The organism is Pyxidicoccus trucidator, assembly GCF_010894435.1.
Lineage (GTDB): Bacteria > Myxococcota > Myxococcia > Myxococcales > Myxococcaceae > Myxococcus > Myxococcus trucidator.
On record NZ_JAAIXZ010000012.1, the window covers coordinates 57,672 to 115,342 of the forward strand.

The following is a 57,671-nucleotide window of genomic DNA, read 5'->3' on the forward strand; positions in this document are numbered from 1 at the left end:
CGGCTCCAGCGGTGGGGCAAGGCCTTCGTCGCGCTCGGAGTCGTGCTCGCCCTCGTCGCGGTCCATGGCGGCCTTCGCCTGCATGGATACCTGGAGGACGCGCAGTTCATCGCAGGCCAACTCACGGCGGCCGAGGCAGACTTCGTGGCGGGGGAGCACCTGGCGGAGACGGCCCTGGCACTTCGCGAGGAAGCGCTCCCCCTGTTCGACGGCCGGACCGCTCCTTCGGCGGGTACGTCGGAGCATGACCTCTGGACTCTTCCCGGGAAGCTCTGGACCCGGGCGCGTCAGCTGCGCAAGCATGCCGACGGGGCCTTCGCCCGTGCCACCAACTCACTGGAGAAGGCGCTCGAACGCCAGCGGAGCCACGGGGACGCGCGCCGGCTCCTCGCGAAGGTCGTCTACAAGCGGATGGAACTCGCCGAGGACTTCCACCTGGAAGAACCGGCCGCCGAGCTGCGAGAGCGGCTGGAACGGGTGGTGGACGAGACGGACGAAGAAGGCTGGCTGTACCGGCTCAATGCCAAAGCGAGGCTTGAGGTGGTGACGGAGCCTCCGGGCGCACGCGTCGAGGTCAGCCTCTATGTGAAAGATGACCAGGGCGCGCTGCGCCTCGAGCCCCAGACGCCACTCGGCACGACGCCCGTTGTCGGCTCGCTGAGCGCGGGCTCGTATCTCCTTCGCCTCACCCTGCCCGACCACGCTCCTGTCGACGTGCCGGTGCACCTCACGCGCGGGGGAAATGAGAAGGTCCAGCTTTCGCTGCCGACCTCCGTTCCGGACGGATATGCGTATGTGCCACCGGGGTGCTTCCTGCTGGGCAGCGCCGACGTCGAGCCAATGCGGATGTTCCAGCGAGCCTCGCCGCTCCACCGACTCTGCTTCCGTGCGGGCTACCTCATCGGGCGAACGGAGGTGACTTTCGGCGACTGGTTGACCTATCTGGACTCCCTCCCTCCTGGAGCCACGGCGAGACGCATCCTCGAAGAGCCGCGCGCCAACGGCAGCGGCAAGGCCATTACCCTGCGGCACCAGCCCGGCGCAGGTTGGACGTTCTCCCTGCACCTCACGGGTGAGTCCAATCTCTCCGCGCGTGAGGACGAACCGTTCCACTACCCGGAGAGGGCTCGGCGCCGTACCGCCAACTGGCGCAAGTTCCCACTGTCCGGGGTCTCCGCAGACGACCTCGTGGACTACTTCAAATGGCTGGACCACCCGGAGCGCCTTCCTGGAGCGCGCCTGTGCAGCGACCAGGAGTGGGAGTACGCCGCACGGGGGGCCGATGGTCGCGACTACCCCCACGGCAACAGCCTGGAGCCGGACGACGCCAACATCGACGCGACCTATGGACGTGTACCTTTGGCCTTCGGCCCCGACGAGGTCGGCTCGCATCCGACGTCGGTGAGCCCCTTCGGGCTCATGGACATGGTGGGCAATGCCCTGGAGCTCACACGACCCGTGACGGGGGACCTGGGCAGCATCGTCGTGAAGGGCGGAGCCTGGTACTACGACTCCGACACCGCGCGCGCGGCCAACCGCAGCACGGGAGACCCCATCCTCCGCGATGCACTGGTGGGCGTGCGCGTCTGCGCCCCGCTCTCACCCCGGTAGGTCCTTGTGGAAGCGCCTTCCCGACCTGCCCCGGGGAGACCTGTACGAATCCATGCATAGGTCTCCAGCCGGGGGGCTCCTCTCCCTTGAAGGCGCCAGATTCATGCCGGCGCCTCATCTCAACGGAGAGGTACGTCGATGAACGCGCTGAAGAAGTCCCTGCTCACCTTCGTGTGCCTGCTGCTCTGCCCGCCGGTGTTCGCAGCCGCCCCGGCGCCCCTCCCCACCGCCAAGGGTCGGACAGGCCGTGTTGGCACCACGACAGCGGTCCTCGACCGGTACGCACTCCGGTGCCAGGGGCGGGCGCCCCAGCGAGATGTCAGGACCCAGAGCACGGCGTTGTGGGGCACGAAGCTGACCTGGGACCCAGAGCAGGTGACGGACGAGCGGCGCAGCGTGCTCGCGTCCATTGACGGCGAGGCGGTGCGGAAGGCCGCGGCCGGGGTGAAGGCGCTGCGGCTGGAGGAGGGTCGGCTGGTGGTCTGGCCCGAGTCCTCCAGTGACGTCGTCGGCACGGTGCTCCAGGGAACGGACACCGAGAACAACCCGGTGGAGGTCGCCATCTGCGGCGCCGAGCCCTCGGCCGACGACCCCTCGGTGGAGTGGTACCGCATCGAGGCCTGGAACGCGGTGGCCCAGGAGTGGGAGAACCCGTGCCAGGCCAACGCCCTTGCACACTCGCCCCGGGCATTGGCGGTGAGCGGAGTCTGGGACATCACCGGGGCGCGTCAGGATGTGCCGGGCCGGGTGACACTGGCCTGTGAGACTGGCGCCATCAGCAAGTGCGTGAACTGGGGGTACAAGCCGTGGGCCGAGCGTGATGGGAAGTCGCTGGCGGACCTGCACCAGGCGTGCACGCGGATGGCGCGCGCGGACTACTGCGGCAATGGCCGGAGCCACACGCTGAACGGCACCGACATCGACATGTACGACGCCTTCGGCATGCTCAAGCGGACGACACACGCTTCGTCGAGTTGGAACCCGGCGCATGCTTCGTTTGAAGCGGCGTGGGCTCCGGACGGCGCGGCCTGCCTGGCGCGGACCCGGTATGGACAGACGCTGGAGTCCATCATGCGGGAGTGCCCCGGCCGCTTCCGCACGGACGGCGCGGTGGACTTCGAAGACGGCGACCGCTGCGTGGTGCGACGCGAGAACGTGACTCCCGGGACGGTGCTGCTGCGCAACCGTTCCTACGGGAAGCACTGAGACATCGTCACCGAGGCACAACATGAGGGACCCGCGAGGAACTCTCGGGTCCCTGGTCCGTCATTTCAATCATTGAGGGGGCACACATGAGGAGCGTGCTGGGTTGGACGATGGTCGTCGTCCTGTGCTGTGCGCCGCGTGTTGCGGCGGCCGAGGAGGCAACGGATGCGCGGTTGCTGGAAGCCAAGACGGCATTCGATGAGGCAGCCAAGCTTCGAAAGGCTGACCAGATCGCTGAAGCCATTCTACAAAGCGAGCGCGCACTCACGCTGCGAGAGGCAGCGCTCGGCGCCTCGCATCCAGAGGTGGCCACCTCTCTTAATCAATTGGGTGGCCTTTATCGGCGAAAGAGGGACATGTCACGGGTGGAGCCTCTCCTTCAACGCGCTCTTGCCATTCGGGAAGCAGCCCTCGGCCAGAATCATCTCGACGTCGCCGACTCGCTCACCAGCCTTGCTTGGCTCTATTCCTCCCAAGAACTGCATGCGCGCGCCGAGCCGCTATTTGAGCGCGCGCTTGCCATTCGAGAGGCACTCCTAGGTCAGAACCATCCCGACGTCGCTGCTGCGCTCGACCACCTCGCCTCGCTCTATGCCTTCCAGGGTCTGCATGCACGCGCCGAACCACTATTTGAGCGCGCACTCGCCATTCGGGAAGCCCTTCCAGGCCAGAACCATTCCAGCATCGCTGCCTCGCTCACCAGCCTCGCCTTGGTCTACTCCTCCCGGGGGCAGCGTGCTCGTGCCAGGCCACTATATGAGCGCGCACTCGCCATTCAGGAAGCCTCCCTGGGCAAGAACCATCCCGACGTCGCTGCCGCGCTCGACCACCTCGCCTCGTTCTATAATTTCCAAGGGCTGCATGCCCGCGCCGAGCCGCTGTATGAGCGCGCGCTCGCCATTCAAGAAGCTACACTGGGCAAGAACCATCCCGATGTCGTCGACTCACTCACAAACCTTGCTCGGGCCTACTTCTTCCAAGGGCTGCATGCTCGCGCCGAGCCACTGTTTGAGCGCGCGCTCGCCATTCAAGAAGCCACACTGGGCAAGAACCATCCCGACGTCGCCGACTCGCTCAACAACCTCTCCTCGCTCTACATCAACCAGCGACTGCTTGCTCGCGCCAAGCCGCTGATTGAGCGCACGCTCATAATTTGGGAAGCGCTCGGAAAACATTCCAGTGTTGCTGCGTCACTCGACAGCCTTGCCCGAATCTACATCAACGAGGGGTTGCACACTCGGGCCGAGCAACTGATGAAGCGCGCGCTCGCCATTCGAGAGGCGACTCTGGGCAAGGACCATCCCGACGTCGCCGACTCGCTCATCAGCCTCGCCGGGCTCTACGACGCGCAGGGGCTCTCCGCTCGCGCAGTGGCTTTGCAGGAGCGCGCGCTCGCAATCTGTGAAGCTGATCATGGTAAAAACGACATCAGTACAGCCAACTCAAGCACCAACCTCGCTAGCCTCTACTTCCACCAGGGCGCCTACGCCCGGGCCGAGACATTGGAGAAGCGCGCTATCTCCATTTGGGAGTCTTCCCCCAACAGGTATTATCCCCTCGGTATAGATTCGCTCTACAGCAGCCTTGCGCGGAGCCAACTTGCTCAGCACCGGCTTGACGAGGCCGTTCCACTTCTGACACACGCATTCGCACTTTCCGAAGAACGCCTGCGACAGGAATCGCTCGACTTCTCTGAATCACGCTTGGAGAGATTCCTCCGGCGTCTCCGCTATGACGAGGAATACATCTATGCCATTGCCCGCGCGCATCCCGACAACGTCGGCGTGCAGCGACTGGCCCTCTCCTCCGTGCTGCTGCGCAAGGGCCGCTCCGTCGAGCAGATTGCCGACACCTCTCGCACTGTCTATCGCAGTCTCGGCCCTCAGGACCGTGACACCTTCGAACGACTGCGCGGCCTGCGCACTCAACTAGCCCAACTTTCTCTCAAGGGTCCAGGCTCACTTACCCCCGCTGACTACCAGCAGCGCATGAAGATCCTTGCCGACCAGGGTGACGCGCTCGAGGCTGATCTTGCCAGGCGCTCCGCGCCCCTGCGTGCACTGACCACGTTGCCGTCCCCCAGCGAGATCGTTGAGCGCGTTGCCGCCACCCTCCCTCCAGACGGCGCCCTCATTGAGTTCATCGCCTACGCGGACCGCCCCCTTGTCCAAAGCCGGCTGGTACGCCTGCCACAACATCCTTCCCAGCTTCGCTATCTCGCACTGATTCTCTTCCCGGATTCGAGCATCCGCATTCTCGACCTCGGCCCCGCGGACCGCATCGACCGTGCTGCCTCGAAGCTACGCAATGCCCTGGCCCGCCGTGACGCCGACTACCATCGTCCCGCACAGGATCTCTACGACCTCGCCTTCCGGCCCCTCCTGCCGCTCCTCGGTGATGCCCGCCGCATATTCCTGGCTCCGGATGGCCAGCTCGGCCTCATTCCCTTCGACACGCTCCATGATGGCGAGCGATTCCTCACCGAGGCCTTCGACTTCTCCTACCTCACCTCCGGGAAAGACCTGCTGCCTCGGCCCCAGGGACTCTCTTCGGCGCAATCCGTGGTCGTCTTCGCCGACCCTGCCTTCGAAGCTCGGCTGGACACAACCTCATCAACAACCAGCAATACCCCCTCCGACGTCCAGCGTTCCCCTGCCGTCGAGCGCTTCTTCTCGACACTGCGGAAACGCTGGGCCGGTGAACCCTGGACGCCGCTGCCCGGCACTCGCCAGGAAGCCGCGGCCATCCAGCGTCTTCTCCCTCAGGCGCAACTTTTTCTCGGCGCCGAAGCCACGAAGCAGCGACTCCTCCAGCTCATCACGCCAGGCATCCTCCACATCGCCGCCCACGGCTTCTTTCTGGATGACGCCGCAGCCACACCGGACGCCCGTGCCGTCGGCCACTTTGGCGGCCAGGGTCGCGGCACTCCGGCTTCGGTCCCAGCCGACCCGCTGCTCCGCTCCGGCCTCGTCCTCGCGGGTGCCCAGGCCCCCACGACGAGCGACTCCGGCACGTCCAACACCCAGGCCGAAAACTCCATGGTCACCGCCCTCGAGTTCGCGGGCCTCAACCTCTGGGGCACCCAGCTCGTCGTCCTGTCCGCCTGCGATACGGGCCGTGGCGACGTGAGGCTCGGTCAGGGCGTCTACGGCCTGCGCCGCGCCTTCATCATCGCGGGCGCGGAAACGGTGGTGATGAGCCTGTGGAAGGTGAACGACGACATCACCCGCCTGTTGATGGAAGACTATTACCGTCACTTGCTGGCTGGCCAAGGCCGGGCCGAAGCCCTACGCGACGCGATGCGGACCCTGCGCCAGACCCACCCGCATCCCTACTATTGGGCGCCCTTCATTGCACTGGGCCGTGACGCGCCGCTGCAATCGCTCACACCCGCCCCTGCGGAACAGCCCGGCCAGTAGCCGCGGCGCCTCTCGCCTTCATGGAATGCCCCGCAATGGGGCATTCGCACCCGTCGAGGCAGCAGGGCCCATTCCGGTCCGCGACTCCGGGGCACGTAAGTATTTCTGCATAACTCTGAGTCTCAGGCGCTCTTCACCGCTGAAGGCACCGGCCCCCAGCCGGTCGCTCATCTTCTGAGAGGTTCATCCATGAACGCGCTGAAGAAGTCCCTGTTCGCCTCCGTCTGCGTATTCCTCACCGCCCCCGCATCCGCCGCGAATCCGCCCGCCTCTTCGCATGGCTCGAAGTCGACCCGAGACCGCTACGCGCGCAGGTGTCAGGGCCTGTCCGCCGAGCGCGGCCTCATTCCCCAGGGCACGCTCCTCTGGGGCACGAAACGCTCCTGGGACGCAGCGCAGAAGACGGACGAGCGGCGCAGCGTGCTCGTCTCGGTCGACAGCGACCACGTGCGCGAGGCGGACGCCAACGTGAAGTCCGTACGTCCGCGGGGAGGCAGGCTGGTGGCCTGGCCCGATGCATCCCGGAGCCTCGTGGGCACGGTACTGCAGGGCACGTCCGGTGACGGCAAGCCGGTGGAAGTCGCCATCTGCGGCGCCGAGCCCGCCCATGAGGACCCCGAGGTGATGTGGTACCGCATCGAGGCCTGGAACCCCGTGGCGCGCGAGTGGGAGAACCCGTGCCTGGCCAACGGAGCCGTCCAGGACCCTCGGGCAATGGCCGTTCGCGGAGTCTGGGACTCCAGCGGGGCACACCAGGATGCGCCGGGCAAGCTGACGCTGGCGTGCGAGACGGGCGCCATCAGCAAGTGCATCTACTGGGGCTACAAGCCCTGGGAGCAGCGTAACGGCCAGTCCCTGGCCGACCTGCACCAGGCCTGCACGCGCATGGTGCGCGCCGACTACTGCGGCAACGGCCGCAGCCACACGCCCGAGCACACCCTCATCGACATGTACGACGTGCTCGGCGTGCTCTCGCGGATGACGGAGTCCACGGCGGCCTGGAACACCGCACGGGCCTCGTTCGAAGCGGCGTGGGCGCCGGACGGAGCCTCCTGCCTCGCCCGCACGCGCGACGGGCAGGACATGGAGAGCATCCTCCAGGAGTGCCCCGGCCGCTTCCGCACGGACGCGGCGGTGGATTTCGGCGACGGGGACCGGTGCACCGTGCGGCGCGACGGCGCGAGCACTGCGGTGTTGCGCAACCGCTCGTACGAACATCCCTGAGCTCCCTCCTCCACCACATGCGTCACACGCGCCTGGGTGTGAACTCCGTGACAGCGCCACTGTTCGGCGGGACGTAAGAAAGTCCCAGAGCCACCGTCCCTCTTGTGAGCAGACGACCCGCGGTGGCTTGCGGCCCCCCGGTCGCGAACCGGCTCACGGAGTGGTGACCTATGTGTCGAGTGCTCGGAGGGACGCTGGTCGTCGTCCTGTGCTGTCTGGCGGGATGGCCGACTGTCGAAGCACCCGTGGATGCACGACTGCTGGAGGCACGGGCCGCTTTCGACGAAGCAGCATGGCACCAGAGAGACGGGAGCTACGCCGACGCCATCCCCAGGAGCGAGCACGCGCTCGCGCTCCGGGAGGCGGTGCTCGGACCGAAGCACCCGGAGGTGGCCACCAGCCTGGACCAGCTGGGCACCCTCCTCGTGGAGCGCGGAGACACCGTGCGCGCGGGCGTCCTCCTGCAGCGTGCGCTCGACATCCGGGAAGCGGCGCCAGGGACGAACCCTCTGGACGTGGCCCGCTCACTCGGCAACCTCGCGGTCTTCCATGGCGACCGGCGCCACTACGGCCACGCCGAGTCACTGCATCGACGCGCCCTCGCCATCCAGGAGGCCGCGCTCGGACGGGAGCACCCGGAGGTGGCGCGAACACTCAAGAACCTCGCGCTCGTTCACGCTGACCAGGGCTTCCATGCCCGCGCCGAGCCGCTGTTCGAGCACGCGCTCCGCATTCAAGAGGCGGCGCTCGGGCGGAACCACCCTGAAGTGGCCCGAACGCTCCACAGCCTCGCCCGGCTCTACTCAGTCCAGGGACTGAGCGCCCAGGCCGAGCCGCTGTATGAGAGCGCGCGCCGCATCCAGGAGGAGAAGCTCGGCAGGGAGCATCCCGATGTGGCGCGGACGCTCAGCAACCTCGCGCGGCTCTACTCCAGCCAGGGCTTTGACGCCCGGGCAGAGGCGCTGCACCTGCGTGCGCTCCACATCCTGAAGAAGTCTCTCGGGCAGGATGCTCCCGAAGTCGCGTGGTCGCTCAACAACCTCGCCAACATCTACTCCCGCCGGGGGCTGTACGCCCGCGCCGAGCCGCTGCACCTGGGCGCGCTTGCCATCATGGAGAAGGCGCTCGGCGAGAAGCATCCTGACCTGGCCTGCGCGCTCAACAACCTCGCCCTCTTCTATTCGAGCCAGGGCTTCTACTCCTGGGCCGAGCCGCTGCTCACGCGCGCACTGACCCTCCAGGAAACGGCGCTCGGGACACGTCATCAGGACGTGGCGAAGGCGCTCAACAACCTCGCGCGCCTCTACCTCGACCAGGGGTTGAACGACCGGGCCGAGCCGCTGCTCACGCGCGCACTGGACATCCTGGAAGCAGCCCCCGGCGCGAGTCATTCCGAGGTGGCCCGGTCGACGCTCAGCAACCTGGGCTGGCTCCGCGTCGACCAGCACCGACTCGCGGAGGGCGTGTCCCTCCTCAGCGAGGCGTTCGCCATCTCCGAGCGACGCCTGCGCCAGGAAGCGCTGAGCATCTCCGAGTCGCGCCTCTCCAGCTTGCTCCAGCAGCTCCGGACGGAGGAGGAGCGCCTCTACTCCCTGCTCCGGGCGCACCCGGAGGATGCCGGCGTGCGGCGGCTGGTCCTCAGCGCCGTACTGCTGCGCAAGGGCCGCTCGGCCGAGGAGCTCGCGGACCTCTCCCGCACCATCTACCGGGACCTGGGAGAGAAGGACCGAGAGACCTTCGAGCAACTGCGCGACGTGCGCGCCCGGTTCGCCGAGCTCTCGCACGAAGGCCCTGGCACGCTGTCACCCGCCGACCACCGGCGGCGGCTGAAGGAGCTGGCCGAGCAGGGTGACGCGCTCGACGCGGAGCTGGCCCAGCGCTCCGCGCCCCTGCGCGCGCTCACCGCCCTGCCGCCTCCGGAGCAGATTGTCGACCGGGTCGCCGCCGCGCTTCCTTCCGGCGGCGTGCTGGTCGAGCTGGTGGCCTGGCTGGACCAACCCTTGGGCCCCGTGGCCGGCACGCGCGAGTCCCAGGGCCTTCACCGGGTCCACTACCTGGCCCTGGTGCTCTTCCTCGATGGGAGCATCCGCGCCGTCGACCTCGGCACCGCGTCGCGCATCGACCGGGCCGCGAAGAACCTGCGCGCGGCCCTGGCCCGCCGCGACAGTGGCTACAAGCGCTCCGCGCAGGCGCTGTACGCACTTGCCTTCCAGCCGCTGCTTCCGCTCCTGGGCAAGGCCCGGCGCGTCTACCTGGCGCCGGATGGCCAGCTCGGCCTCGTTCCCTTCGCGACGCTCCACGACGGCCAGCGCTCCCTCCTCGACTCCTTCGAGCTCTCCTACCTCACCTCCGGCAAGGACCTGCTGCCTCGCGCCGACGGCGTCTCCCCGGCTCGCTCCGTCATCGTCCTCGCGGACCCCGACCTCACCTCCCCGCTGGCCGCGTCCCAGGTGAAGACTTCCTCCAGCACGTCGCGCTCCACGGGCCTCGAGCGCTTCCTCGACACGCGGGGTGCCAGCGTGGCCAACCCGTCCTGGGTGCCGCTGCCGGGCACCCGACAGGAAGCCGAGGCCCTCCAGCGCCTGATGCCCCAGGCACAGCTCTTCCTCGGGAAGGAAGCCACGAGGGAACGACTGCTCGGAATCACCACGCCCGGCGTCCTGCACATCGCCGCCCACGGCTACTTCGAGGAGGATGCCACCCCGGTCAGCGGCTCGCGCGCGGTCGGCCACTTCGGTGGCTTCAATGGAGGCAAGTGGCCTCTGCCGCAGGCGGACCCGCTGCTCCGCTCCGGCCTCGTGCTCGCGGGTGCCCGCGCGCCGACGCCGCCTGGGGCTGCCAGGTCACAAGCCAACCGCTCGCTGGTCACCGCCCTGGAGCTCTCGGGGCTCAACCTGTGGGGCACGCAGCTCGTCGTCCTGTCCGCCTGTGACACCGGCCGTGGCGACGTGAAGCTCGGCCAGGGCATCTACGGCCTGCGCCGTGCCTTCATCGTCGCGGGCGCGGAGACGGTGGTGACGAGCCTGTGGAAGGTGAACGACGACAGCACCCGCCTGTTCATGGAGGAGTACTACCGCTTCCTGCTGGCCGGCAGGGGCCGCACCGAGGCGCTGAACCTCGCCATGCGCAAGCTGCGTGAGAGTCGGCCCCACCCGTACTACTGGGCGCCCTTCATCGCGCTGGGCCAGGACGGCCCCTTGCAACTGGCCCATCCCAGCCCGTGACTCCCACCACGCGCCTGGGCGCTATCCGAACTTCGCTGACAGCCGGGGGAACCGCTCGGGCAGCTCCTCCTCCTCCCACTCCTCGCCCCGAGGCTCGTCGGAGAGGTCCACCGTCACCGATGGAAGCTCATCCCCCGTCTGCTCCTCGTAGGCCCGGCCCGCGACGTACAGCAGGTCCTCCGACTCCACCTCGTCGTCGGCGTAGTCCACCAGCGAGTCCGGGTCGGCGAGGACGGCCTCGAACACCTTCTTCCCCTGGCCGATGAGCCAGGCGCGGAAGTATTCGAAGCCGTCGTCACTGCACCCGCCATTGAGCACGTACGCCGCGCCCCACAGGTTCCAGTCATAGGAGCGCGCCATCAGCTCGGAGAACAGCCGCTCGAAGTCGAGGAGGTCCGCGGGCGGCTCCCGCATGAGCAGCTCCTCCAGGGCCTCCGCCTGCTCCTGGGCGGAGGCCATGTCGCGCGCGCCACCCGCCGTCGCGCGCGACTCGTCGATGAGCTGCCAGAACCGCTGCTCGTTCACGCTGGCACCTCCTGCCTGAAGCTACAGGAACAGCATCGGCTCGAACTCGTCCACGTTGACGGGGAGCATGCGCGGCAGGGGCCGCTGGAACACACGGGCGTTCAGCTCCAGGTCCAGAATCTTCAGCCCGGAGGGCACGAGGTCCCGGAAGCGCTGGCTCACGTACTCGCGCAGGCCCAGCACGGCCACCTGCCGCTTCTCCTCCAGCATGGGCTTCAGGGCATCCGCGAAGTCCGCGCCGTCATGGCTGGCGAGCACCACCGCCGCCTTCGGCCGCTGCGTGAGGATGTTCTCCAACAGCTTCAGGATGCCCAGGTCCACCACCTTCTGGTCCGGCCGCCCGTAGAGCAGCGCCACCTCGCACCCGGCTGACTTCAGCGCCCGCACGAAGCCAATCATCACGTCGGGCAGCTGCTCGCCCCGGGCGTTGAGCACCACCACGCAGCGCACGGGCGCCGGGAAGTTGGTTTCACAGAAGGCCACCAGGCGGTCGAACTGGACGCGGTCCATGGACTCGGGCTTGCGGCCCAGTACGTTGGACACGGCCCAGTCGATGTTCTCGGCGTCGATGAGTACGTAGGAAGCGGCGGGAGGGCGTCCGGAGAGCATGCCCGGAGGATATGCGGAGGGCCTGTGTCAGGGGAGACTCAGTGAAGCCCCCGGCCTGAAAGCCACGCCCCGGTGTCCCCACCGGACAATCCCCGGCCCGACGCCTCCCGTCACACGCCAGCGGGCCGGAACGAACGTTCCTTCCGGCCCACCCGCCGTCAGAACCGGTCCTGCCCGGGGGGCGTCTCGGGCGCCGGAGCCACGGCCGTGAGGAGGCCATGCTCCGGCAGGGGCGGCCTCAAGGGCAGCACCACCGTGAAGCGCGAGCCCCGGCCGAACTCGCTCTCCACGGACACTCGGCCGCCGTGGCCTTCCACCAGGCTCTTCACAATCGCCAGCCCCAGCCCCGCGCCGCCGTGCTCGCGGGTGGAGCTGCCGTCCACCTGGTAGAAGCTCTGGAAGATGTGCTCGAACTGGTCCGAGCGGATGCCCACGCCCGTGTCCTCCACGAACACGCGGTAGCCCTGCCCGCCCACCTCCGACTGCGCGCCCACCTCGGACATCACCACCGACACCCGGCCCCCGGACGAGGTGAACTTCACCGCGTTGGCCAGCAGGTTCACCATCACCTGCCGCAGCTTGTCCGCGTCCGCCGTCAGCCGGGGCTGGGGCCCGTGCGGCAGCCGCACCTCCACCTCCACGCCCTTGCGCTGCGCCTGCGGCGCCACGCTGGACACCGCCGTCTGGATGACGCCGCCCAGGTCCACCGGCGCAATCACCAGCCGCAGCTTGCCCGCCTCAATCTGGCTCAGGTCCAGGATGGAGGAGATGAGGTTGAGCAGCGACTCGCCCTTCTCCACAATCGTGCGGACGTAGAGCAGCTGCTCCGGGTTGAGCGCCCCGGCCAGCCCCTCGGCCAGCATCTCCGAGTAGCCGATGATGGACGCCAGCGGCGTGCGCAGCTCGTGGCTCACCGTGCCCAGGAAGGTGGACTTCAGCCGGTCCAGCTCCTTCAGCCGCGTGTTGGCCTGCGCGAGCTTCGCGTTGTGCAGCTCCAGCTCGCGGTGCGTCTCCAGCATGGCCTCGATGTGCAGCTGCGTCGTCAGGTACGCCCGCTGCCCGCTCGCCACCAGCGCGCCCAGCACCTGCCCGAAGTGCGTCAGCACCTGCGCCGCCGTGCGCTCGGGCGCTCTCCGCACCCGGGCCATCAGCTCGTGCGCCCGCGCCAGGTCCACCCCCTGGATGTCCGTCAGCGAGGGCGGCAGGTCGTGCAGCTCCTCCGGCGTGAAGGGCCCCAGGATGACCCGGCCCAGCGGGTCCCCCTCCCAGCGCACCGGCATCACCAGGTAGCGCAGGCCGGTGAAGCACGGCAGCGCGATGATGCCCGCGTCGTCCGTGCCCTCGCCCACCGCCGTGCGCGCCCCATGCACCGGCGCCACCGGACCGTCCTTCACCCGGGCCACCGTGGCCGTGCAGCGCGCGCGCCCGTCCGGGAAGGAGAAGACGTAGGAGCAGAAGTCGCCGTGCCCCACCTTCACGTCCGCCAGCTTGGTGCCCCGCGTGTCCAGCACCTTGATGCCCACGCGGTACAGCTCGCTGAAGCTCCTCACCACCTCCGTGAAGGAGGCCACATCCAGCATGTCCCCCAGCGACAGCCGCCGCTGGAGCACCGACTCGCGGCGCGGGGTGCCCTCCGGAGGCCCGCTCGTGGCGCTCATCGCGCGCCCCCGCTGCCGCTGCGCTCGCCGCCGGCGGGCTCGCCGTAGCGCGCCTCCAGCGCGGTGCCCGTGACGTCCATCCGCCGGAATATCTGCCCCAGGAACTCTTCCTCGGTCAGCCCCACGTTGCGCGCCAGGTGGGCGCGCGTGTCCAGCCGTCGGTAGGCCGCCTGCGCCACCGCGTGGAAGGTCTCCAGCACTCCAATTCCCTTGAGCGCCACCGCCCCCACCACCGCCTCGCCTCCCCGCTTGCGCGCGGCCTCCATCTCCTCGTCCGTCCGGGCATCCGGCAAATCCCGCTTGTTGAACTGGATGATGACGGGCACCTGGTCGACGTCCAGGCCGTTCTCCTTCATGTTCTCCTGCAGGTTGCGCCAGTAGGAATTGTTGTCCGCGGTGGCGCTCCGCCGGCTGTCGGCGATGAAGGCCACCGCGTCAGCGCCCTGGAGCACGATGCGGCGCGTTGCGTTGTGGATGACCTGGCCGGGCACGGTGAACAGCTTCACCTTCACCTTGAAGCCGGAGGAGGTGGAGAAGAAGACGGGCAGCAGGTCGAAGAAGAGGGTGCGGTCGTCATGGGTCTCCACGGTGAGCAGGCGACCTCGGACTTCCGCGGAGGCGCGGGCATGGAGATGGCGCAGGTTCGTCGTCTTCCCGCTCAGCCCGGGCCCGTAGTAGACGATCTTGAGCGTCAGCTCTCGCTGGGCGTGGTTGAGTTGCAAGGGGGGAGCTCGGGCGGACCTGGTCGGGGTCGGGAGTCTCTCATCTCCCGCACACGACTCTGGTTTTTATAGTGGGAAGCTGCCCCGCGCGGAAGGCCGGTTGCATTCCGAGCGTGGAAGCAGGGCTCATTCCTGGAATGGGCTGGACGCATGGAAGGTTTGGCGGGGTCCGGCGCCTCACAGTTGGGGAAGGCAGTCTCCTCACTTGAGAGGACAATGTGCGCGGAATCACTGCGTGCACGGGTGCCGGGGGAGCGGTTAGGATCGCAGCGCGACGGAGGAGCAAGGCGATGACGATGAAGCAGGTGGACCCGGGCGTGGAGATGGCCCCAGCGCCGGTGCTGGATGTGGCGGGCCTGCCGAACGACCTGATGACGGCGGTGAAGTTCTCCTTGCCCACCGACGAGGACATGACCGCGGTGGCGGCGCTTCGCGCCGGCTCCGAGCCTTGGAAGGGCCGGGGCGAGACGCAGGAGGACAGCCTCAAGGCCCTGGCCCAGCTCAAGCCCTATGTGCATGTGGCGAAGCTGCAGAACCAGCTGGTCGGCTATGTGACGGTGGAGCGTGACGGCCCGGTTCCGGGCGCGGCGTACCTCCGCAACATCGTCGTCAAGCCCGAGCTGCGCCGGAAGGGCCTGGGCAAGGTGCTGCTGGAGCAGGCGCTCAAGGCGGCGCGGGACATGTACCGGAAGACCATCGCCCTCCGAGTGGACCCGTCCAACTCGGCCGCGGTGAGCTTCTACCGCAGGGAAGGCTTCACCACCGTGGCCACGGTGGTCTCCAAGAAGTCCGGCAAGCTCCGGCTCCTGATGTCCCGCGAGCTGTAGCCGCAACCGCTGTCCCCGGGCGGGAGGTCGCTCCTCCCGCCCCCCGCTCCGCGCGGGCCCTCCCCCTACCGGGCCCCGGAGCACGCCTCATCCCCTCAGAGTCGGAAAATCCCATTTCCGGACCCGGCCCCCCGGGCGGCGAGCGTCGCCGCCGGGCGGGAGCCTGCCTGGACGCAGTGCGTGGGAGCAGCCCCGCCCGGACGAGGGGGCGGGCATCGCCGGCCGGTGACGCGCTTTCGGGGGATTGTCGACTATCCTGCGGCCCCCCGCGCCCCGCGCCCGTCGCGGTCTGAACCGACACCGCATGAAACCCCTTGCTGAGCTGTTGCGGCACCTGTCGCGCCCCGGAGTCACGGAGCTGACCCTGGCGACCGGCCGCCCGCCGATGATCCGTGGGAGCAGCGGCTACGAGCCGGTGGACCCCGCGGCCGTGACGACGGAAGACGTCACCCGCGCGCTCCAGGCCATGGTGGGCCTCGCCCGCGCCTCCACCGTCGCGGAGGCGCCGGTGCAGTGGTCCGTCAACGCCACCGGCATTGGGGCGCTCTCCATCGCCGCCATGCGCCGGGGCGAGCTGCTCCACCTGCGCCTCACCCGCGCCGACGCCATGCCCGCCGCCGCGCCCGCCCCGCAGGCCGCCGCCCCGGCCCCGCAGGCCGCCGCCCCGGCAGCTCCACCCGCGGCGGCGCGTGCGCCCGTGGCCCCGGCGCCTTCCGCGCCCGCCGTCCGAGCGGCTCCGGTAGCGGCCCCCGTAGCGGCTCCGGTGCAGGCCCCCGCCCGCGCGCCAGAGCCCGCGCCCGTGGCCCGTCCCTCCGTATCCGTCATGCCGCGCGCGTCGACGGGCGTGTGGCGGGAGCTGGCGGGACTGCTCGAGGAGGCCCGGCGTCTGTCGGCCAGCGACGTCCACGTGGTGGCCGGCCGCCCCACCCTCTTCCGCCTCGCGGGAGACCTGGTGCCCCAGGGTGAGGTGCTGGCCCCGGAACGGGTGGAGGGGCTGCTGCTCCCCGTGGTGCCGGAGCGGCTGCGCGAGGTGCTGGAGCGGGAGGGCAGCTGCGACTTCTCGCTGGAGTCCCCGGAGATGGGGCGCTTCCGCGTCAACGTGTGCCGCCAGCGCACGGGCTTCAAGGGCACCTTCCGCGTGATTGGCCGCGAGGTGCCCACGCTGGAGTCGCTGGGCCTGCCCCCGGAAATCGCCAAGGCGACGCACCACCACCAGGGCCTCATCGTCATCACCGGTCCGTCCGGCCACGGCAAGACGAGCACGCTGGCGGCGCTGGTGGACCTCATCAACCGCGAGACGACGCACCACGTGCTCACCGTGGAGGACCCGGTGGAGTACGTCCACCCGCGCAAGAAGGCCCTCATCAGCCAGCGCGAGGTGGGCTCGCACACGAAGACGTTCGCCAGCGCGCTCAAGGGCAGCCTCCGCGAGGACCCGGACGTCATCGTCGTGGGCGAGCTGCGCGACACGGAGACGGTGCGCATGGCGCTGGCGGCCAGCGAGACGGGCCACCTGCTCATCAGCACCATGAACACGCCGAGCGCGGCGAAGACCATCGACCGGCTCATCGACCTCTTCCCGCCGGGAGACCAGCAGCAGGTGCGCCTGTCGCTGTCCAGCGGCCTGCGCCTCATCGTCAGCCAGCGGCTGATGCCGGGCGCGGACGGCAAGGGCATGGTGGCGGCGGCCGAGGTGCTCCCGGGCTCGGTGGCCCTGGGCAACCTCATCCGCGACAACAAGACGTACCAGATTCCCTCGCTCCAGCAGCGCGGCAAGAGCCTGGGCATCATCCGCTTCGAGGACTCGCTGGCGGACCTGGTGCGCTCCAACCGGGTGAAGCTGGAGGTGGCCAAGGGCTTCGCGGACAACCCGGACGAGCTGGAGGCCGTCGTCACCGGCAAGCGGCCCGGCCAGACGGTGGTCGCACCCGACACGCAGCAGGACAGCGCGCGGCTGCTGAGCAAGATGGGCTCGCTGATGGGCAGGAAGGGCTCCTGAGATGAACACCCAACCCCGGATTTCCACCCTCTTCGACGCCCTGCTGCAGCAGAAGGGCAGCGACCTGCACCTGAGCGTGGGCTACCCGCCCCTGGGCCGCATCCGAGGCGAGTTGGTGCCGCTGCACGAGCTGCCCCTCACCCAGGCGGACATGGAGTCGCTGCTCTTCGAGCTCATCAACCCCGAGCAGAAGCGGCAGATTGTCGAGGACCTGGACCTGGACTTCGCCTACGGCTACGGCACCAAGGCCCGCTTCCGCGCCAACTACTTCAACAAGATGTCGGGCCTGGCGGCCGTCTTCCGCACCATTCCCAGCAAGGTGCTGTCGCTGGAGGACCTCAAGACGCCGGAGGTGGTGCGCAAGCTGGCGGACCGGCGCAGCGGGCTGGTGCTGGTGACGGGCCCCACCGGCAGCGGCAAGTCCACGACGCTGGCGGCGATGATCAACTACATCAACCACACGCGCCCGGCGCACGTGCTGACGATTGAGGACCCGGTGGAGTTCGTCCACGAGTCCCAGAAGTCACAGGTGACGCACCGCGAGGTGGGCCCGCATGCGTCCAGCTTCGCCACGGCCATCCGCTCGGCGGGCCGCGAGGACCCGAACGTCATCCTCATCGGCGAGCTCCGCACCAACGAGACGATGAAGCTGGCGCTCCAGCTGGCGAGCTTCGGCGTGCTGGTGTTCGCCACGGTGCACACCAACAGCGCGCCGGCGACCATCGACCGCATCATCAACGCCTTCCCCGCCGACGAGCAGGCGCAGGTGCGCGGCATGCTGGCGGAGAGCCTCGCCGGCATCGTCGCCCAGCAGCTCATCAAGACGGCGGACGGCAAGGGCCGCGTGGCGGCGCTCGAAATCCTGGTGGGCGGCAGCGCGATTGCTTCCATGATTCGCGAGGGCAAGGTGTTCCAGATTGCGTCCAAGATGCAGGCCGGCCAGGGCCAGGGCATGCAGACGCTGGACATGCACCTGGAGCGGCTGGTGAAGGACAACGTGATTACGCCCGAGGCCGCGCTGGAGAAGGCGTCGGACAAGGAGAACCTCGCCAAGGTCATCTCCCGGCTCAAGCCCGAGTGGGAGGTGCCGGACTCGCTGAAGTCGCTCTGAGCGAAGGTCCGGCCCCGCGCCTGGCGGGGCTACACCTCCGTGAAGGTCGCCCCCGTGGTCTTCGCGCGCTCCAGGGCCACCTTGATGTCCTCGGAGACGATGAGGGCCAGGTTCCAACCCCTGGTGCGAAACACCTTGGCTTCGCCTGGCTTCGTGGGGTCGATGCGCAGCCCGCTGACGGACTTGTAGTCGCCGACGCGCTCGGGTTGCCCGTGCTCCGGCTTCCAGTAGCGCACCTCCTCGGAGGCCGCGTCGTCGATGCAGCGGATGAGCTTCGTGGCCACCAGGATGAGGTACTGGTCCGGCTCGCCCTGGACGTCCACCGGGATGAACTGCACGTCGTCGGGCGCCAGCTCCGAGAAGATGGGTGCTATCCGGACATGGACGATGGGCGCAACGCCGACGCCCGCGGTGCAGAAGTCCAACCGTCTCCCAGGTTCGTCGACGGGTATCGTCAGACGACCATCGACGCGAACGGGCCGCCCCGCCCTGAAGACAAAGGGGTCGTCCACCTCCCGGCCCTGCGCGTCCATGGGGTCTCCCAGATCCCAGTTCCCAGCTTGCATGTCCTCTTTGAGCCTGAAGTAGCGCAGCTTCGGCATGATGGCCGTCCTCTCTACCTCACTTGCTCCGGGTCGTTGCGGAAGGGCCGCACGTCCCGAGCCAGCTCCACCAGCGCTTCCTCGAACTTCCTCGTCGGCGAGTTAGACCGCTTCCAGCTCCGCGCCACCCGCCTCGTACGGAGTGACGACGAGGGAGTCGTAGCTGGTGTCCAGCCGCACGACGCGAAAGGTGGAGCAGCCCCCCACCAACAGCAGGAGCAGCGGCAAGGCCCATCGAAGCATCATTGGCAGTCCCCGGCATGAGCACCGCCAACCGACGGGCCTCACGCTGGAAGTACCAGCAACGCCTGACAAGCCACTCTCCGCTTACGCACCTGTCCGTGGTGGAGCTTCACCTCCATGGGTAGACCAGTAGAGTGCGCCGCCGGAGGAGCACGCACATGAGCGAGTCGCACAAGCCGGCGTTGGGCAGCGTGGGCTGGATGGACCTCACGGTGAAGGACGCCGTGGCGGTGAAGGACTTCTACCGCGACGTGGTGGGCTGGACGGCGACCGGCCTGGACATGGGCGGGTACGAAGACTTCATCATGACTCCGGCCGGCAGCGAGACGCCCGCGGGAGGCGTGTGCCACGCGCGAGGCTCGAACGAGGACATGCCGTCCGGGTGGGTGGTCTACATCACCGTGGAGAACCTGGACCGCAGCCTGGAGCGCGTCACCGCCATGGGCGGCAAGGTCCGAGGCAAGGTGCGCTCCGCCGGAGGCATGGGCCGCTTCTGCGTCATCGAAGACCCGGCCGGTGCGGTGTCCGCCCTGTTCGAGTCGGCGAAGAAGGAGTGACGGCTCACGGCCCTGTCCCAGCAGGAGGGGGCCGCAGCGCCCGGAGTCAGCCCCCCGGCGTCGGCGAGGGACGAAGGATGCTCCGCAAGGAGTTCACGTCCTCCTCGGGCAGATATGCAGTCCGGAGCACGCCCTCGAGGATGCGCGCCAGCGTGCGGGCACCCTTCTGGTCAAGGTTCAGACGTTTGTGCACGGCCGCGTTGCCCACCTTCACGGCGAGCTCGAGCCGCTCGCGGTCTCGCTTGCTGATGATGCCGTGCGTGTAGAGGGCTTGCAGCGCTTGGGCGAACGGGCCTGTCTCTCCGAGGAGATCCTGAGCCACCCGCCCCACCAACGTGCGGGTGCCATGCGCCACTAGCGTGAAGCTCCCCGCCTCCAACGACTGACAGACCTCCCTCCAGAATGTGCGGGTGGGCTCCGGAAGCTGCGAGAGCCACGCCGCGGCATCACCGCCGGGCTGGGAGAAGCCACTGTCCTTCGGGCCGTCTGAGCGCATGTTCGAGACCTCCTGTGAATTGGACGCCACGAAAGATACGCGCATGCCATTCCCTCTTCCAACTCATCGTCGATTGAGGTTCAATTGAAAATACTGGAGCAGCACCCCGCCGTCGACAACGGGAGGTAGGAGACATGGGTTGGCTCAAGGACCGGATGGAGGACCTGAAGCCCCGGGTGACCAGCATGAGCGCGCTGGCGGAGCGCGTTTGCGAGGCCCGCGCCTGGCCTCGCTCGGAGAAGCTCAAGCCCAACTCGCTCGCCACCTACCTCGGCCGGCTGGACGAGGGCGAGGAGCTGTCACGGCTCGAGGAGCGCCCCTTCATGCTCAAGGCCCTGGCCGAGGTCCTGGGGATGACGGCGGAGGACATGGAGGAGCAGCTCGTCCGGCTTCGCGCCCCCAAGCCCCAAGCTGACTTCCGGTTCAAGCTGCGCGATGTCCCCCTGCGCCCCATCGACCTGAGCCGGGAGCCACCGCCCCCCGGACTTCCTGACGAGGTGTTGTCCCCGGACCACTGGCCCTTGTGGTGGCACGCCCCCACCGGCTCGGGGCGAACCCTGGCTGGCCAGTGGGTCGCCGCGCGAGGGCTGGCCACGTTCATCCAGGCAGCGACCTGGGCCGAGGCCGAGCGTCAGCTTCCGAAGAGAGGCGCCGTCTTCCTTGAGCTTGGCTCGGCTGAAGGCGCTCCCATCCACGTCGACCCGGTCGCTGGCCTGAAGCTCTGTGTGGCCAGCGAAGCCCATCCGCCCGAGCCACCGCCCCGCGCCCCCAGCGAGACACAACTCCTGGCCAGGGCCTGGCCCCTGGCAGAACTCCAGCCGCAGGCCGAGCCTGAGCCCCAAACCAAGCTCACGCAGCCGGCAGTCATCCCCTGGCCTCTCGTGGAGAACCCCCGCGTCAGCACCTGGCTCGGACCGCTGATGGCTTGGCTGGAGGAGCGGGCCACGGGTGATGGGCTCGACACGAAGTCCTGTCTGGATTGGCTCGAGTCGCTCACCGGGACGTCCGGCATCCTCTCCGAGGAAGACACCCTCGATACGGCCCTGGGTCTCATCGGGCTCTTCGCCACCTATACCCGGAAGGAAGGCGCTCCCGGGCCGCTGAAAAAGGCCCAGAGCCTGGCGGACCTGGCCCGGCTCCTCCTGCGCATGCGCCGCCAGCAGTTCGAGGAGGTCGACCTCAAGGCGGACGTGCTTTGGGATCGCCTGCGGGGGATGAGCAAGCGCTTGCTGCTGGAAGCCGAGGAGCCCTGGTTCGAGGCACGACCTCTGGATGACTGGCAGGCGCTCGCAGTCAGCCAGCCCGATGGCGGCGACCTCGACTGGCTTGGCGCGCTCGCGCCGCATGGACTCAAGGTGGACCCTGCCGCCCTGGCCAAGGCTCGCGAGAAGCTTCCCCCCGAAGCTTTCCGGACGGTGCGGGCCCTGCGCGCACTCGGACTGCTGCGCGAGAAGCAGCCCCGGCAGTTCGCCCTTTCCCCGCTCTGGGTGCTGCAAGGGATGCTGGAGCAGGCCCTGCAAGAGCTCGTCACCGGGGAAGCGCCCGCGGTGTGGGGCAAGGTCCTGCTCCAGCAGGAGTGGGCGGACTCCGCGGTACAGCACCTGCTGGAGCGTGGCCGGCGCGGAGACTTCACGGCCATGCGCGCACTCATGGGCAGTCCCGAGCCCTCATCGCCCGCCTGGGTTGCCGCGTTCGAAGCCTCATTCCGGGTGCTCGGGCTGGTATCGCTGGAGGGCGTGGAACTCCCGGACGAGCTCCGCCTGGGCATGCTCCGGCTCCAGAGGAAGCTGCTTGTCCCCACCCATGACGGCGCGCCGCAGCCGCGGCTCACCCATGACAACCCCTACGCCCGGGAGGAGTACCTCCTCGACGCCAGCAGTTGGTATGCCGCCCTGCTGGCGCTCGTCGAGCCCGTGCCAACCTCGGAGGACGTCTCCTTCGAGTCCTGGTGCCGGGGGCTGTCGCCTGACAACGTGAGATGGCTGTTCTTCATGGCGACCTCCTTTCGGACGGAGGAACGAAAACACCAGCTGGAGCCGTGGAAGCTGCCCCTCCTGCTGCTCGGAGGCCGGCTGCTCGACAGGTTGCCCCCGCCGTCCTCTCCCCTGCCTCGTCCTCCGGACGTGCTCCAACCGGAGCGCCTGCTCCGACTGCTCCAGCAGGACACGCCATCCCTCAAGGAAATCGACGAGTCCGTCTACTGGGACGAGCTGGCGGATGCCCTCCCGGACTACGCACGGGCACGAGGCCTGGACTGGAAACAGCTCGCCCGGAAGATATGGAACCTCTGGCTCACAACGGATGGCGCGGAGCTTCCCCAGTGTCTCTGGCCTCAACAGGAGCATGCCGAGGTCTTCTGGAGAGCACTCCCCGCCGAGGCACTCTCCGTGCTCATCCGCAAGCGCCGCTGGATGCTACAGAAGGAGGAGAAGGTCTTCTCCTTCTTCGACACGTCACACTGGGACGCCTTCGTCGACGTCTGGATTGAGCTTGCCTCTCAGCGGCAATCCACGTGGAGGTCGGACCCTCCCCGCTTCGCCTGGGCATCGATTCCACCTGGACACGTCCGCCGGGCGCTGCGTGCCGGGCTGCCCGACCCCTATGACCACGATACCCGGCGGGCGCTCTGGCAGCGGATGCCAGACGTGTTGTGCGAGGAGATTGAGGCTCTCTTCAAAAAGGGGCTCTGGGACTGGGCCCTGACGCAGGCCTGGGGCGTTCCGCCCGCGTACTTCCCGCGAGTGCTGTCCAGCGCCGAGGCCGCGGTCGCCCAGGCGGGGCTTCCCCCGCCACCTTCAGCCCTCGCCCGCTGGCTCCGTGAGGAAGTCGGCCGGCGCGTCCCGGATTGGCAACGCGCCTGGGCCCTGCTGGAGCGCCTCCTGCCCACGACGAAACCGGGCTGATGTTGGCGGTGCGCCATCGCTGGGGCGAGGCCACGTTCGGGGACACAGAGAGGTGGCTCACGAGTCGTGGGACGCCTTGGGGTCCTTCTCCGACATATGACGGTGCATCGCCGTCTTCACCGCGTCGGGGAGGACATGGGAGGCGGCGGACATGACCTTGTTGGTCAGCGCGCCCGCGACGACCTTGTCCTTGCCCGCCATGAGGGCCTCGAAGCCCTCCTTCGCCACCTGCGCCGGGTCGTCCTTCTCCTGCCGGCCCACGCGGGTGTCGTCCATGCCCGCGCGGTGGAAGAAGTTCGTCTCCGTGGGGCCCGGCATCAGCGCGGTGACGGTGATGCCCACGTCCTTCAGCTCGTTGCGCAGCGCCTCGGAGAAGGACTGGAGGAACGCCTTGGACGCGCCGTAGACGGCCTCCAGCGGCGCGGGCAGCACGGCGGCGATGGACGAGGTGAAGAGGATGCGTCCCTCGCCCCGGGCCACCATGTCGCGCGTCACGCGCTTGGTGAGGTGGACGGCGGAGGTGATGTTGAGCTGGATGAGGTTGAGCTCGGCCTTCAGGTCCGTCTCGCGCGCGAAGTCACCGCCCACGCCCACGCCCGCGTTGACGGCGAGCACGTCCACCGGACGCCCCAATTCCTGGGCCTTCTTGTAGAGCTGCTCCACGCCTTCATACGTGGCCAGGTCCACCTGGAGGGCCTCCACGCGCGCGCCGTCCTTCGACAGCTCCGTCCGGGACTGGTGGATGCCGTCGTCCTCGGCCGCGATGAGCACGTCGAAGCCGTTCTGGACGAACTGCCTCGCCAGCTCGAGGCCGATGCCGCTGGAAGCGCCGGTGACGAGGGCCAGGGGACGGGTATCGGGGTTCGTCTTCTTCTTTGCCATGGCACTCATGGGTGGGGACGGCCCTCTCCCGGCGGAAGGGCGGCAGTCCCGTCCGGGAGGCGGGCGAGCAAGCGGGACGCACGCCTGCTCGCGCGCCCTGAAGTCCCCAGCACGTTGGAACCCGTGCTTCAGACCGTCAGACCTGGGTGGTAGACCCGGCCTCATGGACGAGTCGCGGGAGGAACAGGACAGGAAGCCGCCGCGTCCGCGGAAGCCGCCCCGCAAGGTGTCTCCGAAGTATCTGGAGAACGCCGCCCTGCACTACCTGAAGCGGTACGCGGCCACGCAGAGCCAGCTCCAGCGCGTGTTGCTGCGCCGGGTGGACAAGTCCCTCAAGTTCCATGGCGGGGACCGCGCGGAGGCGCTCGGCTGGATGACGGCGCTCATGGAGAAGCTCGTCCGCAACGGGTACCTCAACGACGAGGCCTACGCGCGGATGAAGGCCACGTCCCTGCGGGCCTCGGGCCGCAGCTCCCGGATGATTACCCAGAAGCTCCGGATGAAGGGCGTCGCCGCGGAAGTCGTGGCCCGGAAGGTGGCCGACGCCACGTCCGAGGTCTCCGACGAGGAGGCCGCGCGCATCTGGGCGAGGAAGAAGCGCCTCGGCCCGTTCCGGAAGAACCTCCAGACGCGCGAGGAGAACCGGCAGCGAGACCTCGCCTCCCTCGCGCGGGCGGGGTTCTCCTTCGGCATCGCGAAGAAGATCATCGACTCGGACCCGGCGTAGCACCCTCCACATGGGCCGCGGTCCAGGGGCCACGAGGCCCGGGACGTCGCGCGCACGGGAGCGGACGGAACGCTCATTCCGCACATCGGTTGCACGAAACCGCGGCGCGGCCCCGGGCGGCCCGGAAGTGGAATGAACGTTCCTTCCAGGCGACTGCCGCCCGGAGGCGTGAGGCTCATACAAAGCGCCCGCACAGCCAGCCGTCCCCGCATCGTCCGTATCCACCACGGAGGCCCGCTGTCCCACCGGGCCCGCGCTTCCGCCGTGGCCCCAGGCCCATCCGCGGCGGCCATCACCACGGAGACACCGTTGCAGACGTACGACCTGTTCGCCCCCACCACCGACGCCGAGCGCCTGGACCTGTACGCACGCATGCGCGGCGAGCCCGGCCTCTGCCGCATCGCGCCCTTCGGAGCCTACGCCGCCGCCCGCTACGAGGACGTGCGCGCGATTCAGAAGGACGCACAGCGCTTCTCGTCCGAGGCGCTCGCGGTGTCGGCCGCGCCTCCGTGGCTCGGGCCCAACCCGGTGGCGCAGTCGCTCGTCACCAGAGACCCGCCGCGCCACACGCAGCTTCGCGCGCTGGTGAACCGGGCCTTCGGCCCCTCGGGCATGGCGCGGCTGGAGGCGCAGGTGCGCCGCGAGGCGGAGACGCTGGCCGAGGCCGCCGTCCGTCAGCGCGAGGTGGACTTCGTGGACGCCCTCTCCTTCGTGCTGCCGCGCAACATCATCGGCCGCATGCTCGGCCTGGAGCCGTCCACCTTCACCGAGTTCAAGCGCTGGTCGGTGAACATGGGCCTCATCAGCTCCGCCGTGCCCGAGCAGCACCAGGGCATCCGAGACACGGTGAAGGAGATGGAGGCCTACCTCGGGGACGTCATCGCCGCGCGCCGCCGTCAGCCCGGGGACGACATGGTGAGCGACCTGGTCCGCGCGGAGGTGGAGGGCCAGCAGCTCACCGACGCGGAGGTCCTCTCGTTCCTCTTCCTGCTGCTGCCCGCGGGCATGGAGACGACGGCGCAGCTCATCGGCAACGCGGCCATCCTCCTGGCCCGATTCCCCGAGCACCTGGAGCACGCGCGGGCGGACAAGGCGCACATCGTCCGCTTCCTCGAGGAGGTGCTCCGCTACGAGCCCCCCGCCCAGTTCGCCTTCCGCGTCGCCGTGACGGACGTGGAGCTCTCCGGCACGAAGGTGCCCGCGGGCAGTCTCGTCATGGGACTGGTGGCAAGCGCCAACCGCGACGAGCGCGTGTTCGAGCAGCCGGACCGCTTCCTCCCCGGCCGAGACAAGGGCACCCAGCACCTCTCCTTTGGCCATGGCATCCACTTCTGCCTCGGCGCACAACTCGCCCGCATGGAGGCCCGGCTCGCGCTGGAGGCACTCGTCCCCCGCATCCGCGCGGTGGAGCTCCGCTCCCCGGACATCCAGTGGCTCCCCGGCCTCACCATCCACGGGCCCCGGACGCTCCCGGTGGACCTCATCCCGGTCTGACGTCGGAAGCTCTCCGGTCCTCCCGCTCACGGTGAGGCCAGGAGCACCGTCACCGCGTCCGTGGGCGGCGAGGGCACCCCGTCACGGCGCGGGCCGCCCGAGGAACCGGGCGATGGCCTCGAGTACGTCGTCGTCGGACATCAGCGCGACGTGCTCGGCACGGCTGTCCACGCGCTCGAACGGGAGGGGCAGCGCGGGCACGGCGCTCGTGGCGAGCACGGAGCCATCCCCATCGGCCTTCACCTCGTCGTCCAGGTCGAGGCCGCCGTCCTTCATCCGGAACCCGCTCGTGGTGGACCGCCCCGTGCCGACGACGACGAGCGTCTGGAAGGGAGGCGGCGGCAGTCCCTCACGCGGCGACAGCGCCTCGGCGAGCGCGCGGCGGGCCTCCAGCATGCGGGTGAGCTGCTCGCGGTAGGCCGTGTCCTCGCGCAGCGGAGCCTCCGCGAAGACGCCCCAGCCCCGTGTCCACCACTGCTCCGGAGCATAGGGGTCCAGGGCGACGGGCGCGCCCGCGGCGTCCACCAGGAAGTCGCTACGCCAGGGCAGGAGCTGGAAGGACGAGGCGAAGGTGAAGAGGGCCTCCGCGCGGAGCAGCGCCGTGTTCCGTCCGGTGGTGGTGCCTTCGTGCAGGTCGTCGAAGATGCCCGGAGAGCCCCGGAAGGGCGTGCCCACGAAGACCACGCGCTGGACGTGCGCGGCGCCCGCCCAGGGTTGCGTGCCCGGCCCGGCGCCTCCGTGCAGCAGGCAGTGCAGCGCGACGAGCCCGCCCATGCTGTGGACGACGAGGTTCACCTTGCGCCGTCCCCCGCCCTCGGCCACGAGCTGCTCGATTCGCGCGCACAGCGCTCCGGCGCTCTCCCGGACGTCTCGCCGCCAGTCGTAGCCGAACGTGGTGAAGCCCGGGAGCCGCTCGCGGCCGAACTCCATGGCGGAGCGATACACGTTGATGGAGGCGAGCAGGGGGATGAGGGTGAGCTTGGTCATGGGCCCATCCGGCACCAGGGGCCCGAACCGCTCAGCGGGCCGCTGTCCCGGGAAGGGCAGCGCGAGTGAGCGCTCTCCACGCGTGACCACATCCCCCGGTGAGAACCACGCCCGCGCTGGCTCCGGTCCTTCCGTGAAGAGGAAGCTGCCGCGATAGCCGGGCACCAGGATGGTGACCTCGTCACCGGTGGGCGGCGCCAACCGCACCCGCGCTACGGAGCAGCCCGTGAGGGCGATGGCCACCAGGGCCCAGGCGAAACACCGTCGAAGGAGCATGGGCGCAGCCTCGGGGCAACGCGGGGCCGAGGCAAGCGGCGCCCAGGTGAAGCACCGTCGAAGCAACGTTCTCGGGAGCCTGGGCACAGCCGAACCGAGACAGGCAGCCCGGCCTGGACGCGAGCCCTGAAGCCCGGCGGACCGCTTCGTCACGCGCCCGGCGGCTTCAGCAGCAGGTCTTTCGCTCGCACGAGCGCTTCACGCTGCTCGCGGGCCTGCCGCTGCATGTCCGGTGGGAGGCCCGCCATGCGCGCCGCGTCGTACTCCTGGAGCTGCGCCTCGCACGCGGCCAGGATGACCGACGGGGGCGCATCCGGCCGCACTCCCAGGAGCGCCGCCGCCTTCTCTCGCGCTCCCTTCGCCAGGTCCTCGGGCCGGCCCATGGCCGCCACCAGCCGGGTCTCCTCGCCGCTGGAAACGGACACGCTGAAGCGGCTGGAGATACCCCCTCCACGGACGAGGAGCACCACCCCCGCCAGGCCCAGCAGGCCGGCCGCACCCGCCGCGAGCGGGAAGTGCTGACGGCGCTGGCGCTCCTCGCGCAGGAGCTGGAGGGAGACGAGCGCCTCCTCGGAGTCAGGTTCCCGTCCCTGGGACACCCGGGCGAGCTCGGCCTCCATCATGTCGAGCTGCGAGACGGAATATGCCGAGTAGGAGTTCTTCGCCGCCGTGGCCAGGTACGCGGCGAAGCCCGCGGCGCCCAGCGAGCACAGGAGGAGGAGGATTCGCACGGTGCGCTTCTTAGCAGGCCCGTGGGGCCTCGCGCCTCCCCGCGCCTTCCCGCCGGGCGGGCCACCCGTGCGACTACAGGGTGGAGAGCAGGTGTTCTTCCTCGGCCAGCTCCCGCAGGCGCACCTTGATGCGCTGGAACTGCTGGCGGAGCACGGCCACCCTGCGGCGCAGCTCCTCGGGCGTCATCGGCTCGCTGGAGGGCGCCAGCTCCCTCGCCACCGCTTCCCAGGACAGCCGCCGGTCCAGCCGGAGCGTCAGCAGCGTCTGCTCATAGGGGCCCAGCCGCGAGCGCAGACTCCGGAAGCGCTCCTTGACGGCGGACTGGAGCCAGGGCTGCGTCTGGGAGCGCGCCGCCTGCACCTCCTGCGCGAAGGCGTCCCGGGTCACCGGAATCTCGCGAGCGGCGCCCACCGCGGAGTGGCGGTAGGCCAGGTGGCGCGCGACCTGGTAGGCCCACGTCCGGAAGGAGCTCTGCCACCGGAAGGCAGGCAGGTCCTTCACCAGCAGCTCGCTGAAGTCGCTGAAGGCCTCACGCGTCCGCTCCGGGTCCTTGAGGATGGAGCCCATCAGCCGCAGCAGCTCCGTTCCATAGCCCGCCAGGGCCGTCTCCACGGCACCTCCCACGTCTCCCTGGCGGCACAGCTCGCGGATGAGCTGCTCCAGCGCTTCGCGCTCCCTCGGCTGCATGCCTCCCTCCTGGTGAGGTCCGCCTCCTCATCTATCTACGCATTCGTGGCAGGAAGCGCGTTCACATTCTCGCTCCCGTGGACCTATCCAGATAGACAGGGCGCATCGTCGCCCATCACCGGATTGAGGTGCATCATGAACACCCAGCCCATTGTCCTCCTGGTCGACGACGACGCGGACCTGCGCGACATCTACACGCTGGTACTGGAAGACCTGGGCTGCACGGTCGCCACGGCCAGGGATGGGCAGGAAGCGCTGGAGCAGGCCCTGGCACGGCGGCCGGACCTCATCATCACCGACGTGTGCATGCCACGGGTGAACGGGCTGGAGCTGTGCTACCGGCTGCGTGCCAACGAGCGGCTGCGAGACATTCCGCTCATCATCCACAGCAGCGAGCACGCCCTCATCCCCCCGCGCGGCGAGGTCTTCCTGCACAAGGACGGTGACGTGTCGCGCTTTACCGCGCAGGTTGCACTCATCCTCGGCGGAGGGCGCGACGGGCCCACCTTCGCCTCCGTCGCCTGACGTCCCGGGCACCCGCTCAGGGCAGCTCCGCCAGCAGCCCCTGCGCGGCCTGGAGGTCGAGGAGGTCCTCATCCGGGGGAGCGCTGGCGCACGCCGCCTCCAGCACCGTGCGCGCCGCGCTCGTGTCTCCGGTACCTCGCAAGAGCGTGCCCAGGCGTACGCTCACGCGCACCTCCTGCAGCACCGCACCCAGGCTCCGGGCCTCCCCGAGCGACTGCTCGAAGGCCGCCCGCGCGGCCTGCGTGTCTCCTCGCAGGAGCTGGATTTCGCCCCTCAGCTGGTACAGCACCGGCATGTTGTGACGGGTCCGCATCGCGACCATCTCCGCCAGCCCTTCCTCCGCGGCCGCCATCGCCTCGTCGAGCCGCCCGCCCATGAGACAGGCCTGGGCCAGACACGTCAGGCAGGAGGGATAGATGAGCCGGGCGCCCATGGCCCGCAACAGGGCAAGCGCCTCGCGGACCGTCGCGATTCCCGCCTCCGGGTTCCCCAGCCCGGCCACGGCCATGCCGTAGAGGCAGGTGCAGTCCGCCATGACGAAGGGGAACCCGTTCTCCAGGCACAGGGCCCGGGCATGGGCCGACAAGTCTCGAGCCCCCTCCAGGTCATACGTGTCGATGGCCATCGTCGCTTCGAACATGAGCGCCGTCGCCAGCGCATACGGGTGGCGCATCGCCTCGGCGACCGCGAGCGCCACCTTGTAGCTCTCGCGCGCGGTGCGAGCGAAGCCCAGGTGCAGCTGGCTGAGGGCCGCGTACAGGTGTGCATAGAGGAGCTGCTCGTAGACGTAGTCCTGGCCGCCGGTGGGAAGCTGGAGGGAGTGCCGCGCGGTGCGCTGCTGGTGCATCAGCGCCAACATCTGGTGGCCATGGTCTCGACTGGCGGAGTACTTCCCCTGCCAGAAGGCCCAGGTGCAGAGCGTGCCATGCGCCATCATCCGGGTCTCCACATCCGAGGACGCCTCCAGGAGCCGGTGGAACCGCGCCGGGAGCCCGTCCGCGTCGGGGTCGCCTCGAATCATCGCCGTGTTCCAGATGCCCCAGAGCACCCGCAGCGGGGTCTCCCCCAGCCGCTCGCACAGCTCGAGCGCGCGGGCATAGGTGACCCTCACCTCCTCCGAGGTGACGCCCCGGGCGTAGCTGAACGCCTGGCCCAGGTTCCCGTGCAGGTAGACCTCCCGCAAGTCCCGCTCGGGAGAGGCGGGCAACAGCTGGAGCTGCTCGAGCGCGCGCGTGAGGTGGCGGATGCCCTCGGTGAGGGCCGACTTCGCCACGGCCTGCTCTCCGGCCCGGTGCCACAGCTCCACGGCCCTGGCCGTCATGACGGCCAGGGTGGCGTGCTGTGCCAGGAGCTCCGGCTGCTCCTCGACGACTTCGGGAAACTGCTCCTCCAGCACCTGGACGACGCGGGCATGGTGGCGCTGCCGCGTGCCACGCAGCAGGCATTGATAGGCGGCATCCTGGATGAGCGCATGCTTGAAGGCGTACGTCGTGTAGGGCGGTGAGCCCCGCCGGAAGAGCAGCCCGGCCCGCTCGAGCTGCTCCAGCTCCGGCAGCAGCTCATCCTCCGAAAGGAACGAGACGGCGCGCAGCAGCTCGTAGCTGAACTCCCGGCCCAGCGTGGCCGCCAGCTGGAGCTGGGCCTTCTGGCGCGGCGGGAGCTGGTCCAGTCGCGCCAGCAACAGCCCGTTCAGGGTGGCGGGAATGGGCAGTGGTGGGGCCCCGGGCGAGTCCGCATCCAGCCCTCCCAGCTCCAGCACCCTGCGCGTCACCTCCTCCACGAAGAGGGGGACTCCGTCCGTGGTGGCCACGAGCCGGGCCACCATGGCTTCCGGCAGCGCCCGCTCCCGGGACGCCTCGCGGACCAGGGACGCGGTGTCCTCCGGCGACAGCGGCTCCACGTCCAGCGAATGGAAGCCCGGGCGCCCGGCCTGGTCAGGCTGGAAGCAGGCCCGCGCGGTGAGCAGCACGCGCACGGGCGCTCCGCGCAGGTGCCCTGGCAGGGCTCCCAGGAACTGGAGCGTGGAGGGGTCCGCCCAGTGCAGGTCCTCCACCACCAGGACGAGCGGCCGCCGCACGGCCAGGTGCCGCAGCAGCGCCGCGAGGGCCTCCAGGATGCGGGCCCGCTGCCGCTCCGGCGACAGGTGGAGGAACGGGGCCGCATCGTCCAGGGGCAGCGAGAGGAGGGAGGCGAGCGGGTTCCAGTGCTCTCGCGGCAGGCCGAGCTCCTCCAGCCACGCCTCCAGCTTGCGCCGCCTGCGCTGGGGCGCATCCTCGGTCGCCAGCTCCGCGAAGCGCTGGAGCCAGTCGATGAGCGGGTGGAAGGCGCTGTGGCTGTACTGCGGCCAGCACTGGCACTGGGCCCAGGTGCTCGCGCCGGAAGGCTCGCGGTCATGCAGCTCCTGGACGAGGCGGGACTTCCCGATGCCGGCGTCCCCTCGCAGGAGGATGAACGTCCCCGCCTCGCCCGGGGGCGCATCCAGCAGCGAGGTCAGGAGGCGCAGCTCGCGCTCCCTTCCCACCAGGGGCGTCAGCGCGCCGATGACGAGCGCCCGGTCGAAGCGGCTCACCCCCCGGCACTCCCGAAGCACCTGGTGGATGCCCAGCGGCGGGGCGCCCGAGAGCCGCTCGAAGCTCCGGAGCCCCAGGGACTTCATCTGGAAGCGGCCCCGCACCAGCGCCCGCGTCGGGTCGCTGACGAGCACCGTGCCAGGGCTGGCCTGCGCGGCGAGGGCGACCACGACTCCGGGCGCCTCGCCCTGCATGGTGGGTCCCCTGCCGTACTGCGCGGGCAGCGCCTCCGCCAGGGCCACCAGGTCCGAGTGGATGCCCACCCGCAGCTCCAGGCCCCGGGCCCCGGAGTCCGCCAGCTGCCTGGGAAGTGCCTCCAGCAGGCGGAGCGCCGCGCGCACCGCGGACTCCGCGTCATCCTCCCGGGCCAGGGGGTAGCCGAAGCACGCGAGCACCTCCGCGCCGACGGCCGTCGTCACCGTGCCGCCATGCTGGCCGAAGATGTGGGCGCAGGCATGGTGGAACGCCGCCTCCAGTTCGCCCGAGTCCTCCGGGTCCAGTCGCGGCCCGGCGTCCGGGCTGAGCGAGAGCCGGCACGACACCAGCGTCACCTGCCGCCGTCCCGGCAGCCCGACACCGGTAGCCCGGGGATGGTCCGGAGTCAGTCGCTCCCGCAGCGCGCACAGCCGCTCCAGCAGCTCGGCGCCCGAGCGGGGGCGCGCCTCCACGTCCTTGGCCAGGGCCGCGGCCACCAGCGCGTCCAGCGCCTCGGGCAGGTCGGGGCGCCGCTCCCGCAGGGGGGGCATGGGCTCCAGGGAGGTGACCCGGGCGCGCAGCGCGGCGGTGTCCCGCTCCTGCAGGGGAAGCCCGCCGGTGAGCAACTGGAAGAGGAGGACTCCGGCGGACCACACGTCGGACCGCGCATCCACGCGGCCTCCCGTCCACTGCTCCGGTGCCATGTAGGGGGGCGTTCCCGCCCGCTCCAGGCCCCCCTGGGCGGGAGGGCCCGTCGACATCCGCGCCAGGCCGAAGTCGAGGAGCTTCACCCTTCCCCCGCGCAGCATGAAGACGTTGGCCGGCTTGAGGTCCCGATGGACGAGGCCCCGCTCGTGCGCGTGCGCCAGGCCCGCCGCCACATCGACCACGATGTCGAGCGCGCGCCGCAGGCCGGGCCGCTCCCGCCGCAGGAGCGACTGCAGGGACTCCCCCTCCAGGTACTCCATGACGAGGAAGGGGATGCGGGGCGCGTCGGGCGCGTGCCGGGGCGCCCACTCGGAGACGTCGTGGATGCGGACGATGTTCTCGTGGTCGAGCCTGGCAACCGCCTGCGCTTCCTTCCGCAGGAACGCCAGCCGCTCGGGCCCGGCGAGCTTGAGGTCGGGCAGCAGGAACTTCAGGGCGACGGTGCGCCGCAGCTCGTGGTCCAGCGCCCGGAAGACCTGGCCCATCCCTCCGCCGCCGAGCAGCGCGAGCACCTCGTACCGGCCCCCGTCCAGCCCTCCCAGCCGCTCCCCCTGAAGGGGCTGCGGCCCGGCGGGCGCCTCACCGGAGAGCCTTCTCAACAAGGTGTCATGGAAGTCCGAGTCGTGCGTCGTGCTGAGGTCCTCGGTGTGAGCTGGCACCGCGTCCTCGCGCCCCAGGAAGCTGGGCTCCTTCATCCGGTCTCCCCTTCCCGCGGCAGGCCGCGCACGATGGGCCAAGGAGAGGGAGTCCTCCGGGGGCACTCGTGACGGCGCGGGCGACCCCTACTCTGGAGCTCGAAGCAGGGCTCAGCCGCCTCCCGCTCCGGAGAGCGCGGCGAATATCCAGATGAAGGCCCGGGGCCAGCGGTGCGCCTCGCCCCGGCGCTTCGAATACACGATGCCGGCGTAGAAGCCCGGGTCGAGGGTCTGCCCGCTCAGGCCGACGAGCCGCACCTCCAATTGCGTGCCCCCATCGGTGACGTGACACTCGATTCCGCGGGCGCTCAGGACGGCGGCCGGCTCGCCGCCCGGCATGCGCTCGGCGGGCCCTCCGAACTTCATGATGGGAGTCAGCTCCAGCTCCGACTCATCCACGGCCGCCGTCAGCATGACTTTCTGGGGAGGAGGCGACTCGGAATCCCTATCGATGATGAAGATGAGGCTGGGGACCTGGCCCTGCGCGCTCGCGAGCCGCCCGGGGGTCAGCCACAGCGACATTCCCCGCAGCCAGGTGGCGAAGGAGAAGCTCACCAGCTGCGAGACTCCGAGCTGCCCCTTCCGTCCCTGGTCGAAGAGCTGGCCCATGGCCAGGCCCTGCTGCTGCCAGAAGCCCGCCATGGACAGGACCAGGGCATTCCAGAGCCGGAGCGCGTCGGAGGCCTCCGACATGCCGAAGTCCGCCTGCATCCTGTCCTCGGAAGGAGTCTCCGCCATCACTGCCTCCTTGCCGGCGGCTCCCTCCCGCCCCGGCTGGGGTGGGAAGGCGGGGCCGGGCCGTCGACTGGCGACTCATGGGCCACCAGGTTCCACGCTCCCCCCTTCCGGACCCGCGCTTCAGCCTCAACCTGGGGAGGGACAGCGCATCCTCAAGGGACGGCCATGCGGCGGGTCGAATCTCTGGAGGCCACGGCGGCCTCATCCCATGGTCATTCACAGACATCCTCATGCCCTGGCGGGCAACCCACAGGTCGGTATCCAGACAGCGCCCGGCGAAAGTCCTTCATGACGGGCTCCCGCGATTGACGGGCTTCCCCGTGAACCCTACCAATGGCCGGCGATGCGCCAGGGCAAACCCATCCATGTCGTGGTCATCGGTGGTGGCTGTGCGGGAATCACCGCCGCGTTCGAGCTGACCCGGCCGGAGCACCAGGGACGCTACCGCGTCACCGTGTACCAGCTTGGCTGGAGGCTGGGCGGCAAGGGCGCCTCGGGCCGGGGGCCCGCCGAGCGCATCCAGGAGCACGGGCTGCACCTGTGGATGGGCTACTACGAGAACGCGTTCCGGCTGCTGCGCGAATGCTACGCGGAGCTGGGGCGTGAGCCGGCGACCTCGCGGCTGACGGACTGGCGGGACGCCTTCAGTCCCGCCCACTTCATCGGGGCCGCGGACTGGGCCTCCGGCGAGCGCTGGTCGCCATGGACGGTCCACTTCCCCGCCTTCGAGGGGCTGCCGGGAGACCCCGGGCGCGCCCCGCCCCTCCTGACGCTGGCGGACTACCTGAAGCGGTGCCTGGAGTTGCTGCGCACCCTGGTCGTCACCGCGCGGGTGACAGCGCCCGCGCCCGAGCCTTCCGCGCGCCCGGAGACAGCCGAGACGCTCCGTGAGGCGATGAGGCGCCTGCTCAAGTACGGCGCGCTGGCCACGGGCACCGCCCTATCCGAGGCCCTGCGGCTGCTGGGCGCCGCGCTCGGCACGCCCCAGCGCCTTCCGGAGAGCCTGCTGCTGCGCTTCCAGGAAGAGGTGGCCGCCGCACTGCGCGTCCAGCTCGAGCAGCGCATCGACGGGGATGACGAGCTGAGGCGCGTCTGGGAAATCGCCGACCTGGTGCTGGCCATCGTCCGCGGCGTGCTCCGCTTCCGCCTGCTGACGGACCCGCGCGGGCTGGACGCCATCAACGACTACGACTGCCGGGAGTGGCTTCGGCTCAACGGCGCCTCGGAGCGCTCCCTCAACAGCGCCTTCACGCGGGCGCTCTATGACCTTGCCTTCGCCTACGAGCAGGGCGACCCCGAGCGGCCCCGCATCGCCGCCGGGCAGGCCCTGCGCGCGTCCTTCCGCTCGTTCTTCACCTACCGGGGCGCCTTCTTCTGGAAGATGCGGGGCAGCATGGGCGACGTCGTCTTCGCCCCGTACTACGAGGTGCTGAAGCGGCGCGGCGTGCGCTTCGAGTTCTTCCACCGCCTGGAGAACGTCCGTCGGGTGGACCCGGCCCGGCTCGCGCCCGGCGAGCGCCCCTACCTCGAGGCCCTCGACTTCGACGTGCAGGCCGAGGTGAAGGACGGCGGTGAGTACCAGCCGCTCGTGGACGTGCGGGGCCTGCCGTGCTGGCCCGCCGTCCCGGATTGGCGACAGCTCGTGGACGGGGAGCGGCTGGAGCAGGAGGCGTGGAAGTTCGAGTCCCATTGGGAGCGGCGGAAGACGGGCACGCGGACGCTGCGCGTGGGCCAGGACTTCGACCTGGTCGTCCTGGCGGTGGGCGGCGGCGCGGTCCGCCACGCCTGCAGGGACCTGGTGGAGGCGGACTCCCGCTGGCGCGACATGGTGGAGCACGTGAAGACGGTGCCCACCCAGGCCGTCCAGCTCTGGCTGAGCGCGAGCATGCGGGAGCTGGGCTGGCATGAGGCGCCCATCAACCTCTCCGGCTTCATCACCCCCTTCGACACCTGGGCGGACATGACCGCGCTGGCGCCGGAGGAAGGCTGGGCCCGGCCGCCGCAGGCCATCGCCTATTTCTGCAGCGCGCTGCCGGACGTGCCGGAGGCGGAGCAGGAGCGCCCCGCCTTCCCGGACGAGCAGCATGAGCGGGTGCGGCGCAACGCCGTGCGCTTCCTGCGGAGAGACCTCTGTCACCTCTGGCCGAGGGCCTGTCGCTCCCCCGGCGAGTTCCGGTGGGAGCTGCTGATGGACCCGCATGAGCGGCCCGGCGAGCCGCCACGCGCCACGGGCGAGGCGCGCTTCGCCTCGCAGTACTGGACGGCGAATGTGAATCCCACGGACCGCTACACGCTCTCGCTGCCCGGCAGCCTGCGCTTCCGCATCTCCCCGCTCGACAACACCTACGACAACCTCACCGTCGCGGGGGATTGGACAGACTGTGGCATCAACCTGGGCTGTGTGGAGGCCGCGGTGATGTCCGGGCGGCTGGCGGCACACGCGGTGGCGGGTGTCCCGAGGCTGGAGGACATCGTGGGGTACGACCACCCATGAGCGGCGTTCTGCTTGCTGGAGGTGTGAATGGAAGGCCATGAGCGGGTGAGGCGTCCGGAGCCGGAGCGCACGCAGCCCATCCGGAACTGGTGGAGCGCCTTCGGGCCTCCGGGCATGCCTCCGTTCCCCGGGATGCCCCAGCCCCCCGGGAACGAGCCCGCCGCGGCGGACGCCGTGTCTCGCGGGGTGGAGCTGGGCTACCAGGTCGTCGGGGAGTACCTGCGCCAGGGACAGAACGTCGCGCGGATGATGTGGGCGCCGTACCTGGGCGGCCCCGCCGCTGGAGGGATGAACGCTCGCATGGAGCCCCTGGTCCGCAGCTTCATGGACTTCGCGAGCGTCTGGATGGAGCTGATGGGCATGACAGGCGGCGGAGGCTTTCCCTCGCCCGTGGGCATGGCGGGGCCCTTCCACGTGGGCAGGCCGCCAGAGCCGACGCCGGAAGCGCCGCCGCCAGCCCCGGCCGTGCGGCAGGCACCCGCGCCCGCCGCCTCCGGCACGGTGGGGCCGGAGGCTCGGGCCGCGCCCTCCCCCATCCTCACGCTCGACCTCGAGTCGGCCCGGAGGGTGGAAGTCTCGGTGGACCTGCGCCCGCGCGCGTCCGGAGCGTCCCTGCGCGTGGTGGACCTGCGCGGGACGGAGCCCGGACTGCCTCCGCTCACGGACGTGAGCCTCACCTCGGACCCGGAGGAAGGACGCGTCATCCTCCGCCTCCGCGTTCCAGACGCCTCGCCCCCCGGCATCTACACGGGCGTCATCCTCGACCTGAGGACGGGCCTCCCATGCGGCACCCTCGCCGTGCGGCTCGTGCCCCGATGAGCCGCCATGCGGCTCGTGCTCCGATGAGCCGCACAGCGGCTCGTGCTTCGATGCACGGAGGCCCCGGATGACCCCCGCCACGCCAGCGGCGACCCTCGTGCGGGAGGTGCTCGCGGAGTACGGCGGCGCCGCGCAGACGCGGATGCGTGAGTACCTGAAGGGCGGCACGTCCGGCCGCGCCTTCCAGGCGCTCGTCGCGGACTACCCCGAGCGCGGAGGCCGGGCCCTGCGCGCCAGCCTCTGCATGGCCACCGCGCGTGCCTTCGGCGCGAACCCGGCGGACGCGCTGAACTCCGCCGCCGCCATCGAACTGCTCCACAACGCCTTCCTCGTCCACGACGACGTGGAGGACGAGAGCGAGGAGCGGCGCGGGCGCCCCACGCTGCACCGGCTCCATGGCATCCCCATGGCCATCAACGTGGGGGACGCGCTCGCCGTGCTCAGCCTGCGCCCGCTCATCGACAACGTGGGGCGGCTGGGCCCCCGGCTCGCGCTGCGCATCATGGAAGAGGCGGAGCGGATGGCGCGCGAGTCCGTGGAGGGACAGGCGCTGGAGCTGGACTGGCGCCAGCGCAACGCCACCGACCTGGGCGAGTCCGACTACCTGCGCATGGTCCTCAAGAAGACGTGCTGGTACACCACCATCTACCCCACCCGGCTCGGCGCGCTCATCGGCACGCGGGATGGCGTGGACCTGGACCGCTACTTCCGCTTCGGCTTCTTCGTCGGCGCCGCCTTCCAGCTCCAGGACGACCTGCTCAACCTCATCGGCGACGAGGCCCGCTACGGCAAGGAGCGGAACGGGGACCTGCTGGAGGGCAAGCGCACCCTCATGGTCATCCACCTGCTCGCCGCCTCCACTCCGGATGAGCGGGGGCGGCTCGCACGTCTCCTCGGCCAGCCCCGCTCGGAGCGGACCGGGGAGGACGTGCGGTGGATTCGCGAGCAGATGGACCGGTACGGCTCCATCGACTACGCGCGGCAGGTGGCCCACGGGCTCGCCGGGGCCGCGCTGCACGAGTTCTCGGTCGCCTACGCCGACCTGCCGGACTCTCCGGACAAGCGCTTCCTGGAGGCCCTTCCCACCTGGGCCTTGGAGCGGGCCTGACCCAAGAGCCCTTCCGCCTACTTCGGCTGCTGCGCGAGCCACGCCTTCCACTGCTCGGCGGTCTCGAGGTCCTTTCCCGACAGCAGCTTGAGGACGTTGACCGCGGGCTCGCGGTTGATGGGCTGGTTGAGCGCCGCCATGTCCACCAGCAGCGGGCCGAGCTGTCGGATGAGCGGAGCCTGCTGCGCCTTGAGTGCGTCGGGCTTCAAGTCAGTCAGCAGATACTCGAGCAGGAAGAGGGACTTGTTGCGGTCCGAGGTCTCCGGCAGGGAGGTCGCGTCCACCACCACGGCGATGTCCACCAGGGGCTTCTCCGCCTTCTCCTGGGTGGCGAGCAGCACGCGCAGTACGTTGTTGCGCACGTGGCTGTCGGGGTCTCGGATGTAGGGCACCAGCCGCTCCACCATCTGCTCCGGCGTGGAGGCGTACGCGAGCAGGAAGGCCGCGGACGCGCGTGACTCCGCGTCGGACTCCTCGCGCAGCACCCGCGCCAGCGCATCCGCCGCGGCGGGCACCTTCTCGACGAAGTACGTCTCCAGGGGCTCGAGCTCCGGGTGGCCGAAGCTGATGGGGCAGTGGGTGACGCGGCAGCGGGGCTCGGACGGGTTGAGCTCGCCGGACTGCATGAGCTGGAAGGCCCTCTCCTCAAAGGCCCGCCACCGGGCGACGAGGCCCTCGGGGTCCTCCGGGTGGCCCGAAGGCTTGGGGAGGAAGCGCAGCCGGTGCGAGTCCTCCGCGTCCACCATGTCCACGGTGACGAAGGCGCGGAACTTGTCCTCGCCCGCGAAGAAGTAGACGAACGCCACGTTCGCGAAGGCGAGGTTGTACTTCTCGCGCAGGGTCCGCTCCGTCAGCTCGAAGAAGGCCTTGCTGTGCACGGCGGGCTTCCCCAGCTCGTACCCCAGCAGGCGGCTGACAATCTCGGCGTTGACGCGGCGCGAGCCATACGCGTCGATGGCGCCCAGCGTGGCGATGGGTATCGCCGGAGGCGGCAGGTCCGGCTGCTTCTGGCGGTTCGCCTCCACGCGGGCCACCACCGTGCTCCAGTCGGAGTGGGCATGGAGCGAGGTCAGCTCCGGGTTGAAGCGCAGGTGCTCCGCCTCCAGGTAGCCGCTGTCGGCCGAGCGCTTCAGCAGGCCGAGCGCCTTTGAGGCGTCACCGCCCAGCGCGGCGCAGCCCGCCGCCCGGTAGAAGGCCGTGGCGCGGCAGTCGTCGTCCGCGCAGGACCCGGCCACCTCACTGAACCGCTCCGCGCAGGAGGGGAAGTCCAGCGCCAGGTACGACGCGTCGGCGCGGGCGGACAGCGCCTCGGCATTGGTGGAAGGCTGGGTCCCAGCCTCCCCGGATGTCTTCGGTGCATGGGCACAGCCCACACCCAGCAGGACCAGCCAGACTCCCAGCGTCTTCTTCATGAGCCCCTCCCTTGGAGGGTCATGACTATCGCACTCCCGTTACGGGATTGCAGCGCGGACGCACCTCGAAGGTGGCGCCGCGTCCAGGCTCGCTGCGACGCGGATGGAACCGCCATGTCCGTCGACAATCTGCCGGGCGATGAAGAGCCCCAGGCCGCCATGGTGGCGCGCGGAGGCGGCGCGCTCGAACTTGTGCGAGTGGACGAGCGTCGCCGACCCGATGCTAGGTTCCGCCGTCTATGCGGACTCTTCGCGTCGTCTGCGTTTCATTGCTTGCCGTGGCGTGGCTGGGCTGCGCCACCGCACCGCACACGCCCCTGGAGCAGGCTTGGGAAAATGCGGAGGTCGAGTGCGACGACTCTCGGGAGGACCGGTGCGTCACCCTCCTGTGCCTGGGTGACACCTGCGGCTTCTACCGCTGCGAGGACCTGCCCGGTGAAGTCGAGCTGGCGCGCTTCCCGGGGGCGCGCCCCCCGGCTGCTTCACCGGGCAGGGGCCCGCGGAGGAACTGGGGCGGCGCGGGAAAGCTTCCTGGTGGGGCCGTCATGGTCTTCCCCAACTGGAACGGCGGGCCCGAGCGAGTCATCCCCCCTTCACGGCAACTGACGCCCGGGCGCTGGGAGAAGCACCATGTCTTTCCCCAGGAGCCGGAATTGAAGGCGTGGTTCGTGCGCCAGGGCGTCAACATCCACGACTACACGATGCCCATCCCTCGTGACCTGCACCTCAGGATTCACAGCGTGGGGGGACGTGGGGGGCGGTGGAACCAAGCCTGGCGAGACTTCGTGAAGGCGAAGCCCGTTGCTACGCCCGAACAGATTTTCAAGCACGCGGGGGAACTCATCCACCGCTTCGAGCTCATCGGCGGCCCCGTTCAGCCCTACTATTCCCGCCCTGGAACGTGAGGACGGATGAGCCGATTCTTCTGGGTGGATGAGGACGACGCGGTCGCCGCGAAGCACGGCGGCGAAGCCCACGGCGCGCACAAATGGGGGCTACCCGGAGCGAGGTGTCACACGTGTGGCGCCACCTGGGGCGGGGCGGGCCACCAGTACCCGAGTGTGGACCTGTCGCAACTGCCAGAACGGAAGGAGTTCGAGAGGGCCAGACCCGAGCCCTTCACCGAGTTCGCGCGCCTGCGCGAGTTGGTGCGCCCCCTGGCGCCCCCGAATGCGACATTGCCACCCGGTACACGCTTCGGACCGCTGGTGGGCACCGCGTTTGGAAAGCTGCCAGCCTTCAGCTGGATAATCGAGGTGCTGCTGGTGCGCCGGGAGACGCTGGAGCGCCTCCAGGCCGAAGGCGTGCGGGGCCTCCTCGGCTGCCGCACGGAGCTGCGATTCCGGCAGAAGAACCCGCCAGAGCTGCTGGAGCTTCAAATTGAACCGCTTGGCCGGCTGCATCCTGACTGCATTCCGTCGGACGTGCCTCCACCCTGCACCACCTGCGGCCGGCTTGACCTCACCCGGCCAGACGAACCCATCCTCGACGCCGCGTCCCTGCCCACCGATCTGGACCTCTTCCGCGTTGGCAACTTCGCCACCATGGTCATCGGCACCGAGCGCTTCATCGAGGCCGTGCGCCGCCTGGAACTCGACGGCCTCACCATCCGCGAGCTGCCCACGCGGTAGGAACAGCAGGAGCACAAGGGCGCCCCTCACCCTCGGGCCTACTCCCGCCGGCCCCGCCCCGCCCGCACCGGCGCCAGGAGGCTCGCGAACGCCGCGTTGATGCGCTTCGTCTCCGCCTCCGCCACCTCGCGGAGCTTCGGCCCCAGCCCCGCCACCTTGTCCGGGTGGTACTGCTGAAGCAGCACGTTGCGTGCCGCCCGCGCCTCCTCGAACGACGCCCCCGGCGTCAGCCCCAGCAACAGGTACGGGTCATCCACGGCCACGGGCTCGGGCGCGGGCTTCGCGCGGGAGGCCCGCTTCGCCCGGTTCTTCAGCAGCCGCTCCATGGCAATGAGCTTCACGCGGGTGAGGATGGCGTCGTTGCGCTCGCGCTGCTTGAGCCGGACATACCCCTGCTGCGACAGCGCGCTGATGAACAGCGACACCGCCTGCGTCGCCAGCGCCTGCGTGTCCAGGTTCAGCGCAGGCTCACTCCGCCAGCACAGCTTCCCATCCGCGAAGATGAAGACATCCCCCGCGTGGACGGCGTCCCCCACACCCCGGAGTGCCTCCGGACTCGCGGAAGCCAGCTTCACGTCCGGGGACCACGCGAAGATGCGGTCCGCCAGCTCCGGCGGGAAGGCGCTCTCCGTGCCGCTCGCGCTCGCCAACACCACCGATGTGCCGGCGCGGGAGGTGAAGCGACTGAGCTCCGTGGCGGTGCCGAAGAAGGGAACCGAAAGCATGCACAGGACCGTGGCCGCCGAGGCGCTCGCTGAAGCGGCGCGACCATGTAGCGTCCCGCGTTTGAAAAGTCGAGATGGGTCCTGAAACGCGCACGGGCCCGGCGGAGCAGCGTCGCTCCACCGGGCCCGTTGACGAAGTCACCGCATCCGTGTCTCGGCTACGGCTCTTCCGACGGCACCTCGCCCGTGAGCACGCAGATGAGCGCCACCGGGTCGCACTTCACGGGGAAGAGCGGGTTGATGCCCGAGCCGCGCGTCCGCCCCGCGTCGAAGTCCGCGTACGGGTCACACGCCACTTCGTTGACGCCGCCGTCGCTGAGCCCGCACGCCACCACCGGCCAGATGCCCTTGGCGGTGTACTCCGCGGTGCAGCCGTTCTCCGTGTACCGCAGCTCCGCGGCGAACTGCGTGCCCGGAATCCCCGGCGTGTTGTAGATGCGCAGGTTGGACCACTCGTACCCGAAGCTCTGCGCCGGCAGGGCCGCGGGGCCTCCATCCGGCAGCACCCCGCCGTCCGGCAGGCCCGCCGCCGAGGCGGGCACGTCCAGCCGGGCGGGCGTCAACGTGGGCACGTTGCAGAAGTTGTCCGGCCCCGGCGCCGCGCTGGCGAACGGGCCCACCGAGTACGTCGTGTGCGTGGGGTCCGGGTCCGGCCGCGACGCGAAGTTCCGCCCCAGCGTCCCCAGCCGTGCACTGCGCACCGCCACGGTGTCCGCCGCGCTGGGGTCCTCGCTGAAGAACTTCTGCAGGCCCACCCGCTCCGGCTGGAGCCGTGCGCACTGCAGGTCCGGGTTCTGCCCGGGCTTCAGGGTGTACGTCGCCGCGAACGAGCCGGTGGAGCCGTCGATGCTCGCCCGGGCCACCACGCACTGCGGCTCCGGGTCCTCGACATTGCAGGCCACCACGGCCACCGCGGCGGTCGCCACGCCTACGCTCAATCCCATCAATCGGAGTTTCATCGGAAGGTGTCCTTTCGAGCGCGGGGCTAGAAGCTCAGCTTCGCGCCGAAGCGGATGGAGCGCGGCGCCTGGTACGCCGTGGGGCGCTTGAAGTTGGGGTTGATGTCGGACTGGCGGATGCGCGGCAGCCGCGTCCCGTCGGGGAGCACGGTGTACTCAGTCTCCGCGATGGGGACGACCCGGCAGTCGGGGTTGTACGCGTCGAGGCACGCCGACAGGTCCGCCTGCTTGCCGCCCTGCTCGATGGCGTACACGCGGTTGAGCGCCAGCGTCTGGTCCACGGCGGTGACCTGCTGGAAGTTGAAGAGGTTGAACACGTCCATGGACAGGCTCAGCGTGTAGTCCTTCGCCAGCTTCTGGCTGAAGCCCACGTGGGTGTCGAGGTTGTGCACCCAGGGCAGCCGACCGGCGCTGCCGCGCGGGAGGATGAACGTCTCCGAGCCGCTGCGGCGCGGGTGCAGGCCCAGGTAGTTGAGCGGCGTGCCCGAGCGGCTCCGGTAGCCACCACCCACGTTGAAGCTGGTGGTGCTCGTCAGCGCGAACTCGCGCGCGCCGAAGGCCTTGAACGAGTGCGTGCGGTCGCCGGGCAGCGGGCCCTCGCGGTTGGTGGTGAGCGACAGCAGGTCGAAGTCGCGCGTCAGGTTGGGCGACAGCTGCCCGGTGTCCGCACGGAACAGGCCAGAGTAGTTGCCGCGCAGCTTGGACCACGTGTAGCTGGCCTGGGCCAGCCAGCCGTTGGAGAAGGCCTTCTGGTAGTACAGGTTCACCGCGTCGTAGTTGCGGCGGGCGAGCGGGAAGTCCGACGAGAAGCCCTTGCCCGGGTTGCCCAGGAAGAACGTGTTGCCGTCGTCCCGGCTCATGTCCTCGATGACGTCATTGAGCACGCGCCGCGTGTACGTGAGGCCGACGCGGCCGAGCTTCAAGTCGTACTCGCCGCCCAACATGATTTCATCCGCGGACTGCGCGCGGATGTCCGGGTCCACCGGCACGCGGTCTCCGCCCTGGGCATCCCACGTCTGGTTGGGGCCCTCGCTGGCGTTGCCCAGGCGCTGGCGGTTGGGCGTCGTGCAGCCCGTCAGCAGGGACTCGCGGTCGCTCGGGTTGCAGGCCGGCGCGGCGTAGGTGGCGGACAGCAGCTGCTGCTGCGGGAAGGACAGGTCCGCCAGGTCCAGGGGGACGTTTTCGTAGAAGCGCGCGTAGTTGACGAACAGCTTGGAGCGCCCCTGCTGGGTGAAGTCGTAGATGGCGCCGATGCGCGGCGACCACTGGTTGGGCAGGTGCAGGCCCACCTGGTCGTCCAGGCCGTAGATGGTCTGCACGTCGTAGCGCAGACCCACGTTCACCGTCACCTTGTCGAACACGGACCAGCTGTCCTGGAGGAAGCCGCCCACCGTCACCGACGAGGACGTGCCCTCCTTGCTGGCGAGGAACACCGGCGTGTCCGGGGTGGACAGGTAGCCGTACTCGTTGAGGCTGAACCAGCAGGCGCCGCTCGTGCACTCCTGCCAGGGGGTGCGGCCGGTGCGCGCGCGGTTGTTGTAGAAGCTGGTGCGCTCCGCGTCGAAGCCGGCCTTGAAGATGTGGTGGCCGAGCGCCTGCAGGAGGTACGTGCCCATCACCTTGCCCTGCACGCGGTCCAGCTCCTGCTCGCTGATGGTGCCGGGGCCGCCCGTGGAATAGGAGGTGACGGGGCAGCGGGTGCCCTGCTCCAGCGGCGTGGTGCCGCAGACGGACGGGTCGGGCAGCGTCTCGAACTCGGTGATGGAGTGCGGCGCCGGGTTGCGGTTGCGCGTCCAGCTCAGGCGGGACTGCCCGGCCAGGCCGTCGCTGGAGCCCAGCGCCGAGCCGTCCGACGGCAGGATGGAGTCGGCCTGGTGGTGCCAGCCCAGCGTGGCATCCACGAGGAACTTCTTGTCGAAGAACGACGAGGACTGCTTCGCGACGATGTCCATGACGCTGTTGGAGCGCCGCGTGGCGATGGACTCGTAGGCGCCCTGGACGAAGCCGGTGCAGGACAGGCCCACGCACACCTCGGGGTCTCCGTCGCGGCTGAAGGAGTACTTGCCGGTGCCGCCGGAGGAGCGCGGCGTGCCGAACACGGACACCGACAGGTTGTGGTCGGGGTTGAAGAGGTACGTCAGCTTGGTCATGTACTGCACGCTGCGCTCGTCCGCGAAGCGGCGCGTCTGGGTGCCTTCAATCGGCGTCACCACGTTGAAGCCGGTGGTCGGGTCCCTGCGGCGCGCATTCACCGCCGTGCAGCCGTTCGCCGGGTCCACCGCATCGCAGATTTCGTACGCGCTGAGCTGCCGGTCCACCTGGATGCGGTTGAAGGACGGCGCCACGCCCACGTAGAACCAGAGCTTGTCCTTGATGATGGGGCCGCCCAGGTCGAAGCCGAAGTCGCCCTGGTTCCACGGGCTGCCCTTGGCGGAGATGACGCTGCCCTCCTGGCGGATTTCCGTCCCCGAGCGCTGGAGCGTGCCCGGCGCCATGTTGGCGAAGACGGAGCCGTGGAACTCGTTGGAGCCGGACTTGGTGACGACGTTGAGGACGCCGCCGGTGGAGCGGCCGTACTCGGGCATGTAGCCGCCGGTGATGACGTTGACCTCCTGGACGAACTCCACCGACAGCGGCGTGCCCAGCGTGCCCACGCTCGGGTCATTCACGGACAGGCCGTCCACCACGTACTGGCTCTCCGGCGAGGAGCTGCCGCTGACGCTCACCCCGTAGCGGTCCTCCGTGGCGCCCGGGGCCAGCTCGGCCAGCGACTCGAAGGAGCGCGACGCGGAGCCCTTGGAGCCCGGGCGGATGACGGCGATGTTGCGGATGAAGTCCGCGTCCACGTTCAGGCCCGCGGTGTTGGAGCCCACGTCCACCGTGGGGGGCGCGGCCGTGATTGAAATCGTCTCGCCCAGCGACGTGGGCAGCAGCTGGATGTTGACGCGCACCGTGCGGTCCAGCCGCAGGACGATGTCGCTGCGCACGAAGGGCTCGTACCCGTCCCGCTCCACGCGCACCGTGTAGGTGCCCGACGGAAGCTGCGGCAGGCGGTACTGGCCGCTGGCGTCCGACACGACGGTCTGCTCCCCCTGGAGCTGCGGGGACGTGGCCGTCACCACCGCGTCCGCGAGCGGCTTCTGGTCGGCGGCATTGGAGACGGTTCCGGTGATGACCGAGGTGCGCTGGGCGAACGCCCCGGCGCTCCATAGCAACATCGCGAGACACAGCCCGCGAGCAAGACCTGCGCGTGTAGACAAAGCTGACTCCCCTCCAAGGAAACTGAAGGCGCACTCTGTCTCAAATCGCGAGAAAGCAACAATGCTGAAAATAGTGGGCGCGACTGCTTGCAGCCGGGGACGGACCGAGGGCGGAAGGAACGTTCGTTCCAGCCACCCTCGTCCCGGGCGGGGAGGCAGTGCGGTCCTCTTCCCGCGACGCGAATCAGGCGGGAGGCACGGCCTCGGGCGTGGGTGCCTCCACGTCCCCCCGGGCATGGGCCGTGGGGACGGAGCGCGAGCGCCCCGCGAGGAGGTGCTCGGCGAACCGGTCCGCGAGCGCGGCGATGGTGAGGCTGGGATTGGGTCCGGTAGGCCCTGGCATCACCGCGCCGTCGGCCACGTAGAGGCCTGGGTGGCCGAAGACCTCGCCGTTCGCATCCACGACGCCCTCTTCGGGCGCGCGGCCCATGGGGCAGCCCCCGAGCGGGTGCACGGTGATGACGCGGCTGAAGAGGCCGAGCGGGTTGTGCACCAGCTTCCCCTCGAGCGACTTCGCGATGTCCTTCATGGACTGCTTCACCCGGCGGAAGTACTCGCTGGAGTCCTTCATGCGCCAGTCGATGTCCAGCATCCCCTCTTTCGTCAGTTCCATGTGGCCGTTGGGGATGTCCCGGCCCATGGCGAGCAGCGGCAGGGACGTGGCCGAGCCCGTGCAGTCACCGAGCACATTGGCAATCTCCTCGCTCACGTCGGAGTCGCGAATGAGGCCCAGCCAGCCCATGGCGAGGCGGCCCGCCAGGCGCGCGCCGCGCTTGAAGAGGGCGAGCTGGTCGGCGCCCTCGTACAGCCAGTTGAGGAACTCCGGGTAGCCGGCGTCCTCCACGTAGTAGCCGCGTCCGGTGCCGCCCTCCTCCTCGCCCCGGAAGTGGAGGGCGCTGGTGATGACGGGCCCGAAGCCGCCGTCCAGTACGCGAGGCCGCCGCGTGCCGGAGGCGCTGTCCATGCACTTGAGCAGGAAGCCCAGCAGGTCCCCGTTGCCACAGAAGCGCGTACCCAGCTTCGCGCTGAGCGCCGGGAAGTGCTCCTTGTTCTTCAGCAGCAGGAACGTGGTGCCGAAGGTGCCGGCGGACAGCACCAGCCGGTCCGCGGTCAGCGTCACCCGGGGCAGCAGCTCGGAGGAGACTTCCGGCCGCTCGCCCTCGCGCGCCTCCGAGTGGTCCACGTACTGCACCACGAAGCCGCCGCCGTCCCCGGGCCAGAAGGACTTCACCTCGGCGCGGGTGCGCAGCTCGGCGCCGTGGCGCTTCGCGGCGGACAGGTACGTGTAGTCGAGCGTGTTCTTGCTTCCGAAGTTGCACCCGATGTCGCACTCCCCGCACAGCCGGCAGGTGGTGCGCGTGCGGCCATGGAGGTTGGGGTGCGCCTCGCGGATTGGCTCGCCCGGCACGGGCGTGTCTCCGGGGTTGCCGAAGGTGACGGCCAGCGGAGGGAGCTGCCAGTCCGCGCTCCGGCCCAGCCGCTCGGCGGCGAGCTTCATGGCGAGCGTCTTGGCGGTGGAGGAGTAGGGCGCGTGCTCCAGCGGGTAGCGCTGCACTGCCATCATCCGCTCCACCTCGTCGTAGTGCGGGTCCAGGTCCTCGCGGGTGACGGGCCAGGACTCGTAGCCGCCGTTGCCCAGGTCCTCGTGGATGAAGGTCTTCTCGTCCTTGCGCAGCAGCACGTTGGCATAGATGAGCGAGCCCCCGCCCAGCCCGGCGGACACGACGCCGCCCAGGCCCTTGAAGGACCAGAGGTTGAACAGGCCGTACATGCCCTCGCTCGGGTCCCAGAAGTTCCGGCGCATGCCGTAGGGACTTCGAGGGAAGGAGCCGGGCGGATACGCCCTGCCCCGCTCCAGCAGGCAGACTCGCAGCCCCGCCTCCGCCAGCCGGTACGCCATCACCGAGCCGCCGAAGCCCGAGCCCACGATGATGGCGTCGTAGTGCGCCTTGACCGCGTCCATGACGTCCTCCCCTCAGACTGGCGCCGGTGTGTCGTTGGTGCGCTCCGGAGCGTCCGCGGCCGGCGGCTCGGGAGCCTCCTTCCGCGCGCGCGGCGCGTAGAGGTCCCAGAGGGTGCCGAGGAAGAACTTGCCGAAGCGGCCCACGGCCCTCACGCCCTCGATGCCCTCCCGGGCCGAGCGCATGCTGGCGATGAGCTTGAGCAACTGGCCCACGCCGAGCTTCAGCACGCCCGAGCCCACCACGGGGCCTCGCGCGTCCGGGCCCTCATGGAGCTGCGAGTACAGCCGCGTGGTGTCCCGCCACAGGTCCGGGCCCCGGTCGTCGTGGATGGTCTTCGTGCCCTCCAGGTAGTACTCCTTCCCGTTCGCCTCGAAGCGCAGCCCGTAGGACATGATTCGGGTGTTCGGGTCGTCACCCGCGCGGAAGAGGTTGAAGCTGCCCTGGCGCACGGGGAGGTCCTCGCCGAAGGGCGGGTAGCTGACGTGGGCCACCAGGCGGGCGGCGTGGCTGTCGTCGCGGACGAAGGCATCCATGTCATCCACGCTGATGGTGCAGTGCATGGTGAAGGGCGTCTCCCTGCCCTGGTGGGCGCCGGCCACGGGGTCGGTGACGCCCATGGACAGGGGGCCGGACATGGTTTCGCGGAAGGTCAGGTCGGGAGCGGGTTCGGTCATCTGCGTCATCTCCGGGGTGAGGGGAAGTCCCTGGTCGCCGGCCACCGCGAGGTAGCGCCAGGCGTCCGAGTAGCCCATGTCGATGAGCGAGGCGGCGGTGATGTGCCCCGCGTAGAAGTCCGGGTCCAGCGGCAGCGGGCGCTCGGGCTTGATGAGGTGGACGGCGATGGGCTCGCGGTGCCCCATCACCTCCTCGCCCGCACGGATGCGCGCGTTGATGTCTTGGAGTTGCTCCAGCTGCGCGAAGAGCGCGCCGTTGGCGCTCATCTCAATCATGTGGACGTACTGCTGGAAGATGCCGCGCTCGTACGTGGGCGTGTTGCCGATGCACCACAGCACCCACAGCTCGTCCGCGCCCCGGCGCACGGCCTCCAGCAGATTCGCGTCCTGAATCCAGACGGAGTCCGTGTACACGGAGCCGTTCTTCCGCACGGGCGGCATGAAGATGGGCAGGGAGATGCCGGCGACGAGCAGGTCGCGGTCCACCTGCGTGTGGGGGATGACCTCGTTCGTCTTCCGGGTGAAGTCGCAGACGTTGAAGGAGCCCTCCATCCCAGCGTGCGCGCGGATGGCGGCCACGTCGATGCCGAGGTGCGGGAAGACGCGCTGGACGATGCCGTCCGCGTCTCCCATGGCCTCCATCTTCCAGGCACGCAGGTACTGCTCGGGGGAGACGAAGGACACGAAGTCCTTCACCCGGAGCGTCCGCCACCGGTCGCACATCTCCTTCGGAGACAGGCCGGACAGCAGCATGGCCAGGTTGATGATGCCGCCCGAGGTGCCGTCGCCGTGCTGGAACGTGAGGCCCGCGTCCTCGAGCGCGCGCAGGGCGCCGGCCTGCCACGCCACGCGCATGCCTCCGCCCGCGAGGATGAGCGAGCGCTTGCGGTGGCTCGCGGCCGCCGACGGCAACGGTGACGCCTGAGAGGGAGGAACCGCGGTCATGGGCGTGCCCGGAACCGACTCTGGCTGGAGCGGACGGGTGTGAGGCGCACCCGCCACGGCGGCGTCCACTGCCGGAAGCGGCCGGGGTCGCCCGGAAGGAGGCATCCCCGCCACGGGAGCGCTCATCCCCAGCGGCTCCGTCACGGCCCCACTCGCCGTGAGGGTCCGGGTGCGGCCGGCCACTTCGGTCCGCTGCTCGCGGCGCAGCACGGCGAGGTAGCCCAGCACGGCCACGCCCGACAGCAGGTCGAAGAGGGACACGGTGAGCGCGAGCGGAGAGAAGACTCCGCGCAGCACGCCCAGCGTCACCGCGCCGAACGCGGCCAGCTTCTGCACGCCTCCCCACAGCACGGCCACGCGATTCTCTCGCGGGCGCCTCAGGCCATGCAGGAGCAGCCCACCGAACAGCACCATGAACATGCCTTCGATGCCGAAGGTGTGGCGACTGGTCGGGTCCGTCCCCGCCTGAAGGAGCGCGAGCATGGCGCCCGGCATGAGCATCATGCCCACACCGCTGACGATGGTGACCCAGGCAATGGCCTGGAGCACCCAGCGCCACTGCCGCTCATGAGCGAGGAGCCAGCGCTCCAGGCGGGTGGACGATGCGGTGCTCATGACGCGACCTCCAGGGGAAACCGTTCCTCATGAGCCCGGAGCCGGTGCCCCAGGCGGGTGCGCGACGCGGCACTCATGACGCGGCCTCCACGGGGCGGCGGCCGGTGCGGAACTCACGTCTGGAGGGAGTGGCACGCTGCCCCGCCAGCACCCGCCGCTCCATTGCCAAGAGCTTGTGGGCGAAGTAGCCCATCATCGCCACCCACTCCGCGGTCCAGATGGCCAGGCGGATGCGGCTCAGGGCCATCCACTCGCGGATGACCACCTGCAGGCGCTCCGGGTCGGTGATGCCGGCGGCCATCTCCCGGTTGTAGGGGAAGATGAGGTTGCGGGTGACGAGCCCCGCGGCGAGCACGCCCAGGAAGACGATGAGCGGATACCAGCGCAGCGCGGTGCGGCGCTCGTACCAGAAGAGCACCACGGCGGAGACCAGCATCACCATCGTCACGGCGGTGAGGACCCGCGTGGCCTCGGTGAGCTGGGGGACGAACTGCAGCCAGTAGTTGTCCACCGTCAGCATGGGGGCGACGGGGAACGAGAACAGGACCAGGGACCAGCCCGTCCCCAGGTACAGCGACGTGCCCAGGAACAGCAGGCCCGCGTTGAACAGGTGGAGCACCTGCCGGCTCATGGCCGGGCCTCCTGCTCGGGCGACTGCTGGTGTACGACTTCCTCCACCAGCTCCTGCTCCATCGTGAGCAGCTCGCCTTCCGGCGCGGCGCTCCCGTCCGCCAGCGCGGGGGCCCCGCCCGGGGGCGGCATGGGCGTCTGGCTCTGCCCCAGGCTCGTCACGCTCTCCAGGCCCTCGGGGTACGTGTCGGCGGGCAGGGTGGGCCGGCTGAGGAACCACGCCTCGAAGTGGTCATCGAGCACGCCGCTCGTCTTCGGGAAGAAGCCGGTGAAGAGGGCGCGCCCGGAGATGTCCAGGTCCTTGAGCGCCTGCACGCGCGGGTGGTCACCGATGACGAACCTCGCCCCGGCACGCCGGCCCAGCCGGAAGCCGAGCTTCCCCCGGAAGTAGATGTAGCTCTTCATCAACATGCCGCGGAACGCGCAGTAGTTGGCCGCCGCCATGCGCAGCGGCAGCCACGCGCGCTTCGGCCGGTCGATTTCGATGCGCACCGCCTGCTTGCCGCCCTCGTCGTAGCGGCTGCTCACCGTGCCATCCTCGATTTTGAAGTCCAGGTTGCCCAGGTGCTTGGGCATGCCCCAGATGCCCTTGCCGCCCTTGACAGAGACCTCCGTGTTGACGGGCAGGTCGAACACGTACTGCCCCAGCCCGTACTTCTTCTGGAACAGGAGCGGCAGCAGCGGATGCGCGGGCCGGGGACCGAAGGTGCAGGCAATCGCGATGCTGAACTCGATGTACGCACCGATGTCGGTGGTGCGGTAGTCGATGACGGTAATCATCAGCACGCCCCTCTTGCGGTTGATGCGGAAGGGGTGCAGCTCATCCCCGGGCAGCAGGCGGGCGGCCTTCTCCGCGTCGATGGAGAAGGCGGCCATCAACGCCGGAGAGTCCTTCGAGTTGATGGGCAGCTCGTAGGGAATGCCGTCGACCCGGGAGAAGCGCCCGGTCAGCTTTTCGATGCGTCTGGGCAGATGGAACATTGCGGGCTCCGTCACACCGGCTTGTCGAGCTCGTCGAGGATGAGGGGGAAGACATCTCGGGAGGCGTCCTGGCCCATGAACATGTCCAGGTGGCCGTAGCCGGGGACCACGTGCAGGGCGTGGTAGCCGGGGCGGAAGCGCTCCAGGTGCTCGAAGCTTCGGCGCTGGCTCTCCGGGAGGAAGCAGCGGTTCTCCGCGCCGGCGAAGAAGACCCAGCGCGCGTCCGTCTGGGGCTCACGCTCGGCGACGTCCGCCGGCAGCGAGGGGAAGTCGTCCACGGGCAGCAGGTGCCCCGCGCGCACGCACTCGGTCATCTGCCGGAAGAAGGAGAGGGGGACCTTGGCGAACTCGTGCTGGAGCCAGTCGTGCGTCTCGGGGTTGAGGTTCTCGTGGCGCCACAGCGTGGGGAAGCCGACGCCGTACGTAAAGCTGACCCAGCGGCAGACGCGGTTGTCGCACTCGTGGTGGAAGGCACCGACGAGCAGGTCGAGCGCCTTCGCGGTGCGCGTGGGGGGGCCGAAGCCCCACTGCGGGTCCAGGTAGGGCGTGAGGCGGGACACGACGGGGATGGCGAGCTTGAGCTTCACCTCCGCCGCGTGGGGAACGACGGGGTGCAGCGTCACCGCGTTGGAGAGGATGACGTCCACCTGGGGCAGCAGGCCGGCGGCGGCGGACATCGCGAAGCTGGTGGAGCCCTGGCAGTGGATGATGGCCTTGACGGAGTCATGGCCTGTCTCGCGCACCACGGTGCGGATGGCGGCCGGGTGGTCATGGACGGCGGCCTGGTCGAGCGTCCACTCACTGGGCTCCACGTCGATGCTCGCGCGCCAGTTCTCCAGCCACACGTCGTAGCCGTCGGCGATGAGCGCATCGACCAGGGTCTGCCGCACGGGCGCGCGGAAGATGTCGGCGCGCACCCCGGCACCATGCACGAGGACCACCGGTCCCCTGGTTGCCTCCTCGTCTCCGTGGACGTGCTTGAGGTTCAGCTCGCGCCCGTCACCGGCGAGAAACGGGACGGTTTCTTCATGGTAGGGCGAGGATGCTGCGGCAGCGGGCATGAGGCGGGCCTCCCACCTCGTACGAGTGAGAGGCTCGCGAATGTGACGCAGTGACGACCCTCCGTGCTCCCCTGCTCCCTGGACTGCTCAGCGTGTGGGCAGCTCGCGGAAGGTGATGCCGTCGAGCTCGAGGCGGCGCACGGCGTCCCTGAAGCGCTCGGTGCCGACTATCACCGTGGCGAAGTTGCCTACCCGGAACAGGTCCAGGTCCGTGGGCAGGGAGGCTGCGTCGAGGATGGGCTCATCCGGGCGGCGGAGCCCGAGCCTGCCGCAGGTGACGCATGGGGAGGGCACGTCCGGTAGGAAGCAGTCCGGGTGGAGCTGGCCGCGAGGTTCCATCTGGGGCTCCAGCAGCTCTGGAGGGTCCTTCTTCCTGAACCGCAACTCTGTCCGGTAGCAGAGAAGGCCCCGCAGGCCTTCTTCCTGGAGACGGTCCAGCGCTTCTCGACGCACCAGCAGCCGCGAAGAGCCGAGCCAGGTGAAGGGTCCAAAATCTCCACGGGCCGTGCCCACCAGGGGTCCGAAGTTGGTACCGGGCGGCAACTTCGCATTCGGAGGCGCCAGGGGACGCACCAGCTCCCGGAGGCGTGCGAACTCGGCGAAAGGCTCGGCCCGCGCCGTCTCGAATTCTCCCCGCTCAGGCAGTTGGGACAGGTCCACCCCGGGATAGTCGTGCCCTGCTCCGCCCCAGGTGACGCCGCAAGTGGGGCATTCCACACCGGGCAGTCCCCACTTATGCGCGGCATTGAAGTCCCCGGTGTACCGGGCTGTTGCCGTCTCGTCCTCAAGGAGCCAGAAGAACCGGGTCATCTATTCGAAGCCCTCAACCTGAATGGGCATTGTATTTCTGGATGGGTCCGCCCAGGAGCTGGAAGCGATAGATGAGCTCCCCAGCATGTTTGAAGATGTCCGCAGGGCTGGCGTCCGGGTTGGCATCTTTGAACCGAATCCAGGCCTTGTTCCACTCTCCCCCACGTTCTCCCCGATGAATCCGCTGATGTACGTCACGCGGAATGGGGAGGGTGTAGTCGTGGATGCGGACTTTCTGGCGCGCGAACCACGTCGCCAGTTCGGACGCCTGAGGGAAGATGTGGTGTTTCTCGAAGCGCCCGGGTCCGAGCTTGGGACGCGGAGGTGGTTCAGGATACCAGGGGATGACGAAGACAGGCTCTGCCCCATTGGGGAGCCTCATCCCGCTGCCCCAGTTCCTTCGAGGACCGCTTCCGGGGGCCGCGGCGGCCACGGGAGGACGGGCGGGCGGGAAACGCGCCAGCTCTACGCCACCGGGCACATCCTCGCAGCGGTAGAAGCCGCACGCGTCGTCACCGCACAGCAGGGTGACGCACTGCCCCCTTCCCGCGTCGGTACATCCGGCCTCCGCTTCCTCCCACTGCTGCTGGTAGGGCGGCGCAACGGTTGAGCACCCCAGCAACGATGCGACGAGCAACGACAGCCCTACAGCTCGGACGGTTGGCATCACCCACCGACCCTACCATCCTCACTCCGCGGCTCGCGGCTCGCGCAGGCCCTCACGGAACAGGGTGAAGACCGCCTGCCCGCAGCGGCCGGACGTGTCCACGCGCGCACGCACCACACGGACCTCGTAGCGGGTGCCACCCAGCGTGAGCGGCACCGTCTCACCAACACTCGCGGCTACGAACCGGGGCGCTGTGCCTCGGGCTCTTGCGTCCTCGAAGCGCAGCCGGACGCCTCGGGTGCGAGCGCCCTGCCCTGCCTCGCAGCCAGCCTCCTCCCAGCGGACCCGCAGCTCCGGGACGAGCCCCGCGGGCAGCAGCACGTCGCCTCCCGGTTCGGTGGGCGCGCTCGGCACCGTGAGCAGCAGCATCTTCCCCTTCTCGTCTCGCAGCGTGTCGACCGCGAGCAGCACCGGCTCTTCACCTTCGCTGGACAGGCAGCCCGCTGGCTCGCGATGGCTCGCCCACGCCACCGTGCGCCCCTTCAGGTCCGCGAGCACGTCCGGCACCGTCAGGCTGTAGCTCACGCCTCCGCGGACCTCGGCCGTCTCGTACTCCAGCACCGAGGCCCACTGGTCCTTGTAGCGGTACGCGCCCCGGAGCTGCCGCGTCACCGTGAAGCGCCGCTCCAGCCGAGGGCCCGTGCGCTGCCCGACTGCGTCCTCCGGTTCCTCCTTGAAGGCCACGTCCACCTGCGCGGCGCGCCACACCTCGTCGCAGGCTCCCACCGTAAGAGCCGGCGCCTCCGTGGCGTGGGCCGGTGCGGGAGTGGACGCCGGGCCCGGGTCCGGCGGCGTGGTGACGGGCCCAACGGGCCGCTCCAGCGCGGACCTCGCCGGGGGCACTGCGGCCGAGCCCGCATCGGGAGCCGTGGCGGCCGGACGCGCCCGGCATCCAGAGAGGCACAGGGCGAGGACGGCCACCTCGCGTACCACCGCCCTCACGGGCACTCGGCGTACAGCACCGTTCCGTCCGCCGACACGTGGAAGTCCCGGCCCTCCACCTGCCCTCGCGAGAGCAATCGCTCCCGCTTGCGGAGCACGGCGTCCCGCCGCACCGCCACCGGCCGCTCCTCATGCGGCACGAACGGCCGGAAGCGCGCCGGCCCGCCCTTGTCGTCCGGGGCGTAGCTCGCCAGCAGCGTGCTCCCCTTCCCCGGCCCCGTGCCGTCATCCCCGTCACCGTCGTCGGAGAAGTCCAGCGCCAGCCAGCTCCACTCATCCACGTCGCAGTCACACGCGCTGCACCCGGGCCAGCCGCAGCCCATGAAGCCGTCGCGGCAGGCGATGCACGCCGCCTTCGGTGACGACTCACACGCCATGCACCCGTTGTCTCCGAACGAGTACGAGTGCCAGCCCGAGTTCCCCACGCCCGAGAGCTGGTAGCGGTAGTTCATCACGCTGTCGTGCACCTCGCTGTACTGGTTCGCCACGTCGTTGCCGTTGTGGTCCAGCGCCAGGTTGTGCCCCAGTTCGTGGATGAAGGTGCCGCGCTGCTCCGCCGCGCTCGGGCTGGCCCAGCACCCCATGCTGATGATGACGTCATTGCCGAGCATCTCCGCCCGTCCCGACGAGCACGACGTGCTGCTCGAGTGCCGGTACGCCCACATCACATAGTGGAAGTACGGCCGCCGCTCCGGGTTCACCGAGGAGAAGCTGCTCTGCTTCAGCGAGTAGAAGTCCACCCCGCCATTGCACGCCCCGTAGCAGACCACCTCGTACCAGGGCAGCGCCCCGTCGATGAAGGCGTGCAGCCTCACTCCCGAGTCCTGGGCGAACACCGCCGCCGCGTCCGCCACCAGCGCCGGGTAGGGCTGCCGCGTGAGGTACGGGTTCGTCGGGTGCTGCATCCAGTCCACCTCCACGTAGAGGTCCCTGACGGAGGGGCTCCCCCACTCGGAGAAGGAGAAGCCGTCGTTGCCGAACAGCTCCAGCGTGTCCGGCACCATGTCCCCGTCCGAGTCCACCTCCTCCGGGTTCAACCCCACGAGCGGCTCCAACGCGTCGGAGAGGCCGTCCTCGTCCCCGTCGTTGTCGTCGAACACCGTGGACCACAGCTCCTCGTCATGGACGAAGCTCGCCGTGCCCGAGCTGCCCGGGTAGCGGCCCACCACCACGCGCTGGGCACCGGCGTTCTGCGCGCTCGCCGCGACGACTCGCGGATAGGCCTTCGGTCCGCTGTCGTCATCGTGCTGCAGGTACTCCGTGTTGGAGCGCAGCAGGAAGAGGAGATGGTCGCCCGCGCCGGGAGTCGTGGACGTGGCGCGGAAGGTCTCCTTCGCCTTCCAGGAGAAGGACACGGGCACGCCGCCGAAGGGCTGGTTCGACAGTTGCAGCGTGCCATTGCGGTACACGCTCGCCGTGCCGCCCCGCCCGTCCCCGTACGCGCGCACCCAGACGCGGTAGTAGCCCGAGTCCGGCGCGGTGAAAGTCACGCACGAGCGCGTGGACCCCGAGCAGTCGTCGCTCATCGCCACCTGACTCCAGCCACTCCTGTCCCGCAGCACGTGCAGCACCGTGTCCGGGGCCGTGCCCGCCAGGTCCCGCGTCTCGAACGTGTAGGACTGGCCGGCGTCCAGGTACGTGCTCAGCCAGATGAAGCTGCCCCAGTCTCGCGAGGCCACGTAGTGCGGCCCGGCCAGCGCGGCGACGGGTGACAGCAGCACCAGCAAATGCAGCGCCCTCATGAACGCCTTCATTGCGTCTCCTCCCGGCCGAAGAACCACTCCTTGAATGCGTCCTGCTGGCGGGCCTGCTCCTCGGAGGG

44 protein-coding genes and 1 pseudogene (2 of these 45 cut by a window edge) are annotated in these 57,671 nt (G+C 69.6%); 18 read left to right on the top strand and 27 right to left on the bottom strand.

Annotated elements, in window-relative coordinates:
• The 5 genes from G4D85_RS29920 to G4D85_RS29940 all read left to right on the top strand — a co-directional run.
• On the top strand, positions 1-1,611 hold the 3' portion of the coding sequence (locus G4D85_RS29920; RefSeq protein ID WP_240359575.1) for a bifunctional serine/threonine-protein kinase/formylglycine-generating enzyme family protein. The gene continues 2,373 nt to the left of window position 1, outside the view; the window shows 1,611 of its 3,984 coding nt (coding positions 2,374-3,984); the start codon falls outside the window, past its left edge; its stop codon occupies positions 1,609-1,611.
• Between the two features lie 138 nt (positions 1,612-1,749).
• Positions 1,750-2,817 carry an ADYC domain-containing protein gene (locus G4D85_RS29925; RefSeq protein ID WP_164017449.1) on the top strand — a complete coding sequence of 356 codons (1,068 nt, stop codon included), beginning with the start codon at positions 1,750-1,752 and terminating at the stop codon, positions 2,815-2,817.
• Positions 2,818-2,903: 86 nt separating this feature from the next.
• Positions 2,904-6,236: a CHAT domain-containing tetratricopeptide repeat protein gene (locus G4D85_RS29930; RefSeq protein ID WP_240359576.1), complete on the top strand. Its 3,333-nt coding sequence runs from the start codon at positions 2,904-2,906 to the stop codon at positions 6,234-6,236.
• Between the two features lie 189 nt (positions 6,237-6,425).
• Positions 6,426-7,460: an ADYC domain-containing protein gene (locus G4D85_RS29935; RefSeq protein ID WP_164017450.1), complete on the top strand. Its 1,035-nt coding sequence runs from the start codon at positions 6,426-6,428 to the stop codon at positions 7,458-7,460.
• Positions 7,461-7,630: 170 nt separating this feature from the next.
• Entirely contained in the window at positions 7,631-10,684 is a 3,054-nt protein-coding gene (locus G4D85_RS29940; RefSeq protein WP_164017451.1) for a CHAT domain-containing tetratricopeptide repeat protein, read from the top strand.
• Positions 10,685-10,705: 21 nt separating this feature from the next.
• Here G4D85_RS29940 and G4D85_RS29945 read toward each other — a convergent pair whose 3' ends face one another.
• From G4D85_RS29945 to G4D85_RS29960, 4 genes are all read right to left on the bottom strand, one after another.
• Entirely contained in the window at positions 10,706-11,209 is a 504-nt protein-coding gene (locus G4D85_RS29945) for a DUF4240 domain-containing protein (RefSeq protein ID WP_164017452.1), read from the bottom strand.
• A 21-nt stretch (positions 11,210-11,230) separates the two neighbouring features.
• Positions 11,231-11,818, bottom strand: a complete 588-nt coding sequence (locus G4D85_RS29950; RefSeq protein WP_164017453.1) for an NYN domain-containing protein — start codon at positions 11,816-11,818, stop codon at positions 11,231-11,233.
• A 158-nt stretch (positions 11,819-11,976) separates the two neighbouring features.
• The gene (locus G4D85_RS29955; RefSeq protein WP_164017454.1) at positions 11,977-13,476 is read right to left on the bottom strand and encodes an ATP-binding protein; all 1,500 of its coding nucleotides are present in this window, start codon (positions 13,474-13,476) and stop codon (positions 11,977-11,979) included.
• Positions 13,473-14,198, bottom strand: a complete 726-nt coding sequence (locus G4D85_RS29960; protein ID WP_164017455.1) for a GTP-binding protein — start codon at positions 14,196-14,198, stop codon at positions 13,473-13,475. The genes G4D85_RS29955 and G4D85_RS29960 overlap by 4 nt, the downstream gene beginning before the upstream one ends.
• 290 nt (positions 14,199-14,488) lie before the next feature.
• Between G4D85_RS29960 and G4D85_RS29965 the strand changes: the two genes are divergently transcribed.
• The 3 genes from G4D85_RS29965 to G4D85_RS29975 all read left to right on the top strand — a co-directional run bounded on the left by G4D85_RS29965 (position 14,489) and on the right by G4D85_RS29975 (position 18,135).
• Positions 14,489-15,025, top strand: a complete 537-nt coding sequence (locus G4D85_RS29965) for a GNAT family N-acetyltransferase (protein ID WP_164017456.1) — start codon at positions 14,489-14,491, stop codon at positions 15,023-15,025.
• A gap of 304 nt (positions 15,026-15,329) precedes the next feature.
• On the top strand, positions 15,330-17,024 hold the full coding sequence (locus G4D85_RS29970) for a type IV pilus twitching motility protein PilT (RefSeq protein WP_164017457.1): 1,695 nt from the start codon (positions 15,330-15,332) through the stop codon (positions 17,022-17,024).
• Between the two features lies 1 nt (position 17,025).
• Positions 17,026-18,135, top strand: coding sequence for a type IV pilus twitching motility protein PilT (locus G4D85_RS29975; RefSeq protein WP_164017458.1), 1,110 nt, complete (start codon positions 17,026-17,028; stop codon positions 18,133-18,135).
• A gap of 29 nt (positions 18,136-18,164) precedes the next feature.
• On the opposite strand, the gene G4D85_RS29980 is transcribed toward G4D85_RS29975, so the two are convergent.
• On the bottom strand, positions 18,165-18,737 hold the full coding sequence (locus G4D85_RS29980; RefSeq protein WP_164017459.1) for an imm11 family protein: 573 nt from the start codon (positions 18,735-18,737) through the stop codon (positions 18,165-18,167).
• A 17-nt stretch (positions 18,738-18,754) separates the two neighbouring features.
• Positions 18,755-18,983: pseudogene (locus G4D85_RS51020) on the bottom strand (AHH domain-containing protein); the annotation flags it as partial.
• Positions 18,984-19,138: 155 nt separating this feature from the next.
• Between G4D85_RS51020 and G4D85_RS29990 the strand changes: the two are divergent.
• Positions 19,139-19,537 carry a VOC family protein gene (locus G4D85_RS29990; protein ID WP_164017461.1) on the top strand — a complete coding sequence of 133 codons (399 nt, stop codon included), beginning with the start codon at positions 19,139-19,141 and terminating at the stop codon, positions 19,535-19,537.
• A 46-nt stretch (positions 19,538-19,583) separates the two neighbouring features.
• Here the strand turns inward: G4D85_RS29990 and G4D85_RS29995 are convergent, their stop codons facing one another.
• Positions 19,584-20,033, bottom strand: coding sequence for a DUF4145 domain-containing protein (locus G4D85_RS29995; RefSeq protein WP_164017462.1), 450 nt, complete (start codon positions 20,031-20,033; stop codon positions 19,584-19,586).
• Between the two features lie 134 nt (positions 20,034-20,167).
• Between G4D85_RS29995 and G4D85_RS30000 the strand changes: the two genes are divergently transcribed.
• Complete coding sequence (locus tag G4D85_RS30000; protein ID WP_164017463.1) at positions 20,168-22,936, top strand: hypothetical protein; 2,769 nt, start codon at positions 20,168-20,170, stop codon at positions 22,934-22,936.
• 57 nt (positions 22,937-22,993) lie between these two features.
• On the opposite strand, the gene G4D85_RS30005 is transcribed toward G4D85_RS30000, so the two are convergent.
• Positions 22,994-23,818 (bottom strand): SDR family NAD(P)-dependent oxidoreductase, encoded by an 825-nt coding sequence (locus tag G4D85_RS30005; RefSeq protein ID WP_164017464.1) that lies wholly within the window; start codon positions 23,816-23,818, stop codon positions 22,994-22,996.
• A gap of 163 nt (positions 23,819-23,981) precedes the next feature.
• Here G4D85_RS30005 and G4D85_RS30010 point away from each other — a divergent pair, with 163 nt between their 5' ends.
• Together G4D85_RS30010 and G4D85_RS30015 are read left to right on the top strand one after the other, a co-directional pair.
• Positions 23,982-24,545 (top strand): regulatory protein RecX, encoded by a 564-nt coding sequence (locus G4D85_RS30010; protein WP_164017465.1) that lies wholly within the window; start codon positions 23,982-23,984, stop codon positions 24,543-24,545.
• Between the two features lie 309 nt (positions 24,546-24,854).
• Positions 24,855-26,039 (top strand): cytochrome P450, encoded by a 1,185-nt coding sequence (locus tag G4D85_RS30015; RefSeq protein ID WP_205525780.1) that lies wholly within the window; start codon positions 24,855-24,857, stop codon positions 26,037-26,039.
• A gap of 81 nt (positions 26,040-26,120) precedes the next feature.
• Here G4D85_RS30015 and G4D85_RS30020 read toward each other — a convergent pair whose 3' ends face one another.
• The 3 genes from G4D85_RS30020 to G4D85_RS30030 form a co-directional block, all read right to left on the bottom strand.
• Positions 26,121-27,302: an esterase/lipase family protein gene (locus G4D85_RS30020; protein ID WP_164017467.1), complete on the bottom strand. Its 1,182-nt coding sequence runs from the start codon at positions 27,300-27,302 to the stop codon at positions 26,121-26,123.
• A 149-nt stretch (positions 27,303-27,451) separates the two neighbouring features.
• Positions 27,452-28,033 carry a hypothetical protein gene (locus tag G4D85_RS30025; RefSeq protein ID WP_164017468.1) on the bottom strand — a complete coding sequence of 194 codons (582 nt, stop codon included), beginning with the start codon at positions 28,031-28,033 and terminating at the stop codon, positions 27,452-27,454.
• A 73-nt stretch (positions 28,034-28,106) separates the two neighbouring features.
• Positions 28,107-28,721 carry an RNA polymerase sigma factor gene (locus G4D85_RS30030; protein WP_164017469.1) on the bottom strand — a complete coding sequence of 205 codons (615 nt, stop codon included), beginning with the start codon at positions 28,719-28,721 and terminating at the stop codon, positions 28,107-28,109.
• 135 nt (positions 28,722-28,856) lie between these two features.
• Between G4D85_RS30030 and G4D85_RS30035 the strand changes: the two genes are divergently transcribed.
• The gene (locus tag G4D85_RS30035) at positions 28,857-29,246 is read left to right on the top strand and encodes a response regulator (RefSeq protein ID WP_164017470.1); all 390 of its coding nucleotides are present in this window, start codon (positions 28,857-28,859) and stop codon (positions 29,244-29,246) included.
• A gap of 16 nt (positions 29,247-29,262) precedes the next feature.
• Here G4D85_RS30035 and G4D85_RS30040 read toward each other — a convergent pair whose 3' ends face one another.
• Both G4D85_RS30040 and G4D85_RS30045 read right to left on the bottom strand, forming a co-directional pair.
• Complete coding sequence (locus G4D85_RS30040; RefSeq protein ID WP_164017471.1) at positions 29,263-33,414, bottom strand: protein kinase domain-containing protein; 4,152 nt, start codon at positions 33,412-33,414, stop codon at positions 29,263-29,265.
• Positions 33,415-33,525: 111 nt separating this feature from the next.
• Positions 33,526-34,152, bottom strand: coding sequence for a hypothetical protein (locus tag G4D85_RS30045; RefSeq protein WP_164017472.1), 627 nt, complete (start codon positions 34,150-34,152; stop codon positions 33,526-33,528).
• Between the two features lie 343 nt (positions 34,153-34,495).
• On the opposite strand from G4D85_RS30045, the gene G4D85_RS30050 reads away from it, so the two are divergent.
• The 3 genes from G4D85_RS30050 to G4D85_RS30060 all read left to right on the top strand — a co-directional run bounded on the left by G4D85_RS30050 (position 34,496) and on the right by G4D85_RS30060 (position 38,573).
• On the top strand, positions 34,496-36,646 hold the full coding sequence (locus tag G4D85_RS30050) for an FAD-dependent oxidoreductase (protein ID WP_164017473.1): 2,151 nt from the start codon (positions 34,496-34,498) through the stop codon (positions 36,644-36,646).
• A 27-nt stretch (positions 36,647-36,673) separates the two neighbouring features.
• Positions 36,674-37,465, top strand: a complete 792-nt coding sequence (locus G4D85_RS30055; RefSeq protein ID WP_164017474.1) for a hypothetical protein — start codon at positions 36,674-36,676, stop codon at positions 37,463-37,465.
• A 67-nt stretch (positions 37,466-37,532) separates the two neighbouring features.
• Complete coding sequence (locus tag G4D85_RS30060) at positions 37,533-38,573, top strand: polyprenyl synthetase family protein (RefSeq protein WP_164017475.1); 1,041 nt, start codon at positions 37,533-37,535, stop codon at positions 38,571-38,573.
• Between the two features lie 17 nt (positions 38,574-38,590).
• On the opposite strand, the gene G4D85_RS30065 is transcribed toward G4D85_RS30060, so the two are convergent.
• Positions 38,591-39,985, bottom strand: a complete 1,395-nt coding sequence (locus G4D85_RS30065; RefSeq protein ID WP_164017476.1) for a HEAT repeat domain-containing protein — start codon at positions 39,983-39,985, stop codon at positions 38,591-38,593.
• Positions 39,986-40,224: 239 nt separating this feature from the next.
• Here G4D85_RS30065 and sitA6 (G4D85_RS30070) point away from each other — a divergent pair, with 239 nt between their 5' ends.
• Together sitA6 (G4D85_RS30070) and sitI6 (G4D85_RS30075) are read left to right on the top strand one after the other, a co-directional pair.
• A complete protein-coding gene (gene sitA6, locus G4D85_RS30070; protein WP_164017477.1) occupies positions 40,225-40,890 on the top strand; it encodes a SitA6 family polymorphic toxin lipoprotein in 666 nt (221 codons plus the stop codon).
• 6 nt (positions 40,891-40,896) lie between these two features.
• Positions 40,897-41,616, top strand: a complete 720-nt coding sequence (gene sitI6 / locus G4D85_RS30075; RefSeq protein WP_164017478.1) for a SitI6 family double-CXXCG motif immunity protein — start codon at positions 40,897-40,899, stop codon at positions 41,614-41,616.
• A 38-nt stretch (positions 41,617-41,654) separates the two neighbouring features.
• Here sitI6 (G4D85_RS30075) and G4D85_RS30080 read toward each other — a convergent pair whose 3' ends face one another.
• The 13 genes from G4D85_RS30080 to G4D85_RS30140 all read right to left on the bottom strand — a co-directional run.
• Entirely contained in the window at positions 41,655-42,341 is a 687-nt protein-coding gene (locus G4D85_RS30080; RefSeq protein ID WP_164017479.1) for a J domain-containing protein, read from the bottom strand.
• A gap of 158 nt (positions 42,342-42,499) precedes the next feature.
• Positions 42,500-43,267: a hypothetical protein gene (locus G4D85_RS30085; protein WP_338052917.1), complete on the bottom strand. Its 768-nt coding sequence runs from the start codon at positions 43,265-43,267 to the stop codon at positions 42,500-42,502.
• 59 nt (positions 43,268-43,326) lie between these two features.
• Positions 43,327-46,518, bottom strand: a complete 3,192-nt coding sequence (locus G4D85_RS30090) for a TonB-dependent receptor (RefSeq protein WP_164017480.1) — start codon at positions 46,516-46,518, stop codon at positions 43,327-43,329.
• A 226-nt stretch (positions 46,519-46,744) separates the two neighbouring features.
• Positions 46,745-48,523, bottom strand: coding sequence for a GMC oxidoreductase (locus G4D85_RS30095; RefSeq protein WP_164017481.1), 1,779 nt, complete (start codon positions 48,521-48,523; stop codon positions 46,745-46,747).
• 12 nt (positions 48,524-48,535) lie between these two features.
• Positions 48,536-50,758, bottom strand: coding sequence for a patatin-like phospholipase family protein (locus tag G4D85_RS30100; RefSeq protein ID WP_164017482.1), 2,223 nt, complete (start codon positions 50,756-50,758; stop codon positions 48,536-48,538).
• Positions 50,759-50,831: 73 nt separating this feature from the next.
• The gene (locus G4D85_RS30105; protein WP_164017483.1) at positions 50,832-51,389 is read right to left on the bottom strand and encodes a hypothetical protein; all 558 of its coding nucleotides are present in this window, start codon (positions 51,387-51,389) and stop codon (positions 50,832-50,834) included.
• Complete coding sequence (locus G4D85_RS30110) at positions 51,386-52,369, bottom strand: acetoacetate decarboxylase family protein (RefSeq protein ID WP_164017484.1); 984 nt, start codon at positions 52,367-52,369, stop codon at positions 51,386-51,388. The genes G4D85_RS30105 and G4D85_RS30110 overlap by 4 nt, the downstream gene beginning before the upstream one ends.
• Before the next feature lie 11 nt (positions 52,370-52,380).
• A complete protein-coding gene (locus tag G4D85_RS30115; RefSeq protein WP_164017485.1) occupies positions 52,381-53,430 on the bottom strand; it encodes an alpha/beta hydrolase family protein in 1,050 nt (349 codons plus the stop codon).
• An 87-nt stretch (positions 53,431-53,517) separates the two neighbouring features.
• Positions 53,518-54,240: a SitI6 family double-CXXCG motif immunity protein gene (sitI6, locus tag G4D85_RS30120; protein WP_164017486.1), complete on the bottom strand. Its 723-nt coding sequence runs from the start codon at positions 54,238-54,240 to the stop codon at positions 53,518-53,520.
• Positions 54,241-54,253: 13 nt separating this feature from the next.
• On the bottom strand, positions 54,254-54,907 hold the full coding sequence (gene sitA6, locus G4D85_RS30125) for a SitA6 family polymorphic toxin lipoprotein (RefSeq protein WP_164017692.1): 654 nt from the start codon (positions 54,905-54,907) through the stop codon (positions 54,254-54,256).
• Between the two features lie 21 nt (positions 54,908-54,928).
• Positions 54,929-55,849: a hypothetical protein gene (locus G4D85_RS30130; RefSeq protein WP_164017487.1), complete on the bottom strand. Its 921-nt coding sequence runs from the start codon at positions 55,847-55,849 to the stop codon at positions 54,929-54,931.
• Positions 55,846-57,603: a hypothetical protein gene (locus G4D85_RS30135; RefSeq protein WP_164017488.1), complete on the bottom strand. Its 1,758-nt coding sequence runs from the start codon at positions 57,601-57,603 to the stop codon at positions 55,846-55,848. The genes G4D85_RS30130 and G4D85_RS30135 overlap by 4 nt, the downstream gene beginning before the upstream one ends.
• Positions 57,600-57,671 carry the 3' end of a hypothetical protein gene (locus G4D85_RS30140; RefSeq protein ID WP_164017489.1) on the bottom strand. 585 nt of this gene lie beyond the right edge of the window, so only the last 72 of its 657 coding nucleotides appear in the window; the start codon falls outside the window, past its right edge; the stop codon is at positions 57,600-57,602. The genes G4D85_RS30135 and G4D85_RS30140 overlap by 4 nt, the downstream gene beginning before the upstream one ends.

Excerpts from the sequence above, each read along its gene's own strand:
- G4D85_RS29925 (WP_164017449.1), top strand. The coding sequence starts at position 1,750 with ATGAACGCGCTGAAGAAGTCCCTGCTCACCTTCGTGTGCCTGCTGCTC.
- G4D85_RS29930 (WP_240359576.1), top strand. The coding sequence starts at position 2,904 with ATGAGGAGCGTGCTGGGTTGGACGATGGTCGTCGTCCTGTGCTGTGCG.
- G4D85_RS29935 (WP_164017450.1), top strand. The coding sequence starts at position 6,426 with ATGAACGCGCTGAAGAAGTCCCTGTTCGCCTCCGTCTGCGTATTCCTC.
- G4D85_RS29940 (WP_164017451.1), top strand. The coding sequence starts at position 7,631 with ATGTGTCGAGTGCTCGGAGGGACGCTGGTCGTCGTCCTGTGCTGTCTG.
- G4D85_RS29950 (WP_164017453.1), bottom strand. The coding sequence starts at position 11,818 with ATGCTCTCCGGACGCCCTCCCGCCGCTTCCTACGTACTCATCGACGCC.
- G4D85_RS29955 (WP_164017454.1), bottom strand. The coding sequence starts at position 13,476 with ATGAGCGCCACGAGCGGGCCTCCGGAGGGCACCCCGCGCCGCGAGTCG.
- G4D85_RS29965 (WP_164017456.1), top strand. The coding sequence starts at position 14,489 with ATGACGATGAAGCAGGTGGACCCGGGCGTGGAGATGGCCCCAGCGCCG.
- G4D85_RS29970 (WP_164017457.1), top strand. The coding sequence starts at position 15,330 with ATGAAACCCCTTGCTGAGCTGTTGCGGCACCTGTCGCGCCCCGGAGTC.
- G4D85_RS29975 (WP_164017458.1), top strand. The coding sequence starts at position 17,026 with ATGAACACCCAACCCCGGATTTCCACCCTCTTCGACGCCCTGCTGCAG.
- G4D85_RS29980 (WP_164017459.1), bottom strand. The coding sequence starts at position 18,737 with ATGCCGAAGCTGCGCTACTTCAGGCTCAAAGAGGACATGCAAGCTGGG.
- G4D85_RS29990 (WP_164017461.1), top strand. The coding sequence starts at position 19,139 with ATGAGCGAGTCGCACAAGCCGGCGTTGGGCAGCGTGGGCTGGATGGAC.
- G4D85_RS29995 (WP_164017462.1), bottom strand. The coding sequence starts at position 20,033 with ATGCGCTCAGACGGCCCGAAGGACAGTGGCTTCTCCCAGCCCGGCGGT.
- G4D85_RS30000 (WP_164017463.1), top strand. The coding sequence starts at position 20,168 with ATGGGTTGGCTCAAGGACCGGATGGAGGACCTGAAGCCCCGGGTGACC.
- G4D85_RS30005 (WP_164017464.1), bottom strand. The coding sequence starts at position 23,818 with ATGGCAAAGAAGAAGACGAACCCCGATACCCGTCCCCTGGCCCTCGTC.
- G4D85_RS30010 (WP_164017465.1), top strand. The coding sequence starts at position 23,982 with ATGGACGAGTCGCGGGAGGAACAGGACAGGAAGCCGCCGCGTCCGCGG.
- G4D85_RS30020 (WP_164017467.1), bottom strand. The coding sequence starts at position 27,302 with ATGCTCCTTCGACGGTGTTTCGCCTGGGCCCTGGTGGCCATCGCCCTC.
- G4D85_RS30030 (WP_164017469.1), bottom strand. The coding sequence starts at position 28,721 with ATGCAGCCGAGGGAGCGCGAAGCGCTGGAGCAGCTCATCCGCGAGCTG.
- G4D85_RS30035 (WP_164017470.1), top strand. The coding sequence starts at position 28,857 with ATGAACACCCAGCCCATTGTCCTCCTGGTCGACGACGACGCGGACCTG.
- G4D85_RS30040 (WP_164017471.1), bottom strand. The coding sequence starts at position 33,414 with ATGAAGGAGCCCAGCTTCCTGGGGCGCGAGGACGCGGTGCCAGCTCAC.
- G4D85_RS30045 (WP_164017472.1), bottom strand. The coding sequence starts at position 34,152 with ATGGCGGAGACTCCTTCCGAGGACAGGATGCAGGCGGACTTCGGCATG.
- G4D85_RS30050 (WP_164017473.1), top strand. The coding sequence starts at position 34,496 with ATGCGCCAGGGCAAACCCATCCATGTCGTGGTCATCGGTGGTGGCTGT.
- G4D85_RS30055 (WP_164017474.1), top strand. The coding sequence starts at position 36,674 with ATGGAAGGCCATGAGCGGGTGAGGCGTCCGGAGCCGGAGCGCACGCAG.
- G4D85_RS30060 (WP_164017475.1), top strand. The coding sequence starts at position 37,533 with ATGACCCCCGCCACGCCAGCGGCGACCCTCGTGCGGGAGGTGCTCGCG.
- G4D85_RS30065 (WP_164017476.1), bottom strand. The coding sequence starts at position 39,985 with ATGAAGAAGACGCTGGGAGTCTGGCTGGTCCTGCTGGGTGTGGGCTGT.
- sitA6 (WP_164017477.1), top strand. The coding sequence starts at position 40,225 with ATGCGGACTCTTCGCGTCGTCTGCGTTTCATTGCTTGCCGTGGCGTGG.
- sitI6 (WP_164017478.1), top strand. The coding sequence starts at position 40,897 with ATGAGCCGATTCTTCTGGGTGGATGAGGACGACGCGGTCGCCGCGAAG.
- G4D85_RS30080 (WP_164017479.1), bottom strand. The coding sequence starts at position 42,341 with ATGCTTTCGGTTCCCTTCTTCGGCACCGCCACGGAGCTCAGTCGCTTC.
- G4D85_RS30090 (WP_164017480.1), bottom strand. The coding sequence starts at position 46,518 with ATGTTGCTATGGAGCGCCGGGGCGTTCGCCCAGCGCACCTCGGTCATC.
- G4D85_RS30095 (WP_164017481.1), bottom strand. The coding sequence starts at position 48,523 with ATGGACGCGGTCAAGGCGCACTACGACGCCATCATCGTGGGCTCGGGC.
- G4D85_RS30100 (WP_164017482.1), bottom strand. The coding sequence starts at position 50,758 with ATGAGCACCGCATCGTCCACCCGCCTGGAGCGCTGGCTCCTCGCTCAT.
- G4D85_RS30105 (WP_164017483.1), bottom strand. The coding sequence starts at position 51,389 with ATGAGCCGGCAGGTGCTCCACCTGTTCAACGCGGGCCTGCTGTTCCTG.
- G4D85_RS30110 (WP_164017484.1), bottom strand. The coding sequence starts at position 52,369 with ATGTTCCATCTGCCCAGACGCATCGAAAAGCTGACCGGGCGCTTCTCC.
- G4D85_RS30115 (WP_164017485.1), bottom strand. The coding sequence starts at position 53,430 with ATGCCCGCTGCCGCAGCATCCTCGCCCTACCATGAAGAAACCGTCCCG.
- sitI6 (WP_164017486.1), bottom strand. The coding sequence starts at position 54,240 with ATGACCCGGTTCTTCTGGCTCCTTGAGGACGAGACGGCAACAGCCCGG.
- sitA6 (WP_164017692.1), bottom strand. The coding sequence starts at position 54,907 with ATGCCAACCGTCCGAGCTGTAGGGCTGTCGTTGCTCGTCGCATCGTTG.
- G4D85_RS30135 (WP_164017488.1), bottom strand. The coding sequence starts at position 57,603 with ATGAAGGCGTTCATGAGGGCGCTGCATTTGCTGGTGCTGCTGTCACCC.